This window comes from Bacteroides sp. HPS0048, from assembly GCF_964240755.1.
Taxonomy (GTDB): Bacteria; Bacteroidota; Bacteroidia; order Bacteroidales; family Bacteroidaceae; genus Bacteroides; species Bacteroides nordii.
In genome coordinates this window covers 1-41,101 of sequence record NZ_CAXSVC010000042.1, presented here as the reverse complement: position 1 = coordinate 41,101, position 41,101 = coordinate 1, and the positions used below count along the sequence as shown (strand labels likewise).

General features: G+C 39.2%; 35 protein-coding genes. 16 read left to right on the top strand and 19 right to left on the bottom strand.

Annotated features, from left to right (window positions below; all coding sequences use genetic code 11):
- Positions 1-153: 153 nt before the first annotated feature.
- On the top strand, positions 154-432 hold the full coding sequence (locus ACESQI_RS21725) for a hypothetical protein (protein ID WP_320908397.1): 279 nt from the start codon (positions 154-156) through the stop codon (positions 430-432).
- Positions 433-434: 2 nt separating this feature from the next.
- On the opposite strand, the gene ACESQI_RS21720 is transcribed toward ACESQI_RS21725, so the two are convergent.
- Together ACESQI_RS21720 and ACESQI_RS21715 are read right to left on the bottom strand one after the other, a co-directional pair.
- Positions 435-1,562 (bottom strand): aldose epimerase family protein, encoded by a 1,128-nt coding sequence (locus ACESQI_RS21720; RefSeq protein WP_373127118.1) that lies wholly within the window; start codon positions 1,560-1,562, stop codon positions 435-437.
- Between the two features lie 13 nt (positions 1,563-1,575).
- Positions 1,576-3,048, bottom strand: a complete 1,473-nt coding sequence (locus ACESQI_RS21715; protein WP_373127116.1) for a glycoside hydrolase family 125 protein — start codon at positions 3,046-3,048, stop codon at positions 1,576-1,578.
- A 447-nt stretch (positions 3,049-3,495) separates the two neighbouring features.
- Between ACESQI_RS21715 and ACESQI_RS21710 the strand changes: the two genes are divergently transcribed.
- Complete coding sequence (locus tag ACESQI_RS21710) at positions 3,496-7,110, top strand: glycoside hydrolase family 38 C-terminal domain-containing protein (RefSeq protein ID WP_373127114.1); 3,615 nt, start codon at positions 3,496-3,498, stop codon at positions 7,108-7,110.
- Between the two features lie 389 nt (positions 7,111-7,499).
- Here the strand turns inward: ACESQI_RS21710 and ACESQI_RS21705 are convergent, their stop codons facing one another.
- Genes ACESQI_RS21705 through dut form a run of 4 tightly spaced genes read right to left on the bottom strand, consistent with a single transcriptional unit; the run spans position 7,500 to position 11,584 of the window.
- A complete protein-coding gene (locus tag ACESQI_RS21705; protein ID WP_373127113.1) occupies positions 7,500-8,813 on the bottom strand; it encodes a murein hydrolase activator EnvC in 1,314 nt (437 codons plus the stop codon).
- Positions 8,810-9,370: a DUF4292 domain-containing protein gene (locus tag ACESQI_RS21700; RefSeq protein ID WP_002558816.1), complete on the bottom strand. Its 561-nt coding sequence runs from the start codon at positions 9,368-9,370 to the stop codon at positions 8,810-8,812. The genes ACESQI_RS21705 and ACESQI_RS21700 overlap by 4 nt, the downstream gene beginning before the upstream one ends.
- Positions 9,367-11,121 carry a tetratricopeptide repeat protein gene (locus tag ACESQI_RS21695; protein ID WP_373127111.1) on the bottom strand — a complete coding sequence of 585 codons (1,755 nt, stop codon included), beginning with the start codon at positions 11,119-11,121 and terminating at the stop codon, positions 9,367-9,369. Before ACESQI_RS21695 ends, ACESQI_RS21700 begins: the two co-directional genes overlap by 4 nt.
- 28 nt (positions 11,122-11,149) lie before the next feature.
- Positions 11,150-11,584 carry a dUTP diphosphatase gene (gene dut, locus ACESQI_RS21690; RefSeq protein WP_002558814.1) on the bottom strand — a complete coding sequence of 145 codons (435 nt, stop codon included), beginning with the start codon at positions 11,582-11,584 and terminating at the stop codon, positions 11,150-11,152.
- Between the two features lie 140 nt (positions 11,585-11,724).
- Here dut and ACESQI_RS21685 point away from each other — a divergent pair, with 140 nt between their 5' ends.
- Complete coding sequence (locus ACESQI_RS21685) at positions 11,725-13,053, top strand: deoxyguanosinetriphosphate triphosphohydrolase (RefSeq protein ID WP_025867099.1); 1,329 nt, start codon at positions 11,725-11,727, stop codon at positions 13,051-13,053.
- Here the strand turns inward: ACESQI_RS21685 and ACESQI_RS21680 are convergent.
- A complete protein-coding gene (locus ACESQI_RS21680; protein ID WP_195661257.1) occupies positions 13,025-14,023 on the bottom strand; it encodes a GNAT family N-acetyltransferase in 999 nt (332 codons plus the stop codon). The genes ACESQI_RS21685 and ACESQI_RS21680 overlap by 29 nt on opposite strands.
- Positions 14,024-14,058: 35 nt before the next feature.
- Entirely contained in the window at positions 14,059-14,877 is an 819-nt protein-coding gene (locus tag ACESQI_RS21675) for a 1-acyl-sn-glycerol-3-phosphate acyltransferase (protein WP_007483489.1), read from the bottom strand.
- 258 nt (positions 14,878-15,135) lie between these two features.
- On the opposite strand from ACESQI_RS21675, the gene ACESQI_RS21670 reads away from it, so the two are divergent.
- From ACESQI_RS21670 to ACESQI_RS21615, 12 genes are all read left to right on the top strand, one after another.
- Positions 15,136-15,639 (top strand): RNA polymerase sigma factor, encoded by a 504-nt coding sequence (locus tag ACESQI_RS21670; RefSeq protein WP_002558810.1) that lies wholly within the window; start codon positions 15,136-15,138, stop codon positions 15,637-15,639.
- A gap of 253 nt (positions 15,640-15,892) precedes the next feature.
- Entirely contained in the window at positions 15,893-16,693 is an 801-nt protein-coding gene (locus ACESQI_RS21665) for an IclR family transcriptional regulator (RefSeq protein WP_044094833.1), read from the top strand.
- Positions 16,694-16,713: 20 nt separating this feature from the next.
- The gene (locus ACESQI_RS21660; protein ID WP_373127107.1) at positions 16,714-18,489 is read left to right on the top strand and encodes a cytochrome D1 domain-containing protein; all 1,776 of its coding nucleotides are present in this window, start codon (positions 16,714-16,716) and stop codon (positions 18,487-18,489) included.
- A gap of 24 nt (positions 18,490-18,513) precedes the next feature.
- Complete coding sequence (locus ACESQI_RS21655; RefSeq protein ID WP_002558807.1) at positions 18,514-19,608, top strand: hypothetical protein; 1,095 nt, start codon at positions 18,514-18,516, stop codon at positions 19,606-19,608.
- A 61-nt stretch (positions 19,609-19,669) separates the two neighbouring features.
- Entirely contained in the window at positions 19,670-20,407 is a 738-nt protein-coding gene (locus tag ACESQI_RS21650; protein WP_373127105.1) for a hypothetical protein, read from the top strand.
- Positions 20,408-20,441: 34 nt separating this feature from the next.
- Positions 20,442-24,437, top strand: coding sequence for an SUMF1/EgtB/PvdO family nonheme iron enzyme (locus tag ACESQI_RS21645; protein ID WP_373127103.1), 3,996 nt, complete (start codon positions 20,442-20,444; stop codon positions 24,435-24,437).
- Positions 24,438-24,577: 140 nt separating this feature from the next.
- Positions 24,578-27,037 carry a cytochrome c biogenesis protein CcsA gene (ccsA, locus tag ACESQI_RS21640; protein ID WP_373127101.1) on the top strand — a complete coding sequence of 820 codons (2,460 nt, stop codon included), beginning with the start codon at positions 24,578-24,580 and terminating at the stop codon, positions 27,035-27,037.
- A gap of 37 nt (positions 27,038-27,074) precedes the next feature.
- Positions 27,075-27,389: a hypothetical protein gene (locus ACESQI_RS21635; protein ID WP_002558803.1), complete on the top strand. Its 315-nt coding sequence runs from the start codon at positions 27,075-27,077 to the stop codon at positions 27,387-27,389.
- 31 nt (positions 27,390-27,420) lie between these two features.
- Positions 27,421-28,437 (top strand): dihydroxyacetone kinase subunit DhaK, encoded by a 1,017-nt coding sequence (locus tag ACESQI_RS21630; protein ID WP_002558802.1) that lies wholly within the window; start codon positions 27,421-27,423, stop codon positions 28,435-28,437.
- Between the two features lie 12 nt (positions 28,438-28,449).
- A complete protein-coding gene (locus tag ACESQI_RS21625) occupies positions 28,450-29,067 on the top strand; it encodes a DAK2 domain-containing protein (RefSeq protein WP_195661252.1) in 618 nt (205 codons plus the stop codon).
- Between the two features lie 34 nt (positions 29,068-29,101).
- Positions 29,102-29,974 carry a 3-hydroxy-5-phosphonooxypentane-2,4-dione thiolase gene (lsrF, locus tag ACESQI_RS21620; protein ID WP_007483473.1) on the top strand — a complete coding sequence of 291 codons (873 nt, stop codon included), beginning with the start codon at positions 29,102-29,104 and terminating at the stop codon, positions 29,972-29,974.
- Positions 29,975-30,040: 66 nt separating this feature from the next.
- Positions 30,041-30,928 carry a hypothetical protein gene (locus ACESQI_RS21615; protein ID WP_281962087.1) on the top strand — a complete coding sequence of 296 codons (888 nt, stop codon included), beginning with the start codon at positions 30,041-30,043 and terminating at the stop codon, positions 30,926-30,928.
- A 407-nt stretch (positions 30,929-31,335) separates the two neighbouring features.
- On the opposite strand, the gene ACESQI_RS21610 is transcribed toward ACESQI_RS21615, so the two are convergent.
- From ACESQI_RS21610 to ACESQI_RS21570, 9 genes are all read right to left on the bottom strand, one after another.
- Positions 31,336-31,857: a hypothetical protein gene (locus ACESQI_RS21610; protein WP_195661250.1), complete on the bottom strand. Its 522-nt coding sequence runs from the start codon at positions 31,855-31,857 to the stop codon at positions 31,336-31,338.
- A 372-nt stretch (positions 31,858-32,229) separates the two neighbouring features.
- Positions 32,230-32,880, bottom strand: a complete 651-nt coding sequence (locus ACESQI_RS21605; protein WP_195661249.1) for a hypothetical protein — start codon at positions 32,878-32,880, stop codon at positions 32,230-32,232.
- The gene (locus ACESQI_RS21600) at positions 32,858-33,439 is read right to left on the bottom strand and encodes a hypothetical protein (RefSeq protein ID WP_195661248.1); all 582 of its coding nucleotides are present in this window, start codon (positions 33,437-33,439) and stop codon (positions 32,858-32,860) included. The genes ACESQI_RS21605 and ACESQI_RS21600 overlap by 23 nt, the downstream gene beginning before the upstream one ends.
- A 243-nt stretch (positions 33,440-33,682) precedes the next feature.
- Positions 33,683-34,342: a hypothetical protein gene (locus tag ACESQI_RS21595; protein WP_195661247.1), complete on the bottom strand. Its 660-nt coding sequence runs from the start codon at positions 34,340-34,342 to the stop codon at positions 33,683-33,685.
- 444 nt (positions 34,343-34,786) lie between these two features.
- On the bottom strand, positions 34,787-35,080 hold the full coding sequence (locus tag ACESQI_RS21590) for a hypothetical protein (protein WP_195661246.1): 294 nt from the start codon (positions 35,078-35,080) through the stop codon (positions 34,787-34,789).
- A 172-nt stretch (positions 35,081-35,252) separates the two neighbouring features.
- Positions 35,253-35,789 (bottom strand): hypothetical protein, encoded by a 537-nt coding sequence (locus ACESQI_RS21585; protein WP_195661245.1) that lies wholly within the window; start codon positions 35,787-35,789, stop codon positions 35,253-35,255.
- Complete coding sequence (locus tag ACESQI_RS21580) at positions 35,786-36,082, bottom strand: hypothetical protein (protein ID WP_195450298.1); 297 nt, start codon at positions 36,080-36,082, stop codon at positions 35,786-35,788. Before ACESQI_RS21580 ends, ACESQI_RS21585 begins: the two co-directional genes overlap by 4 nt.
- 10 nt (positions 36,083-36,092) lie before the next feature.
- Positions 36,093-36,530: a hypothetical protein gene (locus ACESQI_RS21575; protein WP_195661244.1), complete on the bottom strand. Its 438-nt coding sequence runs from the start codon at positions 36,528-36,530 to the stop codon at positions 36,093-36,095.
- A gap of 330 nt (positions 36,531-36,860) precedes the next feature.
- The gene (locus ACESQI_RS21570; protein WP_195661243.1) at positions 36,861-37,883 is read right to left on the bottom strand and encodes a FecR family protein; all 1,023 of its coding nucleotides are present in this window, start codon (positions 37,881-37,883) and stop codon (positions 36,861-36,863) included.
- 361 nt (positions 37,884-38,244) lie between these two features.
- On the opposite strand from ACESQI_RS21570, the gene ACESQI_RS21565 reads away from it, so the two are divergent.
- On the top strand, positions 38,245-38,808 hold the full coding sequence (locus ACESQI_RS21565; RefSeq protein ID WP_002558789.1) for an RNA polymerase sigma-70 factor: 564 nt from the start codon (positions 38,245-38,247) through the stop codon (positions 38,806-38,808).
- Here ACESQI_RS21565 and ACESQI_RS21560 read toward each other — a convergent pair.
- Positions 38,803-39,231, bottom strand: a complete 429-nt coding sequence (locus ACESQI_RS21560; RefSeq protein WP_195661242.1) for a hypothetical protein — start codon at positions 39,229-39,231, stop codon at positions 38,803-38,805. The two genes, ACESQI_RS21565 and ACESQI_RS21560, sit on opposite strands and share 6 nt — an antisense overlap.
- Positions 39,232-39,364: 133 nt before the next feature.
- A complete protein-coding gene (locus ACESQI_RS21555) occupies positions 39,365-39,982 on the bottom strand; it encodes a hypothetical protein (RefSeq protein ID WP_195661241.1) in 618 nt (205 codons plus the stop codon).
- Positions 39,983-41,101 lie beyond the last annotated feature (1,119 nt).

The following is a 41,101-nucleotide window of genomic DNA, read 5'->3' as shown; positions in this document are numbered from 1 at the left end:
AGTTTTGGTTATAGATTATAAAAGAGAGAATAGTAGTTTTCTTCCTGATAAAAGGTAGTTTATATCGCCTTGTTTTGAACAAATATATACGATTAAGTTAAGTCCGGTTTTTAACTACTGATTCGCATTAATAAGGAGAGGGTAGACCAAACTGTGAGTAATATTCTGGAAGAGCAAGAATCAGTATATCAAAATAATCTGGTATTACTAACCAACAATCAAGTAAATCTGTTGAAAGCCGTTGCCATGGAGGGCTGTACGCAAAGTGTCAATTCAAGCGAATTTATTAAGAAATACAACCTGAAAGCACCCAGTAGCGTAAATGTAGCCTTGAAATCGTTACTCAACAAAGAATTGTTGTATAAGACCTCAAAAGGCTACATCGTTTACGACCGCTTTATGGGTAAATGGCTGAAGAGTGAGGTTATCTGATCCTATTTATCTACTGAGAATTTAAAGATACAATGACTATTGTATTTTTCGCCGGGACGTAGTACTGCCGAAGGCCATTCGGGTTTATTCGGAGTATCCGGATACTTCTGTGTTTCAAGACAAACAGAAGCACGCTGATTGTATACAATCCCTTTCTTACCTCTCACTGTCCCATCCAGGAAGTTACCAGCATAAACCTGTATACCGGGCTCGTTGGTATAAACATCCAGGATGATACCCGTCTTTGGAGATTGAAGGGTAGCACACTTGCAGGTAATATCCCCTTTTGTATTCAATACCCAGTTATGATCATAACCGTTTCCATTCTTTAACTGCACAAAATCAAAGTTGTTGATCCGGGTCCCTACGGCAACCGGCGAACGAAAATCCATTGGAGTATCTTCTACCGGAACAATCTCACCGGAGGTCATAAAAGTACTATCCACCGGGGTATAGTAATCGGCATCAATCGTAAGCAAATGTTCCGCATTGCTGCCAGCATCTCCATCCAGGTTGAAATAAGAATGGTTGGTCATGTTAACAATAGTAGGTTGATCCGTCTCTGCCTCGTAACGAATATCAATGGCATTATCATCCGTCAAAGTCATCAGTACCTTGCAGGTAATATTACCGGGAAACCCTTCTTCACCATCTTTGGCAAGATAGGTCAGTTCAAGCTCCTGCGGACCAATCTGCCGGGCATCATATACTTGGTACTGGAATCCCTTTGGTCCGCCATGCAAGCAATGTCCGTAGTTGTTGCGAGGCAGAATATATTCCACACTATCCAACATGAATCGTCCCTGATTGATACGATTGGCATAACGCCCGATAGAAGCTCCGAAGTCCGAAGGTATCGTAATATAATCCTGTATCGAATCAAACCCAAGGACTACATCCCGCATAATTCCCTCTTTATCGGGTACCATAACAGAAACAATACGTCCACCGAAATTCGTCACGCATACCTCCATGTTGTTAGCATTGCGAAGTACATACAAATCAGTCTTTTTACCATCCACTTCGGTTTGGAAATTGCTCTGCAATAAACCGGATCCGGTTGTTTTCTCATTAGTGGCACAACCTGCCAACAAAAGGGCACAAAGTGTCCATACTGAAATTTTCTTCATCATTCTCCCTCAATTATTCTATACTGTTTAATAGGTCTGTTTTCCCCTCATTCACAAGTTTAAGAATCAATTCCCCAAAAAGAGTATTCTGCCAGGCAAACCAGGCGCGGGTAAAGTTCTTCGGATCATCCTTATGAAATGATTCGTGCATAAAACCTGTGCCCGCATCAGTATCCATCAACATCTTGATACAATTCTTTATTTCCGCATCCTTCTTACTTGTGAAAGCTTTCATCATAATACTCATCGGCCATATCATATCGTAACCAATATGAGGACCACCTATACCCTCGCCTGCCTTACCTTTAAAGAAATAAGGATTATCCTCACTCCACACAAAACGACGGGTATTTTGATAAATGGGATCATTTACATTAACATCTCCCAGATAAGGCATAGCTATCAGGCTGGGCACATTGGCATCGTCCATCAACAGATGATTACCAAATCCATCTACTTCAAAAGCATATATCTTACCATATTTAGGGTGCTTATAGACTGCATACTTCTTTAAAGCCGCTTCCACTTCATTGGCAAGATCTTTGCATTCTTTTGCCAATTCCGATTTCTTATTGACCGTTTGCAATATCTCGGCTGCTTTACGAAGCGAAGATACAGCGAAAAAATTGGAAGGTACAAGGAATTGCAGTGTGGTAGCATCATCAGAGGGACGGAAGGCAGAAGCAATCAGCCCTACAGGCTTCACCGGATTTCCCAGCCCGTTATTGGTCATCGTATCTAATGCACGGTTCGTTTTACGTTCAAACTTGTAAGGACCAACTCCATCCTTACGTTGCTGTTCTTTGAAAGTGCGCAGGATGTTTGTGATAGCCTGTATCCACTCTTCATCGAAAATACTGGCATCACCCGTTACCTGCCAGTAGTGATAAGCCAAACGTAGAGGATAACACAACGAGTCTATTTCCCATTTACGTTCGTGTAATTCAGGTTTCATATCTGTAAGGTCACTCATCCAGTGTCCACCTACGGGACCATCATTAAAAGCATTGGCATAAGGATCCATCATAATACACTTGAACTGGCGGTTGATGACACCGGCAAGCATACGTTTCAGCTCCGGATCGGAGTTGGCAAGTTGTACGTAAGGCCATACTTGTGCACCGGAATCGCGCAACCACATGGCATGAATATCACCTGTATAAACAAAAGTGTCGGGTTTACCATCTTCGCCTTCACGAAAATGTACAGTAGTATCGAGTGTATTCGGAAAGCAGTTGGTAAACATCCAGGCAAGCCGGGCATTTTTCAGAAGTTTCTGTAAACGGATGATTTCATTTTCTACCGCCTGAGAACGGAAAAGACGTTCTGCCGGTTTTGGACGATTGTCTTTCTGAATAGCGTCTGTTGCACAGACATGTTCAGACAATTTGTCTCCGGATACAAATGCAGAAGCAGGAGAAGCCAGAAGTAAAGCAGTTGTAACCGTACAGGTACCAATCAGTTTCATCGAGTGTTTTAGTGCCATAATCTGTAATTAAAGTTAGTTAGTTATTCAGGATAAGTAACGACTATGATTTTCCATAGTAATACATCTTTTTTAGAATATCACAAAGAAAAGTCTTTTCGAACAAATACAAAAACGCTTAGATAGTAAATATGTAGCAAAAAAGTATCCAATTCTGCCAAAAAAGTAACAAGATCTGCCATTGGGCAATATCTGCGATTTATTGAATGATTTATTTCATACATTTGTGTTCGTTTTCTCACATATTTGTATAACGAAACCTATAAAGAAAGACATGAATTCCGTCACAAGACTTACACAATTTTTCACTAATGCATCGATTCTGGAAAAGACTGGTCGGACACCCCCAAAAGCATTTCAAGAACTTGCCGAAAAACTCTCACACAATTGAGCTCTATTCGGAGATTAACGAATAACAAGAATATATAAATCATAAAACAGACAGAAATGAAGAAACACATCATTGCACTGGCATCAACCTTACTACTATGCAGTGGCTCCTATAGCCAAAATACACAACCGGAGAAAAAGACTAAAGCCTACATGGTTGCAGATGCACACCTGGACACCCAATGGAACTGGGATGTCCAAACGACCATTAAACAGTATGTGTGGAATACTATCAGCCAGAACTTACTTCTGCTGAAGCAATATCCTGACTATATCTTCAACTTTGAAGGGGGAGTCAAGTATGCATGGATGAAAGAATATTATCCGGCTCAATACGAAGAAATGAAGAAATATATCCGGGAAGGACGCTGGCACGTGAGTGGTGCCAGTTGGGAAGCCAGCGATGCTTTGGTGCCTTCAACCGAATCTGCGATTCGTAACGTCATGCTGGGACAGGAATATTACCGTAAGGAATTTGGAGTGGAAAGTACAGATATCTTCTTACCGGACTGTTTTGGCTTCGGATGGACACTACCTACCATTGCAGCTCATTGCGGACTCATCGGGTTCTCATCACAAAAGCTGGACTGGCGTAACAAACCTTTCTACGGAAAAAGCAAACATCCCTTTACCATCGGGTTATGGCAGGGAATCGATGGTTCTTCCGTCATGCTGGCTCACGGATACGATTATGGCAAAAGATGGAACGATGAGGATTTATCGGAAAACAAGGAGCTGTTGGGACTGACCACACGTACCCCGCTCAATATGGTATACCGCTATTACGGTACAGGAGATATTGGCGGATCACCCACGTTGGGTTCCGTACGTTCTGTTGAAAAGGGAATAAAAGGAAACGGGCCACTCGAAATCATCAGTGCTACAAGCGACCAGATGTTTAAAGACTTCCAGCCTTATAAGGATCATCCGGAATTGCCTGTATTCAACGGAGAGTTACTGATGGACGTACATGGAACAGGATGCTATACTTCACAAGCAGCCATGAAACTGTACAATCGGCAGAATGAGCTTTTGGGAGATGCAGCTGAAAGAGCAGCCGTAGCCGCCGAATGGCTCAACAAAGCTGCATATCCCGGAACAACTCTAACAGATGCCTGGAAACGTTTCATCTATCATCAGTTCCATGACGACCTCACCGGAACAAGTATTCCACGTGCCTACGAGTTTTCGTGGAATGACGAGTTAATCTCACTCAAACAATTTTCCGGCGTACTGGCCTCTTCCATTCGTTCAATAGCCGGAGACATGGATACACAGGTAAAGGGCATTCCGGTAATACTCTATAATGCATTAGGATTCCCGGTACAGGACATAGCAGAAGTAGAACTGGAAGTACCCGCAGCCCCCAAAGGTGTCACAGTATATGACAACAACGGTAAAAAGGTGGCATCACAGTTACTATCCTACACAAACGGAAAAGCACACCTGTTGATAGAAGCAACAGTACCAGCTACCGGCTACGCTGTGTACGATGTACGTACTTCCGGCACGGCAAATCGCTTTGCTGCAACAACAAGTAACACACTCGAGAATTCCATTTATAAAATCACATTGGATGAAAAAGGGGATATCACCTCGCTTCTCGACAAGACGCAAAACAAAGAGTTGGTAAAACAGGGTAAAGCCATCCGACTGGCTCTCTTCACCCAAAACAAATCATACCACTGGCCGGCCTGGGAGGTGTTGAAAGAGACAATAGACCGGGAACCAATCTCTATCACGGATAATGTGAAAATATCATTGGTAGAAAACGGAGAGCTACGTAAAGCAATCTGCATTGAAAAGACACACGGAGAATCGGTGTTTAAGCAATACATCCGGCTCTATGAAGGAAGTCGTGCCGATCGGATCGATTTCTACAATGAAATAGACTGGCAATCAACCAATGCCTTGCTAAAAGCCGAATTCCCTTTGAATATAGAGAATACGGAAGCAACTTATGACTTAGGAATCGGAAGCGTTAAACGTGGGAATAACACCGATATCGCTTACGAGGTATATGCACAATACTGGGCCGACCTGACCAACCAGGACAACAGTTATGGTGTATCGATATTGAATGACAGCAAATATGGCTGGGACAAGCCCAACAACCATACGCTCCGTTTAACGCTGTTCCATACTCCGGAAACAACCCGGAACTATGCTTATCAGGACAGACAAGACTACGGACATCACAACTTCACGTATAGCCTTGTAGGGCATTCCGGTAAACTGGATCATGCATCCACCGTAGAGAAGGCAGAACTTATGAACCAACGCCTGAAAGCATTCCAGACCACAAAACACAAAGGTACATTAGGCAAAGAGTTCTCTTTTGCAACCTCAGACAACCGCAACGTAATTATCAAAGCACTCAAGAAAGCAGAAAGTTCAGACGAGTACGTAGTGCGCGTGTATGAAACCGGAGGTGAAAAGTCACAGCAGGCTACTTTGTCATTCGCAGGTGATATACTCAATGCGAATGAAGCTGACGGAACAGAAAAAACAATTGGTACTGCCAACTTCAATGGAAACAAACTGCAAGTCACTATTAAGCCCTATTCTGTCAAGACATTCAAAGTGCGTTTGAAAAGTGCTGCACAACCTGCATCTGAACCGGAATATGTGAACCTGCCACTAAATTATGACCGCAAATGCGCCTCATTTAATGAATTCCGCGGAGAAGCGAATTTTGAGTCCGGATACTCATACGCTGCTGAATTACTGCCGGATTCTATATTCGCAGATCAAATTCCGTTCCGCCTGGGAGAGAAAGAGACATTTAACGGCATGACCTGCAAAGGAGACACAATCTATCTGCCCGACGGACATAAATATACTCATTTATACTTCCTGGCTGCTGCAACGGATGATGATTATACAGTTACATTCTGCTGCGGGAAAAACAAAGCGGAAATCACCGTTCCTTCCTACACCGGTTTCATCGGACAATGGGGACACACCAATCATACCAAAGGGTATCTAAAAGACGCCGAGATAGCTTATGTAGGTACACACCGTCACGCTCCGGGTGAAGATCAGCCATACGAGTTTACGTATATGTTTAAATTCGGTATCGATATTCCCAAAGGCGCTGTAAGCTTTATCCTGCCAAAGAATGACAAGATTGTACTTTTTGCCGCCACACTGGCCAAAGAAGAACAACCTGCTGTGAACACTGCATCACAACTATTCCTTACAGCCATCAAAGAAGAAGCCGGCAAGAAATTATCTACACAGGAAAGTCCGAAAGAAAACTTGCTGAAAGCTGCGAAGATCATATCTTATTCAGGCTATGTGAACAACCGTGAAAAACCGGAATGTATGATTGATGGAAACAAGGATACCAAATGGTGTGATACAGGTATGACTCCGAACTATGTGGATTTTGATTTAGGAGAGGCACAAGACATCAGTGGCTGGAAGCTTGTGAATGCAGGTGAAGAGAGTCACACATATGTTACGAAAGGGTGTTTCCTGCAAGGAAAAAATAATCTGAATGAAGAGTGGAAAACACTGGACAGGCTCAACAATAACAAACGCAATGTTGTTTCACGACAACTGTCAGAACCTGCCAAAGTACGTTACATCCGCTTAATGGTAACTAATCCGACACAAGACGATGAAGGGAAAGACACCCGTATTTACGAATTTGAAGTTTATAAATAGAAAGCCCTCTTAGATCTCCTTATATAGGAACAGAAATTTATATATTTCGCCGGTTATCTCGTTATCGAGACTAACCGGCGAAACGCGTTTATAGAGAGTTCGCCGACTACCGGAAACACAGATACGACTTCCTCTTGAAACAAGGAAGCCAGAAGAAAGACGCTAAAAGGAGTAGCAAGGGAGACATAACCCGGTAAGGTCGTAGAGGAACAAGGGAAGACTCGTAAGGGAGCGTTGTTTTACATGTACATGTGGGACAGTACGACATGTGCATGTGGGACAGTACGACATGTACATGTCGTGCAGCTTTACATGTACATGTAAAACAATGCTTCTCACCGGGGAAGGGAGGTTTACATTACTAAGAGAAGAATTGTCAACAGTAGGCATCACCTGTTCAGCCAGGGTTCGGGGTTTAATTTGTCTTTCTCTTTACGCAACTGGAAGTGCAATACAGTGCGCCCATTGTCGGAGGCATCAGAAAATACCTGCCCGATAGCCTGCTTCGTACTAACCGTATCTCCCGACTTAACAGATGCGGAAGAGAGATTACAATATACAGAGATATAATTGCCATGGCGAATTAATACATTGAACAACCCATTGAGTTGGAAAACAGCCGCAACTTTACCATCAAAAATAGCACGAGCCTGGGCACCGGGCTTTCCTTGAATATCAATACCCTTATTATCAAGTTTAACATTGCGTAACCCCTCAACTGCATATTGTCCATAATGACTGGTAATAATATAAGGGCCCGAAATCGGCATAGGAAGCTTACCACGATTACTGACAAAGTTACCGGATAACTCACGGTCCGCTTTACTCATACTGTAAGCTTCCAGAGGTTCCGCTTTTTTCTTTGTCTCCGTTCCGGGAAAAGCCGATGTTGATTTACCTTCCTTGGCTTCTGACTTTTTACGGGCTGCCGCTTCGCGACGCGCTTCTTCGGCTGCACGCTTACGGGCACGTTCTATTTCTTCGGCTATCAACTTATCAATCCGGGCATTGAGTTGATTGGCTTCACGTCTCTTTTTATTTATTTCGCTTTGTAGCCCCTTCTGCTTCTTTTGCAGATTGGCCACCATTTCACGTTTCTGCTTTTCCTGATCTTCAAGTTTCTGCTTCTCGTCTTCGCGTTCTTTCAGCAGATTTTCTTTGGCAGTCTTTACCTGTAGAAGCTCCGCTCTTTTCTTCTTGATCTGTTCCTGTTTTTTCAGAATCTCTTCACCCTGAAGCCGTTGATAGGTAGCATACTCACGCACATAGCGGAGACGGCGGTATGTCTGCCCTAAGCTCTTGGCCGAAAAAATAAACATCAGCTTTTCTTCTATCGATTTATTACGATAGAGGTATTGGACGGAAGATTCATATTTCTTTTTCTTGTCCTGTAAGTCACGCTGAAGTGTACGAAGCTGTCTCTCAAGGACAGACAATTCGCGTTCAAGAGCCTCCACGTCATTATTTATGGCAAGGATATATCGCTTGCGTTCTTCAATCTGCCCCGTTAATGAAGCAAGACTATTAAGCTGGCTTCCTACATCTTTCTTTGTATTCTTCAACAATGATTCGGTATCGGCAATCTGCTTTTGCAATTCGCCGCGTTTACTTTCCAGTTCTTTAATCAATCTGCTACTTTGAGCAGAAAGCGGAATAACCAGAAAAAGAATACATGTTAATCCTACAAAGATACGTTTCATCATAACTTAGTCAGCATATTTAATAGTTCTTCAAGTGGTACCTGGGTGTATCTGTCCGAGATCTCGGTAGGTGTCATTGCAAATTCTTTGGACGAGAAATCATATAATCTCACTTTTGCTCTTTCCAATGAAGGTATGCCCAATTCCTTACCACTTAACTCGGCTTTCCCTTCCGGACGCGAAGCGCTCAGAAGTAACTTCTCCAATTTAGAGAACCGGGCATCTTTTGGCAAAATATCATCCAACTCTTTCCGGGAAGCCCTTACGTAGCGCTTATTCATCCGATCGATAAGTAATACTTCGTCGGGAGTTATCTCCAACCGGGCTATTTCCGTACGAAGAATAGGCATCAGAATGGAAAGCTGCACACGTTCGCCTCCTTTCATTTTCATTGTTCCTCCCGTCGTTATACTCCCATCAGAACCGGAGGGGATAGTCAACTGCAGTTTGGATGATAGGTAACAAGGCTCGGCAACAGGCACGCTTGAAGTTATATTCTTTGTGCTTTTACAGCCTGCAAGCATTACTACCAGCAACAATAAATAGAATACGTTTCTCATTCTGCAATGTATTTCTTCTTCTTAATTTTCTCTTTCAGCGTTTTCGATTCACTCCCCATATCGAGGGCCTCTTGCCAATATTTCAATGCACCATCCACATCACCGGTCATATAATAGATATCTCCGCAATGTTCTACTATCACATCACTTTTCTCTCCATCACTTTTCATGGCATCATCAATGTAGATACGAGCCTCAGCATAGTTCCCTTTCTCAAAAAGTATCCAGGCATATGTATCAAGATAAGTAGCGTTGCCGGGATCGGCTTTTACCGTCTTATAACTCATTTCCTCAGCCTTATCGAGGTCACGACGTTCTACAGACAGATAATAGGCATAGTTGTTCAATGCACCAATATTAGAAGGGTTGTAAACCAATGCAGAATCGTAAGCACTGTATGCCTCCGTCATCATCGCTTTTTTATGATAAACATCGCCCATGATAGAATAGAAATCAGATAAAACTTCTTTCTTACTATCATTTGTAGCATTCGCCAAAGCTTTCTGACAAATAGCAAGTACCTCATCATTACGCTCCGCCTGGCTATAGGCAATAGCGAGATAGAAATAGAACTCAAGTGCCTCGGGGGTAGCCTCTACACCAGGCTCACAGATTTTAATGACCTGTTCAAAATCATTCTTCTGCACAGCTACTTCAAGGAGCATCAGACGGGCAGCTTTATTGGCAGGATCAATCTGAACCACACGCTCCAATACCGGAACCGAAGCTTCCTTCATGTTTTTTGCCCAGAGGTATTGTGAATAGAGCATCGGTATCTGATCATCATCCGGATCTTGCTGCAGGATACGGTCGAAAAGTGAAATCACCTTCGTACTGTCTGCTGTAGCCTGCTCATTCTGGGCAATCACCTGACGCATTACATTCAATTTCGTATCTGCAGGTACCTTTTTGTTCATCAGCAAAGAGTCCAGTTGCTGTTTATACAAATCCTGTTGGCCGGTTTGTTCGTAATAGGAAGCCAAAGAGAAATGAGCCATCACATTATCCGGCTCCGTAGCAAGTACCTTCTGATAAAGATCATAGGCTTCCTGCTTTTTACCATTCTGCATATACACATCTCCCAAGATCACTTGATAACGCATATCCATAGGATATTCCTTCACCAGGTTCTCAATCTCCCGAAAAGCGCTTTTGTCATCTTTCATCTGCAGATAAATACGGAATTTCTCCATCGTGAGTTGCTCATTCTTCCCCATTATCTCTTCCAGACGGTCCAACGTCCCAATCACTTTCCCATAATCCTCTTGCTGATTATACAAATCAAGCAGAGCAAACAACGATTCTCTTTTTCCCGGGAAACGGGTAGCCATTGTCTCAAGCAATCCTATCGCTTTCTCCTTCTCATTCTGTTGTTGATAAAGGCTGGCAAGGGCCTGGCTATACCAATAATTATCCGGCGCACTTTCCACTGCCTCCTCCAAAGCAGCCTGGCCTTGCGGCACTTGCTTCAAAAACATATAATACTGCGAAATCTCATAAAGAGCCGAAGCTGCCTGCGGGTTAATGGTCAGACAGTGTTTCAACAGGTCGAATGCAGCATCATACTCCTTTTTCCCCTTCAACCGCGTTGCTTCAAGGAAGAAGTAATCATACTTACGCTGCTGCTCGTCCGAAAGGGTAACTAACTGTCGGGCAGATTTAGCAGCACCCGTCTTTCCTACTCGTTGTGAAGAACCGCAAGAAGCAAGTATCAGTATCAACACCCCAAGGAGTAATAATTTTATTTTCATCCGTAATTCGTAATTTGTAGTTCGTAATCTATCCCCTTCCCGTATGCCCGAAACCACCAGCACCACGTTCCGTCTCATTCAGTACCTCCACTTCCTGCCAAGCGGCTTGTTCGTGACGGGCTATCACCATCTGTGCAATCCGTTCTCCATCTTCAATAACAAATGGTTCGGTCGAAAGATTAATTAAAATAACACAGATCTCTCCTCGATAGTCGGCATCAATCGTTCCCGGAGAATTTAAAACAGTAATCCCTTTCTTCAAAGCCAGACCACTACGCGGACGAACCTGTGCCTCAACCCCCGGAGGGAGTGCGATATACAATCCGGTAGGAACCAGACAACGTTGCATAGGGGCCAGAGTCATTGAGTCCGAAAGGTTAGCACGAATATCCAGTCCGGCAGAAAGTTCAGTGGCATATGCCGGAAGCGGATGCTTTGATTTATTGATAACTTGTACGTTCATATTCTGTCTGTTTACTATTTAACGGGCGAAAATACACAAATTGTATCGAATTTCCGTACATTTGCAGTTAAATAATGTGCGAATAGGGGAACTATGTACTCTCAAATCAAAAATTGTAAATAGCTAAATCGTAAAGACTCATGATGGATTGGAGGAAATTAATCTCAGCAAAACGCTTTGGGATGGAAGAGTTTCATGAAGAAAGACAAGAAAACCGTTCAGAATTTCAAAGAGATTATGATCGGCTCATCTTCTCAGCTCCCTTCCGACGTTTGCAGAATAAAACACAGGTATTTCCACTACCGGGTAGCATCTTTGTGCACAATCGGCTCACTCATAGTCTGGAGGTTTCGTGTGTTGGCCGGTCACTGGGTAATGATGTTTCAAAGGCAATACTCTCCCGGCAACCGGAGTTACAAGACTCTTTTCTACCCGAAATCGGTTCCATCGTTTCTGCTGCTTGTCTCGCTCACGATTTGGGTAATCCTCCGTTCGGCCATTCCGGTGAAAAGGCCATTTCCACCTTCTTTTCCGAAGGTAAAGGGCAGTTCCTAAAAGAGCAACTTCTCCCGGTGGAATGGGATGATTTGACACATTTTGAAGGAAATGCAAACGCTTTCCGACTCCTTACACATCAGTTTGAAGGACGTCGCAAAGGTGGGTTTGCCATGACCTATTCTACGCTTGCTTCCATCGTTAAATACCCCTTTTCATCAAGTCTGGCAGGTAAAAAATCCAAGTTTGGATTCTTTATTAGCGAAGAAAAAGGATTTCAGCGTATTGCTACTGAATTGGGGTTGATTCAGCTTAGTGAACAGCCTCTGAAATATGCCCGTCATCCGTTAGTCTACCTTGTTGAGGCTGCCGATGACATATGTTATCAAATGATGGACATTGAAGATGCCCATAAACTGAAAATTCTAACAACCGAAGAGACGAAAGAGCTACTCCTGTCCTATTTCACTGAAGAACGACAGGAACATATACAAAGAACATTCAGTATCGTCAGTGATACGAACGAACAAATTGCCTATCTGCGCTCTTCGGTTATAGGACTATTAATAAAGGAATGTACAAGAATATTTTTGGAACATGAAGCTGATATTCTTGCCGGCAACTTCACCGATCCACTGATTAAAAAGATATCCAAACGACCCGCACAGGCCTACAAACACTGTTCTGAGGTCTCTTTTAGTAAGATCTACCGTTCCCGGGATGTGCTCGATATAGAATTAGCAGGTTTTCAGGTTATCAGTACCCTGCTGGAACTCATGATCGATGCCGTGACCTCCCCCAACAAAGCTTACTCACAGCTTCTTATCAATCGTGTATCGGGTCAATACAATATAAAAGCGCCTGTACTCTATGAAAGAATACAGGCGGTACTTGATTATATTTCGGGAATGACCGATGTCTTCGCGCTGGACCTCTATCGTAAAATCAACGGCAACAGTCTTCCTGCGGTGTAAATACCTTATTGACGCCCGAAGTTAACTTACAGTCTTCCGGGTGACTTTCGATAAATGATTGGATATGACGCATACGCTTATCTTCGAGAATTTCGTCAACAGCTATCAGAATACCGGTTTCTTCAACATCCCCAAATTCATAATTAATAGCTGTACCAAACATACGCATTGTAGGACTTAAGCTCATATAGGCATTTACCAGTGGAGGAATATTATAGCCTAACTTCCGGATCTCACTATTCAGAATCCTGTAATCATCTTTGAATGATTTTTCATAGAATATAGTAGCCAAATCTTTCTCCTCAGTCTCCATTTTCAACGGACTCAACGGAGTGATTAACCCATCCTTATCTCCAAAATGTTTTTTCAGGAAGTAAAGAATCATATCACGGCCCTGACGGTGATAACTGGGATACATCGTTACTTTACCAAAAAAGTATTTCACATTTGGCATCACAACAGTCAACGCTCCCAATCCATCCCACAAGTTATCCAAAGCAAACAAACCTTTGCTTCCGGCACGGGTAGACTGATATTCAAGCGTTACGAATGACCGTCCCAGTTCAATTGTTGTAGGCAGATACTCTTTAACAAACTGTTCTGAGAAGTTGAACATATGGGAAGTAGCCAATATCGGAGCACCTTTCTCATCAAAACGTACATCCGTACCCAACAAATAGCGATACCCACCCAGAATTTCTTCTGCTTCCGGATTCCATACAATCAATTGTTTATAGGGATTCTCCATTGTATCATATTCATCGATATCCATAGAGAAACCGGTACCTCCTCCTGCTGCACGAAAAGCAATTTCACGCAAACGGCCAATCTCTTTCATTACATTTGGAGAATCTTGTGAAGTAGTAATATAAATATGATTATTACTTTTATTCGTCATGCGCAACCGCTTATCCTCCGTAAGTTCCGCCTTTAGCAGTTCTTTGCTTATCGGTTCAATAATCTCTTCCATATTCCTCGTTAGTGTAGTTGTTCTTTTTCTCTTTATCACAGTTTATATACGATATCCTTAACATACTCCGCCCACTGCGCAGGAGTTTTAGACTTATCAAATGTCTGCCAGGGAATTGGTTTACCGAAAGTGACTGTAAATGTCTTATGCCGGTTTTTAAACATTTCATCTGCCAGATAAAGCATAGCTATATTAAATTTTATCCCCAGTGTTTTACAGATATTTGCCAGATTATAAAAGAAATCAGAGTTGCGTCCTCCAAAATGCACAGGTATTACATCTCTTTGCGCCTGCACACTTTTAACAATAAACGTCTTCTTCCACTCCAGATCCCGGATAACACCATTCTGGCGTCTTGAGCAAAGTCCTGCCGGAAACATGATTAACTGATCATCTGATTTAAATCCGGCTTCCACCATCTTCGGAAAATCTTTGGCTTGTTTCCCTGTCTTATTAATAGGAATACAAAGAGGAGCCAATCCGCGGAGATTCATCAGCAAATCATTCACCAGATATTTCACTTTTCCATTATAGTGTTTACCAAGAACATAACCCAATGCTACACCATCTTGTCCTCCCAACGGATGATTGGACACAAATGTATATAAACCATCTTCCGGTAAATTCTCTTCTCCTCTTACTTCTACTTTAGCATCAAGAAAATCCAGGGAAGCTTCCAGAAAGTCTACTCCTAATTTATCCTTCGACTCACGTAGAAAAACATTAATTTCTTCCTGATGGACAATCTTTTTCAAATAAGAAACGATAAATTTAGGGATATACTTATAATGCTTCGGAGCTTTTGTCCGAAGAATCTTATCGATATCTATTAAAAACAAAGAGTCGTCAGTCATTCGTTATAGATAAAATGATTGTGCAAAATTAATTGTTCTTTTCTATTAATTGCAATAATTTGGCAGAAAATGCAGGATTTAGGTTTCTGACGAGAAAAAAGAACACCCAAAAACTATCATATACCACCTAAAAACTATCAATTGATAGTTTTCAGGCTAAAGAAAGACGAATTCACCCCTGTCTTAGTCATCAAAACGCTGTAAACTTGCAACGTCGAAAAAAACAACGATATATTCACAATTTAAAAAGCAACGTTTATGAAAAGTTTAAGCTTCAAAAAAGATTTGATAGGAGTTCAGGATGAACTACTTCGTTTCGCATACAAATTAACAACCGACCGCGAAGAAGCCAATGATTTGTTGCAGGAAACCTCATTAAAAGCATTAGACAATGAGGATAAATATATGCCAGATACTAATTTTAAAGGATGGATGTATACCATCATGCGCAATATCTTTATCAACAACTACCGTAAAGTAGTCCGTGACCAGACATTTGTTGATCAGACAGACAACCTTTATCATTTGAGTCTCCCGCAGGAATCAGGTTTTGAGAGTACAGAAAGCTCTTATGACTTAAAAGAAATGCACCGTATTGTCAATTCATTACCTAAAGAATACAAGGTTCCGTTCTCTATGCATGTTTCCGGTTTCAAATACCGTGAAATAGCAGAGAAGTTACACCTCCCGCTCGGTACTGTAAAGAGCCGTATTTTCTTCACTCGCCAGAAACTGCAAGAAGAATTAAAAGATTTCAGATAACCTAAGCCGACACTATAATTGTCGATTTCCATATAATATTTAGTGCAGATTTTTAGTTGTGTTAACTGTAGAAGCAAGTAGGAAAAATTCCTCCTTGCTTCTTTTTTATACCTGAACTCAAAGAAAAAGCTTTCGATAAATTTCCACAGAATATACTCCATAACATATTTAACTTTTTTTCAGTCCCTTATTATCAAGCTTATCCGAATGTTTCCTTATATTTGGACAACAAATTTGAAACATCGTTCCAAATATGGAAAAAGTAGAAGAATATATGGAAAAAGCTGAAGAAAACTACAAAGTTCCAAACCTTGAAAAAGGGATTGCGGTTCTTGAGTATCTATCACTTTATTCCTTAGGAAGAACACTACAAGCGATCAAATCAGAACTTGATATTTCGCAAACAACTGCCTACCGTATTTTAAATACTTTAGTCCGGTTAGGATACCTTATATATAATGAAGATACAAAGCATTATAAATTATCCCGCAAATTATTATCGCTCGGATTCAAATCATTAAATGAACATAATCTGTTAGAGGTAGTCCTGCCACATTTGCGCAACTTGCGGGATCTGGTAAAAGAAACTGCCTGCTTCGGAGTATTAGGAGATCAAAAAGGTATTTTCATAGAACAAGCCCAAGGACATCATACTTTCCGTTTTGTGTTATCACCCGGTAAACCTTTTGAACTCCATTGTTCTGCACCGGGAAAAGCTATCATGGCTTACCTCCCCTGCAATGTCCGTGACTATTACTTGTCACAAATGGAATTCACACGTTATAATGCACGCACTATTACTACTCCCGAGGCATACATGGATGAATTGGAGAAAGTGCGAAAGTTAGGTTATGCCATGGACAATGAAGAAGAATTAAGTGGAGTACTCTGTATAGGTGCCCCTATTTTTAATTACACAAGTTATCCATGCGGAGCCATCTGGATATCCGGTCCTAAAGATCGTTTATCTAAGGATGTAGTGCGCAATTCCGTTGAATGTATAAAAGATGCCGCACAAACTATCTCCAAAGAATTAGGATATAATCAGTCTTAAAAATATAAAACATACATACTATGAACACCCCCAAACAAATATTAAAAAAAACATTAGCCACCGTATTCTTTTGCGGCTGTGCCTCCTTCGTTCTGGGAGGAACTCCTCCGTTTTTCCCTACAGACATTACCTTGAATTCCAAAGGTGAAATTCTTATTGTAGAAAAGGGAACAAATCGAATCAGTTTCTTTTCACCGGATGGTAAAACTTTACTTCGTTCTATTCCCGTTGAAGAAACGCCAACCGGTATCCTCCTGGATGCCAATAAAGCATATGTCACCACCAGTGCGGCCACCGGACATTTACAAATCCTATCATTGGAATCAGGACAAAAAGAGGCTACTATTCTGACAGGTTCCGGTGCATGTGCTCCTATTTTCGGCCCAGATAAAAAACACATATATGTATGTAATCAATTCCAGAACACTGTTTCAGAAATTGATCCGATAAGCCGTACGGTTGTACGTTCGGTTAATGTCTTGCGTGAGCCTAAATCAGCACAGTTCAGCAAGGATGGCAAATATCTGTTCGTTACCAATTATCTGCCATCCCAACGGGCAGATCTTGATTACGTAGCAGCTTGTGTTTCCGTCATCAGAATGGATGATTTTACCAAAGTAAAAGACATCAAACTAGCCAATGGTAGCAATGCTTTACGCGGTATTTGTATCACACCGGACGGTAAATATATATATGTATCCCACAATTTAGGGCGCTTTACCGTTCCCACATCACAATTGCAACAAGGATGGATGAATACCAGTGCTTTCAGTATTATAGATGTGGAAAAACAAGAATTCCTCGGCGCAATTGTAGTCGACGAACCAGAACGTGGAGCAGCAGGTATCTGGAGCATTGCCTGCAATGACGAGTCACTCTTCATCACTCACTCCGGAACACATGAAATCAGCGTTATTGACCATAAAGCTATGTTGAAAAAATTCCTAAGTTATCCTAATAAAGCTATGTTGGATTATGACCTGAGATTTCTGTACGGCCTGCGCAAACGTATCCCATTGAAAGGAAATGGTCCGCGTAAAATGATAATGGAGAACGGAAAACTTTATATCCCTACTTACTTTGCTGACATCCTGAACATTGTAGATACCCAAACGACTGAAATAACCTCGGTCAATCTGAATCCGGACCGGGAAGAAAGTGCAGAAAACAAAGGAGAACGCTATTTTAATGACGCTTCTCATTGCTTTCAAAACTGGCAAAGTTGTAACGGTTGCCATCCGGGAGATGCCCGTACAGATGGGATGAACTGGGATTTGATGAATGACGGAGTAGGTAACTCTAAAAACTGCAAAAGTCTTTTATTCAGCCATCCCACTCCTCCAAGCATGATATCAGGTATTCGCGAAACAGCGGAATGGGCAGTACGTGCCGGTTTTAAATTCATACAGTTCTTTGATATTACCGAAGAAGATGCCGTATGTGTGGATGCTTATCTGAAATCTCTCCAACCAGTTCCAAGTCCCTATCTGGTTAATGGTGAGCTATCCGACCTGGCCAAAGAAGGAAGAAAGGTATTTGAAAAACTAAAATGTACAGAGTGCCACAGTGGCCCGTATTATACAGACCTGAAAATGCATCGTATCGGTGAGGATATTGAGTTCGAAAAAGGTTGGGACACCCCTACCCTACGTGAAGTCTGGCGCACAGCCCCCTATCTTTTTGACGGACGTGCAGCCACGATGGAAGATGTATTTAAGGTACACAAACACGGTATTGAGAAAAAGGTTTCTCAAAAAGAAATTAAAGCGCTAACAGAATACGTAAATTCCTTATAACAAAATAAGACACCGTTGGAAAACATGAATTATTGTGATAAAATAAAATATAGCATATACACCACCGAAATTGCTGATTTCGGAACAATGGCAGATACCTTGCTGGCACAGTTGCCTCAGAGCGAACAGATATTCAGACTAATATTTTTCGGGACACCGGCAAATAATAATGAATATGTAACTCGTCGTAACATTTTAAGTGACAAAATACAACAACGTTATCCCCAGAAGTTACCTGTATTAAGTTATGTATCCCAACCTGCTTTGGATGGCGGACTTACAATGGAAGTACATAGCTATCAGGCAGATGAGAATGATCAAATTATGTATCATCCCAATGAAGGTTTCCCTTATATTACATTGGAAAATGCCGATGGTCGTTTTCTTTTTGCAGGAGGCTTCCATAGCGATGTGTTGAATTTCAATACCCAACAACAATCCGTTGAAGTTTTCCGGTTAGCAAGTGAAGTTTTACATAAGGAGAATTTTCCCATTGAAAACATTATCCGCCAGTGGAACTACATTGAACAAATTACAGGATTTGATGGTGCCGACCAACATTACCAGATGTTCAATAATGTGCGTAGCAACTTCTACAATCAGACTACCTGGAGTATGGGTTATCCGGCTGCTACAGGTATAGGGAGTAATTTAGGAGGTATCCTGGTAGATATTGATGCTGCTGTATTTACCCGTCCGGAATGTTTTGCCACTCCTATTGATAATAAGTTACAGGTAGCAGCTCATGCCTATTCCCCGCAAGTACTGGAAATGGCTCACCAGCAAAAATCAACACCAAAGTTTGAACGTGCCAAAAGTATGACGTTTGATGACAGACAACTCATTTATATATCCGGCACAGCTGCAATCCGGGGAGAAGAAAGCCTGACCGGAGTAGGTCTCGAAAGACAACTTCACATCACTATGGAAAACATAGCCCAACTAACAGGAGACGCACATTTAAAATTATTGCGTGTATACCTGAAAGACAAGTCACATTACCAAGAAGCATATAAGCTACTGAATGACTATCAACTGAACATACCTATTTCTTATATGTGTGCAGATGTATGCAGAGATGAATTACTAATTGAGATTGAAGGCATTGCCATAAAATAAGCCACTCCCTCATCACAATAAATAAAATAGGAGAAATTACTAACCAAATAAATAAATGAAAATGAAGAAAAAACTTAGAAATTCAGTAACCTTAGGAGTTGTTTTACTCTCTATGGTAGCATGTACAGGCAAAACCTCTACATCAGAATCAGCTTGTGGTAACAACGGACAATGTTCCGAACAATGTAAAAATGAATGTAATCAAAACAACTGTAAAAATAAAAAAGAAATGACTTATTCTAAGAAGTACACAAATGCCGATTTTTACAAAGACGGCAAATTCCAGCAAGAAGTTGCTATGGAAGCAATGAAAGACATGTTCGCATTCTATGATGTTCCTTTCACCGAATTAATGGCTAAAGACATGTGGGTTACGGACTTCGGATTAGGAGATTTTGAAAATGTAGGTATGGGTGGTATTTTCTGGGTTAACGACGCAGAACAAAGATACTTCGCACATGCTATCTATCTGTTGCCCGGACAAATGATTCCGGAACATGCTCATGTAGCTACTACATATCCTGCTAAACACGAATCCTGGATGGTTGAAAAAGGATGGGCCTATAACTTCTCTGAAGTAGGAGATGAAACTCCGAATGCCCCTGCAATCCCAGCTACTCACGGTCCTATCAAGAGTAAGAATTTCGTTGTACAAAAGGTAGGCGAAGTACTTCCGTTGAAAGCTTTAACAACCTTCCATTTCCTGATGGCTGGTCCCGAAGGTGCTATTGTCTCAGAATGGGCTACTTACCATGACAATGCCGGTCTTCGTTTTTCAAATCCTAAGGCTGCATTATAATAGTAGAAAAACATAATACCTTAGAATCAACCTTATGAATAAAATATTGCTAATAACACTCTGTTTCTTATCAGCTTCCGCCTCGGCATTTGCCGGGCCGAAGCCTAAGAAAGCAGAGACATGGATTGATGCTTCAGTAAAAGCCAAATCCGAATTGCGTACGCAACTACAAAAAGCAGGAATGCCAGTCATGTCCAAATGGATTAAAGTCAATGACAAGGCAGAGCCTTTTGTTGTGGACTTGAAGAATTGCGATAAGCTGATATTGGTTACCTCCGGTGGTCCTGACGGTAGCAGTTATGATCATGCAATATGGGGGAATGCCCGCCTGATTGCAGCCGACGGTTCTTCTGTATGGTTGGACCAGACTCCGTTTGAATATGGCGTAGCCGGCTGGGATAAACCAAGAATGAACATCAACGCAAATGGCAAACCTATCCGGATTGCCGGAAAAGCTTATGAACACGGTGTATTCTGTCATGCGAACGGCACATTGGTCTATCCGGTGAAAGGAAAATACGTACGTTTTGAAGCAGAAGTCGGTGTTGACGATGACTCAAGAACGGGTAGTGTATATTTTCAGGCATTGAATGTATTACCTAAAGACATCGCCAATCAACTGGCAGAAAAATATCCGAATCAAATTGGAATGCTAAGCAGCCAAATGGATGGATTGGATACCTGGTTGATTACCCCCGATGCTTCTGTTGAAAAACAAGTCGTAGACGCTTTGGCTGGTAAACTAAAAGATGCTTCTTACTTCAAGAACATCATACAACAGATAGCAACCGAAAAAGACGTAAACACACAAATGTACAAATACCTCGAAGTATTTGAAAAGATGCAAAATGTATACGAGGTACAAAATGAATTGGAGTGGCTGAATATAAATGCAATCAAACTGGCATTTGCTGATATGAAACAACAACAAGGGTATGATATAGCCAAATACCAGCCTCTGCTCGATGAACTGCTAAGCCTTTCCCAAAAAGGTTTCGACGGCATTTACAAAGGTGATGCACAAGCATTGGCTAATGCCCGTAAAGCATTGAAAAACAAGCAAGCCATTCTGCTTGGTAACCCTTTACTCAATGGCGACAAAATTGTTGCTACTCGTTTCAAACTGGGTTCAAAAGCACATACAGCTATGGCTCCGGACTTAGGAACACAATCTAACAACTGGAGTAATCAGGAATCCGCACGTCGTAGTGGATTTAATGCCGAAATTGTAGAATTGTCCAATCTGCGTGGTGACAACATTCAGATGCGTCAAATATACAAACCACAAAACTCATCTTCTATCGCAGACCTTAAAATGCATTGGGATGGCGACCGGGTTATGTTTACTGCAACCATGCCCGACAATCGTTGGAATATATATGAGGTTAAATTGGACGGTACCGGTCACAGAATGCTAATAGAAAATGAAGAACCGGATCTGGAATTCTACGACGGTACATATCTACCCGACGGGCGTATGATAGCAACTTCTAATATTGGTTACCAAGGTGTACCTTGTGTCAGCGGTTCCGACCCAGTGGGTAATATGGTGCTTTATGATCCCAAAACCAAAAACATGCGTCGCCTTACATTTGACCAGGATGCCAATTGGAATCCGGTTATTATGCATAATGGTCGTGTCATGTATACCCGTTGGGAATATACCGACCTGATGCACTACTATTCCCGCTTTGTAATGCATATGAACCCGGACGGAACAGAACAAAAGGCCCTGTTCGGAAGTGGTTGTGCTTTCCCAAACAGTACATTTGACATTCAACCTCTGCCTAATCATGCATCTGCTTTTGTAGGTATTATTTCCGGTCATCACGGTGTTGCCCGTTCCGGCCGTTTAATATTGTTTGATCCAACTAAAGCCCGCAAAGGTGCTGCCGGTATGCTTCAGGAAATTCCATATCGGAACCGTCCGATAGTAGAATTGGTAAAAGATGAATTAGTAAACGGCGTATGGCCACAATTTATCAAACCGACTCCTTTGGATGACAAATATTATCTGGTAGCTGCTAAGCTGAACCCACAAGATTTATGGGGTATTTATCTGGTGGACGTATTTGATAACGTAACTTGTCTGATGAAACAGGAAGGTGAAGGATACATTAGTCCGATTGTTGTGCGTAAGACAACTACTCCTCCGGCCATACCTGACAGAGTAAAACTGAATGAAAAAGAAGCAACTGTATTTATCCAGGATATATATGAAGGTGAAGGATTGCGTAATGTACCTCGTGGTACTGTAAAAGAGCTTCGCCTGCATGCGTATGAGTATGCATATCTGAAAACTGTTTCAGATCATAACTGGCATGGTATCCAAAGCGGATGGGACATTAAACGCCAACTCGGAACAGTTCCTGTGGAAGAAGACGGTTCTGTTATCTTCAAAATACCAGCCAATACTCCAATCTCCATCCAGCCGATTGATAAAGACGGAGCTGCTATACAGCTGATGCGTAGTTGGTTGACCGGACAACCGGGTGAAGTTGTTTCCTGTATAGGATGTCACGAAGATCAGAATCAGATTCCTGTGCCTAAGCGTGTAATTGCATCCCAACGTGCACCACACTCTATAAAAGCACCGGAAGGTGGTGTCCGTTCATTTACATTCGATCTTGAAGTACAGCCAATTCTCGACCGTGCTTGTATTGCCTGTCATAACGGCGAAAAAGCATTCGACCTCCGTGCCGGTGCAAAAGACGAACGTGGATATGGTCCTTCTTATCTGAATCTGCATCCATATGTTCATCGTCAAGGTCCGGAAGCTGATATGGCTGTTCTGCAACCCTATGAATATCATGCCAATACCAGTGAGTTAATCCGTATCCTTAAAAAGGGACATGCAAATGTGAAGCTGACCGACAAAGAATGGAGAACATTGTATACATGGATTGATTACAATGCCCCGGATAAGGGCTACTTCAATGCTAATAAGATCAAAGACTTCCCATATCAGGGTTTTGACCAGATCGAACGCCGTACGGAACTTACCAATAAATATGGTAATGGCATGGGAGTAGACTGGAAAAAAGAGATCGCTGACTATGCAACCTATCTGAAAGGTAAAGGAGAAGTTACTCCGGTTCTTCCGGAAGCTGCCGCTCCTGTAAAAGAAAAAAATGTAAAAGTGAAAAACTGGCCTTTCGATGCCAACGCAATCAAAGCGATGCTGGCAAACGAAAAGGAAACACGCAAAGAGGTTGTATTGGCTCCCGGAGTCAAACTTACCTTCGTTCGTATTCCTGCCGGAGAGTTTGCTATGGGTAGCTGGAACGGATCTGCCGACAATCGTCCGGTATCTAAAGTAAAAATTGCAAAATCATTCTGGATGGGTGAAGTAGAAATCACTAATGAACAATACAATGTCATTTTCCCCGACCACGACAGTCGCTACGTAGACCAGTTATGGAAAGACCATGTACATTTCGGTTACCCTGCCAATCAGCCGGAGCAACCCGTTATTCGTGTTAGTTACGAAGATGCTATGGCGTATTGTAAGCAACTGAGCGAAAAGACCGGCCTCAACATCACCCTCCCCACGGAGGCACAATGGGAATGGGCTTGTCGTGCAGGAAGTGATTCTGACTTCTGGTATGGTAACAGCAATACAGATTTTGGTAAGTTAGAGAACTTTGCGGACGAAAGTTGCAATAAAATGGCTGTAAGTGGCGTTAATCCACAACCAATGTCTAAGAATTCATACTGGTATAAATATTACTCTTATCTGCCTAAAGAGGAAAGTGTAAACGATGGAGCGATGAACCAGGTTGATTCTAAAAATTACCAGGCCAATCCATTTGGATTACACAGCATGCACGGAAATATAGCAGAATGGACCCGTTCGGACTACATACCTTATCCTTATACTGAAAAGGTAAAGAATCCTTCGGAATTCAAAGTTGTACGTGGTGGTTCTTATATTGAACGTCCTAAAGTCTCAACTTCTTATGCCCGTAAAGCCTACTACCCGCATCAGCGAGTATTCAATGTAGGATTCCGTGTAATTATTGAAGACTAATTAAACAGTTGACAGTGGACAATTGACAATTGACAGTGAGCAGGGCAACTGCCCACTGTCTACCGTCAACTCTTCATTGTCAATTGTCAACTATCAGCTGCCAACTGTTATCAATTGTCAACTCTAAAAGTGATTTTCCTATGAAAGTAAATTTCCACAAGCCCCTCTCTTCTTATGTAACAACCATTGTGTTGTTGCTGATCTACGCTGTTGCACTCGCTGCCGCTACTTTCATTGAAAAATACCATGGCACTGCAACAGCCAAAACGATCATCTACTATTCGCCTCTGTTCTTTTTGCTTCAATTATTGATGGTTATCAATTTTGTAGCAATTGTTATCAAGCGCCAATATCTTAAAAACCGGAAATGGGGTATGTTAGTCACTCATTTTGCTTTTATCATCATTTTCCTGGGTGCTTTTACCTCTTTCCTTTTCAGTGAAGAAGGCATCCTTCATCTTCGCGAAGGAGAAACGAGCAATCAAATCACCGTTCGCTCTGCCGATAATAACACAAGTATCCACACCTTACCCTTCTCTGTGGAACTAAAGAAATTTACGTTGACCCGCTATCCGGGTTCTTCCAGTCCCTCTTCCTATGAAAGTGAAGTTGTAGTACATGTGGACGGTGAAACACGTCCCGAACGAATATTTATGAACAATGTGTTAGATGTAAAGGGTTACCGGTTCTTTCAGGCATCTTATGATCCGGACGAACAAGGTACGATTCTCTCTGTCAACCGTGATGTTGCAGGACGCAACATCACTTACACAGGGTATCTTTTGCTTGTCATCGGACTGGTTCTATGCTTTATTGGCAAGAATACCCGATTCATGTCATTGAGCCGTCGGTTAAAAGAATTACATACCGCAACTAAGATAATAGCCTGCCTGCTCTTCTTTATAGCCTTTCCTTCTGAAAGCAGAGCAAACGAGAATAACTCCCCAATGATGGATATCGTACAGAAACATAAAATTTCTCCTGCACATGCCGAAGTTTTTGGTTCTTTACCAATCCAGTCAAATAGTGGGCGTACCATGCCAATCAACACTTTTTCTTCCCAAATACTCCGAAAGCTACATAAATCGGATAAAATCGGAGGTTTAAACTCAGACCAATTCCTTATCAGTTTACTGGTGATGCCGGATGTATGGATGCGCATACCGTTTATTGCCGTATCCAATCCAGAGTTAGCAAGTTATTATAATCTGCCTGCCAAACAATGTGCATACGCGGAAGTGTTTGACAATAACGGCTACTACAAGTTACAGGAGAAGCTGGAAGAAGCATATAACAAAATGCCTAACCAACGTACCCGATTCGACAAAGATTTGATGAAATTGGATGAACAGATCAACATCTTCCACCAGCTTATCAACCGTCAGATGCTGAACCTCTTTCCAAAAGAAGATGATCCCAACCATAAGTGGTATGCTCCCGGAGATGACCTTTCGGCTTTTACAGGAAAGGACTCCATGTTCGTAGCCCGTATTATGGACTGGTATCTGGAAGAGGTACAGGAAGGTCTGAAAAGTAACGACTGGACAAAAGCCAACGAAGTTGCCGGCATGATCAGTACTTACCAGCAAGCCAAAAACAAAACACTCGACATCAGCCCTAAAAAGATACAGTCTGAACTGAAATATAATAAGATGGATGTATTTCGCTATTGTAAAATCGGCTATCTTATTCTGGGTGGTCTGCTGCTCATCTTTACATTCATCGTACAGTTTCAGCAGAAACGCTGGATAAAGTCTATAGTCTGGATATTGGGGATTCTGGTACTTATCGTATTCCATTATCACATGTACGGTATGGGAATGCGATGGTATATTGGTGGATATGCCCCTTGGAGCAATTCATACGAAACAATGGTATATGTGGCCTGGGCTACTGTCCTTGCCGGTCTGCTGTTTGTACGCCGCAATACAATTACTTTAGCACTGGCTACCTTGTTCGGTGGTATCATTCTTTTTGTATCCGGTCTGAACTGGATGGATCCGGAAATAAGTCCCTTAGTTCCGGTACTTAAATCTCCCTGGCTAATGTTCCATGTTGCCATTATTGTAGCTGCCTATGGTTTCTTCGGCGTCAGTTGCCTGATGGGATTAACCAATATGGTTTTGATGATCTTCGCCGGCAAGAAACGAACGAGTCAGCTGATTATTCGTATCAAAGAGTTAAATATCATCAATGAAATGTCATTATTAGTAGCGCTGGCTTTGATGACGATCGGTACTTTCCTGGGGGCCGTCTGGGCAAATGAGTCCTGGGGACGTTATTGGGGATGGGATCCTAAAGAAACCTGGGCACTGATTACTATGGTTGTTTATGCCATTGTCACCCACCTGCACCTGATAAAACGTTGTAATACCCTTTGGTTATTCAATGTCGCTTCAGTCATCGCATTTTCATCCGTATTAATGACCTTCTTCGGAGTCAACTATTTCCTTAGCGGAATGCACTCATATGGACAGAACGACAATGTAAACAATATATTGATCTACCTGTACTTTGCCTCAATTGTTATTATTGTATTAGCATTTTTCTCTTACAGGAGTTGGAAAAAGAATCCTGAGTTAAATCCGAACAAGTCATAAACCAATAGTTATTATAAACACTTAAAACGAATAAATTATGAGAACATTCAACCACGTAGGTATCGTCACTACCGAACACAAAGAAGGCGCCTTCTTTAATGAAGGGCTCAGCGTATGGCTGACAGACTATAGCAAAAGTCCTAACAGAATCGAGTTTCTTAAATTCGAAGAAGGCAGTTGTATGCCCGAATTGGTACAAAAGCAAGGTCACATTGCCTACACAGTACCCTCTCTGGAAGAAGAGCTAAAAGGTAAGAAGGTTATTTTTGGCCCTGCCGTATGCGATGAACACCTCACTATTGCTTTCATAGAAGAAGAGGGTATTTCTATCGAACTAATGGAAATTAAATAAAAACTAATCTCAAAATAAGGAGGAAAACATCATGTCAGACATCAAAACTAAATTTATCAACAACCCCGAACAAATTACTCCCGAATTGTTGGAAGGCTATGTAATGGCTTATGCCGATCAAGTAAAACTGGGAGGTGAAAATATTGTAGTACGTACCCATGCAAAGGACGAAAGTAAAGTAGCTATTGTCACCTTGGGTGGCTCCGGTCATGAACCTGCATTGAGTGGTTTCGTTGGCGAAGGTATGCTGGATTGTTCTGTAGTAGGAGATATTTTTGCAGCTCCCGGTGCACAACGTGTATTCCAGGCATTGCAGCTGATGAAACGTGAAGCAGGTATATTACTGGTCGTATTGAATCACTCCGGTGATATAATGAGTGCAAACATGGCTTGCCAGTTGGCAGAACGTGCAGGTATCAAAGTAAAACAGATATTGACACATGATGACATCAGTGCCGGAATTGATGCTAATACAGAAGATCGTCGTGGGCTGGCCGGTTGTGTTCCTTTGTATAAAATATTAGGAGCAGCAGCAGAAGAAGGCAAGTCATTAGACGAGCTTATCGAAATCGGCGAACGGTATAACAATAAGGTAGCCACACTTGCTGTAGCTATGCGTTCTTGTACCCATCCTCAGAATGGCGCAACAATCACGGATCTGCCTGCCGGTATCATGGAGATAGGAATGGGCCAACACGGTGAAGGTGGTGGTGGTCAAAAGCCACTTGTATCAGCCGATGCTACAGCTGCCGAAATGGTAGACCTGCTTTGCCAGCAGCTCAAACCCAAAGCCGGAGATAAAATGATGCTTATCATCAACGGTGTAGGTGCCACTACTCACATGGAACTGAATATCATATTCCGCAAAGCTTATAAGGAACTGGAAGCACGTGGTCTGCAAGTAGTTGTAAGCCGTATACAGGAGATACTGACTGTACAGGAACAAGCAGGTTTCCAAATGATTATGGGTATTCTGGACGAAGATCATATCGACTATTTGAAGAACAAACGTGCTAACGCACCTTACTGGACAACTATTGGCAAATAAAAGCAAAAGAAAATGACACAACTGACTATTGATAATTTCAAAACAATGCTTACCACTGCTTTAGCAAATATCAAAGCACGTGAAGATGAGTTTTCCAAGCTGGATGCCGTTATTGGTGACGGTGACCACGGACAAGCAATCGTAACAGCCATGAGCGCCATTGTTGCCACCGCAGAGAAAGGAACTGAGTTCAAAACGATGCTGAATGACATGGGATTCGATGTTATGTTACAAGTAAGCGGTTCAACCAGTACTTTACTGGGAGCTTTCTTCCTTGGCATGAGTGATCATGTAAGTGGCACACAATTGGATGCGGCTACTGTAAAAGCCATGTTCGCCGGCGGACTTACTAACGTACAAAAGCAGACTAAAGCTCAGAAAGGTGATAAAACAATGATGGATGCCCTGATACCTGCTGTCGAAGCTATTCAGAATTGCCCTTCAGACGATATCAAAGAATTGATAAATGCAGGAGCCGAAGCAGCTTTAGCGGGTGCTCAGTCCACAATTGAACTTAAAGCTAATTTCGGACGTGCACGCAACTATGGTGAACGGTCTATAGGCTATATGGATAGCGGCGCTGCTTCCTGGAGTTGTATGTTCGCTTCATTCTCAGAAGCTATAAAGTAAAAATGTATTTCGAATAAATATCAAATATAAAGAAATGGCAGATTTAGATGATTTAAGAGAAGGTGCAAATTTTGGTTTAGACATTGCATCTCAACAACAACACTTTCACGTGAAAGGTGCAGAAAATGCAGCATGGGGTATGAAAGACCGTTTATCACGTATCTTTAACCCCAAAACAGGTAAATCCGTTATGTTGGCTTGCGACCACGGTTTTATCATGGGGCCTACTTCAGGACTCGAACGTATTGACTTAAATATAGTCCCGTTAATGGAATATGCAGACTGCCTGATGTGTACACGAGGCATTTTACAGTCGGTTATCCCCGCTAATACAAAGACTCCTATCTGTCTGCGCTCTGATGCCGGTACTTCCATCCTTACTGATCTGAACGACAATGTACTGATTGATGTAGAAGACGCTATCCGTATGAACGTATCAGCCATGGCTGTTATGTTGGCTATTGGTGACGAAGCACACGAAGCAAAAACCGTAGCCAATTTGTATAAAGCTGTAGACAAAGCAAGTCGTTACAATATTCCCGTGATGGGGGTAACAGCCGTAGGTAAACAAATGGCACGCGATGCCCGTTATTTTGGCTTAGCATCCCGCATCTGTGCAGAGAACGGTGCCAACATTGTAAAGACCTACTATTGCGAGGGATTTGAGAAAGTGGCAGCAGCTTGTCCGGTTCCTGTAGTTATTGCCGGTGGTAAGAAACTCCCCGAGAAAGAAGCACTTGAGTTATGTTATAACGCGATCAACGATGGTGCTGCCGGGGTAGATATGGGACGCAATGTATTCCAAAGTGAATCGCCTGCGGCTATGATCCAGGCTGTACATGCTGTAGTGCATGACGGATTGACTCCGGAACAAGGTTTTGAAATGTTCCAGGATTTATCTAAATAATCAACTAATTGAGAATTGGGAATCGATCAAATCAGGTTCCCAATTTTCAATTAACACACATACATTATGAAGAGAATATTATTTTTTCTATGTTTTACTCTCCCACTCTTCCTTAATATCTCCGGAAAAAACAAAACTGAGAAATTATTATTAGGTGGTTCGGGATGGAATAAGATCGTCATTATAGACAAAGATTCAAAACAAATAGAGTGGGAACATCCTTTACAGAAAGGTTGGGAATGTAACTCTGTAGCTGCAACTCCGGACGGAAATATTTTATTTTCCTACGCCAAAGGTGCCAAAGTAATCAACCGGGATCATAAGGAGATCTGGAATATTACAGCACCTGAAGGTTGTGAAATGCAAACTGCCCGCGTGTTATCCAACGGTAATTACCTGTTAGCCTGGACAGGACATCCGGCTGTCATTATGGAAGTGAGCCCGAAGGGTAAAATTCTCTCCCGTACAGAATATGAAACAGGGATTGACCGTGCCCACTCTCAGTTTCGCCAGCTGAATAAAAACAAGCGTGACAACTATCTTATTCCTCTCATATCTACCTCTGAAGTACGTGAAATATCTCCTTCCGGCAAACTAATCAACTCCTTCAAAGTAGAAGGTACACCCTTCACTACATTAGAGTCAACTGATGGTAACTATTGGATTGCTTGCGGTGACGGGCATACCTTAATCGAAGTCAATCCGAATGATGGCCAAATCATCCGGCGTTATAATGAGAATGATATCAAAGGAGTCCGGCTTTTCTTCACAGCCGGTCTTTGTAAAAGTTCTGATGGTAACCTTTATATATGCAACTGGCAAGGGCACAGCCATGACGCCAATGCAGCAAACAGCCCGCAACTTTTCGAAATAAACCAAAAAGGAGAAGTGATCTGGAGCCTAAACGACAATCAAACATTTGGAATGATATCAGCAGTCAGTACGATAAACTGACCCTATACAACAGAATGACTATAAACTCCCCGGAATATTAAATAAAAGGGGAGCTTATAGTTATCACATCAGCTACAAAAAACATACAAAATCAAGTTGAAAATTTTGTAATATATTCTCCAGGTAATCCCATTCACGGTTAGCAATGAATATTCCATATGCTCTACTCCCTATACAAACGACTTTAACTGTAACTTTATGAGAAAATATATTCCTACTCGAAAGTAAGCATATCACCAAATTCAAAAATATTTTCTTAATCTCAAAGTTCTTAGTAACTTGTCATATTTATCATTGCCCGTTATACCTTTTTGGAGTAGTTCTTTATATCTCATTTTTATATAGTACGTAAAGAGATGAAATTAATACAAACAAATAAAAGCTTAGATTTACAATTACCGATTTATTCAAAACCCTTTATGCCTGATATAATAAAAATGTCCTTTATCTACGCAATATAATAAAAAATAATTTTCCAACTCATTAATGTAGATGTAGCTATAATAATTTCGCGGATTATCTAATTCTTTATAAAAAGAAGAGGAACATGCTTGTCCATTGAAATCATTCATTGTCAACAAAAACATATAAAGTTTTGTAGTTACAGAATCAATAGGACAGTTTCTCCATTTAGAAACCGAGACAGTACTATCCAACTTTCGCCCCTCCCATTCACTCTTTATCTGGGGATAATCCATATTAATAGAACTATTTTTCATTTTGTATAAATAAAAATCAAAAAGCTCTCCTTTAAAATTCAACCCAAGAAAATCAACACCACAAACTTTTACAGCTTCATCTCTATAATTAAAAAAAATCATTTTGAACTCTTTTTCTTTTAAAGGAGTAAACGTTTTCTCATCAATATAAAGATACAAGAAAAGACATCCTACACAAATTAATAAAAATATAAATAATGGCTTCTTCATAAATCATTTTAAATCATTTATTTTTAACAGGAATTTTAGTTATCCATATATAAAAAGATTCCTGATGTACTTCCATAAAATTTGGTGTTTTAATAATTATTAAATGATTTCACTTTCATTCGGAGATATCCAAACTCCCACAACATCAACAGGATTCAAACTACATTTCAAAGGTTCTGTTCAACAAAAACATAAGTTGTAAAGCTATAAAAATCACCAGATATTTTTAGATATCTATATCAAAATGCTTTCTATCTTCATAGTCTGTAGCATTTAGTCTATCCACATAATATAAAGCTAAATGTAATCAACCTTTTAAACAATCTCAATGCTTCTTCTTACAACCAAAATTATCCAATCTTTAGTGATCCCTCAATACTGCCTCAAATACTTTCGATAATATTCTTGAGGAATATCTGCTTTAATCCCCCATCCCTCTGCATATTCATTATGAATAATATGTTTAACAGCATACGACTCAGCTTTTTTAAACTTAAAATGATCTGTTTTAGTATTCCATACAATATGAGTTATGAGATTAGAAATACTATCAAACTTTGAACGGGAATTAGTACCTACAAAAGAGTCTAATGACAAAGTAAAAATTAAAGAATCATTTGGATAAATAGTCGTATTTTCAGCACTAAATGATAAATTTTCAGAAAACAAGGGTAGAGAGTCTCCATTAATAAGGTAACAAGTCACTGAATTACGATCTTGGTTCATTTGATCTTTATCAAAAGGAATTTTTCCTAAGACTATAGTATCTATACCATGATTTACCACTCTACAATTAAAAAAGAGATAACCATATCCTGTCACTAAAGTTGTATCTTTCTCTGAAACAAGCATAAATGCATTTTCTATTTCTATTTTTTGGTCTTCTTTTATTGATAAATTATTGTAATTACAAGCCATCAATATCAACAATAGGATTCCAGATATATTATTTACGTTCTTTCTGCTCATAATATCTTTACTCGTATCACACAATTCAGTTTTACCATTTACCACTATAGACATATTGAATTCTTTTATTTACATAAAGATATTGCCAAATGCAGTAAGGATGAGTGGCCAAATCATTCGCAAAAAATCTCCGTGGGTCAACACAACGAAAAGTAAAGTACTTTCTTGTCTTTTTAAACAGACGATTCGCATATAAGCCGTCACAGAAGAAACAAGCTCCCTTATAAAAGAAAATATTTTTATGCCGTCCATAATTAAACTGTTGACTACCAACAGGAACATTTTCAATTACAATTGATGCACTATCCCCACTCATTTTCTGTACAAGAAAAGAAAAATTATTTTCCACATACCTTCCCGTTTTCTCCATATAAAATTCATTTGTGAGCTTTATAACAGAATCAAGCAATACATTCAGTTCATCATCTACTTCATAAACTCTAAACTTCATTGTTATAGAATCTTCAGACACATAAGGTCGAAAACGAACAAATTCCTCTTCCTTTGTTGATGAAATTACTTCATATCTATCCGTAATATTATAATAAGCTGTACTTCGACAAGCACACAACATAACTAATATAATCAATAAACAATAAGTATTTTTTTTCATTGAGCGAATTTTAAAAACATAATCTTAATGAACTGTTTATATGGATAATATTTTCCCTCATTTAATATTCTTGTTTTCCCTTTAAAATCTAAAATAATTCATTGAAATATAATTAATTACATTTTTTCATTAGCCCTACATTTAAAATTAACTATTGCAAAATTGAACAATTTTTATCATAATAAATACCAGTATTATCTCAAATTCTATCAATAAAGTTCCTATATTATGAATACTATTGAACTATTCCTCATCACAATACGGAACCCACTCTTTCAGACCCTCTACATCAATAATTGTTGAATAAGAGTTAACCTTGACGATAAAAAATAAATTTATAAACCGTGCTTTTCTATTAACAAAATCAACATCTATATCAAGCGGAAAACGTTTTTCTTCAGTGTTTAATAATTTAATTCTTAAAGCTTCTCCATCTACAAATATACATTTATATAAGTATTTATCATTGGTTGTATCAATATAGTATGGAGAAATTCTCCCTGTTGCAGAAAAAATAGCAATTCCTTTTGATAAATTTAGATTCAAGTTGAAAACTTCCTTGATGTATTTTTCAACTTGTTTTGATACAGGTAAGTAGTAAATAGAATCTTTATTAAGGTTATTTGCAAAGGGCATGCTCTTTGCAATATTTTCACTACAATTAATTGCTACATTATCAATATCTAAAGGAATAAAAAAAGAGATACTTGTATAATCAATTGGAATTGAATATGATTGGTTATTGATTCTTTTTATTTTTTGATTATAAGAATAGATTATTTCATCTTTGAGAAATCTTGTCACATAATATCCCTTTATATTAACCAAGGAATCTACAGTCTGAGAAAATCCGTTAAAAGTGATGCCAATAAAGGCAAATAAACAAATAAGTAGCTTATCCATAAATTATTATTTTTTAGTCCATAACCATCCAACTACATCGCCTGTTGATCTTGGCAAATCTCGTTTTTTAAATATTATTTTTGTGAATTTATCACTCATACTTGGGTAATTATGTGATATAGTAGTACTCCCCCCCCTTATTTGATTTGTAACAAGAATTGATGACACTATATCCATTACAGAAGATTACTATGTTCTACTCCCATTCACTCTTTATCGGGGACTACACTACTACAAATTTACCGTTACCAGATGTAATGCCATATAATAAAGAGTAAATCCTAATGAAAGACAGACTAACTCTTCATTGTATATAAAATTGGGACATACAGAGATAGTAAAGCCTATATTAAAGCTAAAGAGGCATAATTGAGACGGCCCAATAAACATCGCGACATCTATTTCACCACAATATATATCTAATCAGGTATATAGTAAACTAAATTATTTTATATAAAGTGTATTCATCATAGCATCCGAGTAATATTCAACTTTTGTGTTCGCACACTCTTTTTTCACTAGAATTGCTACTTGCTCACCTTCTTCATCTAGTGTTTTAATCCTTTCCGAATCTGAATATTGATTAAAAAATTCAGACCCATATTTTGTCAACCATTTTTTGAGCTTATCTATTAAAGCTGGGCTAAGATTTAATGACTCAGGAAGTATATATCCTCCATTGTATTTGTCTCTAATCCCAGTCCCACTAAAATAACCATCAATTATTACATATTCCATAACGTTTATAATTATTTAATAAGGTCTAAAGAAACGATGATCTATTACCCCCTTCTTGTTTACTCCTATTTCATTAACTCCATTTCTGCCATTCATACTTCCACTTAATCTATAGACACTAATTGCTTTAGTAGATAAAATTACATTATCAAAGCTATATGGAAACAGGAATTTATTTAAATTCTTTTATTTTCGTGAGCTCTCCACTTTCATCGTAATATTTCCATTCACCGTATTCAAAAACAAAATCAGAATCGGCACTTTTATCCCAAAGTAAAATACCCTCAGATTTTTTACTACCATTCGGATGGAAAGAAATACTATAACAACGATACGGACATATCCCTTGTGCGTGATGTTCTAAAGGAATCTGATATGTATTTTTTTGAAAATCGCTCTGCATCATTAGTAAATGTCCGTAATCACCAAAAATATACCAGATACCAGTTTCTATATCATTTTTATACTCCCCCATACTTACAAGTTCATTTCTTACCGTATTAAACATCTTGTATATACCATTCTTTTTACCTTTATGATAATATGTTTCAGTACGAAAATGCTCATTAACATTCTCTTTCCAAAAACCTTCTTTTTGGCCTTCATTATTAACTTGGTTAATCTCATCAACATATCCTTTTTGTGCAACAGCATCAAAATAGGATAAGAAAAAAAACGCTACAAATAAAATCAAAAAATTAATTTTCATATTTCTACAATGTAATAAGTACCTAAGTCTATACCAGGAGTTCCCGGATCATTTTTTTCTATAGTAGTAGTGGTCCCCCCAAATAAATAAACGGTCCCATCCGTATCCGTTACACGAAATCCTAAAGTAGAGGTCCCTGTAGGAAGAATTACTTCAAATCTAATTCCCGTATAAGGTACCGGAACTAATGTTATTCCTTCATTTTGGTACTTTCGAAGATAAAAACAACCCGACTTACCCTTTAATCTATAATAATATTTATCAGATTGAGTATCAATCTCATTATTAAGCATTCGTAAACGATTATAGGGGGGTATAAGTATTAGCAAAATCAAAATTTGTAAGTTTCCCAAATGGGACTTGCTCATAATAATAATAACCGGATAATTGCCTAAAATCATCATGCCCTCTAATCTCTCGTACAATCTGAAAATCAGAACTCAGCGACCAACCCAATCCTGTATAAGCACTTTCTTCTTTTGCCTTAAATCCTCCGGCATGATAGCTAATTACAAGCGGCAAACTACTCTCACGGCCTTTCAGCTCAAAAAGAGGAATTTCTATCCGGGGAACACCTGTATTATAATCTACCGGGAAATTAATACACTTGGCTAAACTCGCAGCTTCTGGAGCAGGAGGAGGTTTTACCGGATAACTGAATTGTGAAGGAACACCTTGAGCCAATAAAGGGGATACAAATGATCCTAATAGGATAATACAAAATAAATAATGGCTTTTCATAAGCGCTAAATTTAAAATTAACCATTGTAAAAATAGACAATTTTTAACAAAATAATTATCTGCATTATCTCAAATATTATCAATAAAGTATCTATTTCAAGAATATAAAACTTTTACTATAGAAAAAAAGACAAATAAAACGATATAAGCCTCCTCTTTATCAAAAGGAATAGGTACAACCATATATCAAATAAAGAGATATCACAATTCATTAATCATACATAGTTTTATCTATTTAAAACCAAAATTTATAAAAGAATTATCTAAGTTAAACCAAACAAAGTAATAAAAAAACTCATCGCCCTCCGGCGATGAGCATCTATAATAATCTCAATACAAATCTACTATTACTCTCTCCCTCGTAAACGTTCCGTCAGCCTGTTGCATCGGCTCTTCCATTCTCCACTTCATAGTAACCGATTTACCCAAATAATCGAGAATCTGATAGAGCGTTTCGTTCCTGAAAGTAGCCCTATATTTATACTCTTTCCCCGATATATTATTAAATTGAATATCAATATTAAAATGACGTGACAATCTCTTCAACATATCAGGCAAAGGAGTATTCCTAAATATCAATTCACCGTCTTTCCAGGCTATCTTCTCAAATACATCAACCTCAGATTTGACATATTGCGACGCCTTTTTGTCATAAAGCAGACGTTCACCCGGCTGTAAAGACTCAGCTTCCTCATATCCGGGTATAAGTACATTTACATGTCCGGATTCCAGCACGGCCTCAACATAACCTTCATTTTCATAGGAACTGACATTAAAACGGGTTCCGGTTACAAATACACGTACTCCCGAAGGGGTATTAACATAAAAAGGATGCTCTTTATCAGATTGTACTTCAAAATATGCTTCACCTTGCAAATCCACCTCGCGTATATTTTTACTAAAGATAACCGGATAACGAAGGGTACTCCCCGAGTTTAGCCAAACGACCGAATTATCAGGCAATTCATAACGCACCACAGAACCTGTAGAAGCTGTTATACTCGCATATTGTATTTTTTCATCCGACGATTCATTAAAATACAAATACCCTAATATCACAGAGGAGAGAAATAAGGGCAAAGCCAGAAATGCAGCACACCGGATCAATTGGTGCTGCAATCTTTTATTCTTCTTTCTTCTTATCTGATTTTGAGTTTTCCCAAAAGCAGTTTGTACATCAATCGTTTCCATCTCTCTGATGTCATCTCCCAAAGCCAATGCCATCCGAAGGTCCTGAAATAGTCTTCGGTGCTCCTCCGACTCATTCAACAGGATCTCCACCTTCTTTTGCTCGGCTTCAGTGCATAAGCCTTTACAATAGCGAAAAAATAAATCTGAATCTTTATATTCCATTTGTTTTTAAGTTATCTTTTTCGTTTTTCAACTATTACCGGATAAATTATAATCGGGTAAATCGTTGGTCCGCTTAAACTATCTACTATTTGGGATGCCAATTTACTCTATTCTTGTCGAATAATTAATAAAAACATAAAACTAATTTTCTCTAAGAATCATAAAATCATAAATATATATCCCACGGCTTTTCAATGTATACTCACCTTATCTATATTACAATTAAAACCACCTCCAAAGGACAACTCCTCTTCTATTTTTGAAAAAACAGTCCTAATCAGTACCTTTTCAAAGCACTATTTACTATTTTTGTGACGACTTTGGCTATGATACAATAATAAATACCCTAACAGCAGATGCAATGAGAATACGCCTTCGCGAAAGTAATAACGAGAAAGAATTCAGAAAGCTGTATGAAGAATACTATGCTCCTTTCTGTCTGTATGCGAAGAGATTCATAAATGATATGACAGTCTGTGAAGACCTCGTTTCCGACGTATTTGTTTCTCTCTGGGATAAACGGGATTCAATCGAATTAAAAAAAGAGACAGCAACCGCATATCTGAAAATATGCGTGCGCAACAGTTGCCTCAACCACCTGAAACACATGGAATATGAATGGAACTACAATGAGTTCTGTCAAAAGCAGTCTCCCATCTATGCCACAGAGACAGACAGTGTATATACTTTGAACGAACTTTATGATATGCTATACAAAACACTGCAACGCCTTCCCGAAAACTACCGCATTGTATTTATCAAAAGCTTCTTTGAAGGTAAAACGCATGCCGAAATTGCACAAGATATGAATCTTAGTGTAAAATCGATCAATCGATATAAACAGAAAACAATGGAATTACTCAGAGAAGAACTCAAAGAGTATCTGCCTGTATTGCTTCTAATAATATTACAGCACAGATTATAATCTATGTTTTACAATTTTCTTTTTATCAAGATATTTTTGATTATAAAATTTCTCATTTGTTTTTATATTAATCAAACTATCCCGACTATACAAAAAATGCATACCAGATATGTCAGGAACATTATATCCTTCAACATCTGTAGGATAAACAATAAGTTCATTATCAATTAATGCATACTTAATTATCATTGAACGACCTATCCCTCCATAACGTTTCCAATATTCCAAAATTGAATCATTTCTTAAAATAATAGATTTCACATCACTCTCCACGATTTTTTTCCTGATTTCATTTTCACTATAAATATCTGAATCAATAGAAGGTATAAACCTATATACCTGAGTATCAAAACCAATTTTACATGACACAATAACAAATGCAATAAGCATTAATGATACGAAAAGAAATAAATTCTGTTTCATGGTAAAAGTTCATATATAGGTATTAAATCGTAAATTCTGCTCCCACAAAATTATAAAATATCCATAGCATCAGATACAGAAAGGGCTATATCTGTAACCTCCAATTATTTATATTCTTTCTGCTACATTTAAACTACATCAGTAAACTATCACGAAGAAACACATACTCCTTCTCTCCAATTTTATAAAGACATGGCATAGTTTCAGGGAGATTTATATGAATCTTTCGATTTAAAACTTTTGTATCTAAATTAATATTATCCAGAGGAGGTATATAATACAATGAATCACGCAACAATGAATATATCTTCAGGGGATATTCACAATAAGAGACGCTATCAAATCTTAAAGGATTACATTTCAAAATTAAATTTATAGGAGCTCCTGTTTTACCCTCCTGTTCCGGAGAAAAGGGAGGAACATTATAAATCCCAGGGAAAACATCCAGAAGATCAATCTCTGAAACAGAAAATTCAAACGGCTGATTACCATTCTTAAGTAAAAAACGACTCTCAATATTTGAAGATAAATCTAAATAGAAAGAAGAATCAGATTTATTGTAAATCTCAATATACAAATATATTTCCAACAAATCAGAAAAAAGAGATACTGAGTTATCCTTACCACAAATCCGAACATACGAGATAGTCATATCCACTAAAGGATCTACTTTCACGTCCTCTAAACAACGAAAATTACGTATAGCTTCTATATCGTAATAACTCTCTAGTTCTCTTTTTCGGGTAAACATACTTTTATCACACGACTTACATTAAAAAAAATACCATGTAAAATTACTATATTGAGCCCCTTCTAAATATGGCCATATTTTATCTACTATTTTACCTGGCAATTTTGGTTTACCCTGCAAATAAAACAAAAAAAATATTTACCATTATATTCTATAATATCAGTTGGTTCTCGATCTTCAATTGATTCAGGGATAAAAGATCCATCTCCAATTATTACATAAGAATAAAAATCAGAATACGTAAGTCCTACAATCTGTGTAAATCGAGATAATGAATCAGTGTCAGCCAAATGTTTTAAATGATCTAATAACTCTTCATCTATTTTATTAGGATTTATATTTACCTGGCAACTGCTCAATAATATCACAATGAATATACAACTTCTACTTATAATGTTTTGATACATCCAATAATGTTTTGATACATCCAAATTACTTTATTCATAAACAATTTCACTACAAAAAAAACAACAATCCAAACAAGGTCCTCAGCTTCTGTCTATTCGTAGTCCTATTTTTCTTTCTAACAAGATAATACAAAAAAATAAATAAAAACTTTTCATAAACATCATATTCATAATTATCAATTGTAAAAATAAGCAATTCTTAACAATACTACTATCAGTATTCTCTCAAATATTATCAATAAAATATCTATATACAAAACGATAACCATTACTAAAAAAAATAACACAAAACATTACTGTAACCTATCATCCTCCCTTATAATATCACATATAGATACTCAATTCAACCACCCTTTATTATATAAATCAAAAATAAAGAGTTCATTCCTTTTAAACACCCTTCTTCTCTATAAATTCATTCATTATGAGAGCTATATAAAACAATATACTTTAGACCTCCTAAAGCAGCTATTCTTTATTTGCATATCTACTGACTTTAGCATATCTTTGCTACATAATTTAAGACTAAAAACATCCCCATGTTTTCTACCAAAACACCCGGATGTTCTTATATAAAACATCTGCATGTTTTTATTTAGAACATCCGGATGTTTTAATAATAGATATCACAAGACCAGGGCCGACGCATTAAATAAATTACTATTGCATATGTACTTTTCTTATTGTTATTTAATTGAATATTAATTGTTTA

Bases quoted from the DNA above. Each gene is read 5' to 3' on its own strand.
- ACESQI_RS21645 (WP_373127103.1), top strand. From the start codon at position 20,442: ATGAATAAAATATTGCTAATAACACTCTGTTTCTTATCAGCTTCCGCC.
- ACESQI_RS21715 (WP_373127116.1), bottom strand. From the start codon at position 3,048: ATGGCACTAAAACACTCGATGAAACTGATTGGTACCTGTACGGTTACA.
- ACESQI_RS21670 (WP_002558810.1), top strand. From the start codon at position 15,136: ATGAAAAGTTTAAGCTTCAAAAAAGATTTGATAGGAGTTCAGGATGAA.
- ACESQI_RS21600 (WP_195661248.1), bottom strand. From the start codon at position 33,439: ATGAAAAAAAATACTTATTGTTTATTGATTATATTAGTTATGTTGTGT.
- ACESQI_RS21605 (WP_195661249.1), bottom strand. From the start codon at position 32,880: ATGTCTATAGTGGTAAATGGTAAAACTGAATTGTGTGATACGAGTAAA.
- ACESQI_RS21710 (WP_373127114.1), top strand. From the start codon at position 3,496: ATGAAGAAACACATCATTGCACTGGCATCAACCTTACTACTATGCAGT.
- lsrF (WP_007483473.1), top strand. From the start codon at position 29,102: ATGGCAGATTTAGATGATTTAAGAGAAGGTGCAAATTTTGGTTTAGAC.
- ACESQI_RS21555 (WP_195661241.1), bottom strand. From the start codon at position 39,982: ATGTTTACCCGAAAAAGAGAACTAGAGAGTTATTACGATATAGAAGCT.
- ACESQI_RS21660 (WP_373127107.1), top strand. From the start codon at position 16,714: ATGAACACCCCCAAACAAATATTAAAAAAAACATTAGCCACCGTATTC.
- ACESQI_RS21575 (WP_195661244.1), bottom strand. From the start codon at position 36,530: ATGAAAAGCCATTATTTATTTTGTATTATCCTATTAGGATCATTTGTA.
- ACESQI_RS21700 (WP_002558816.1), bottom strand. From the start codon at position 9,370: ATGAGAAACGTATTCTATTTATTGTTGCTGGTAGTAATGCTTGCAGGC.
- ACESQI_RS21720 (WP_373127118.1), bottom strand. From the start codon at position 1,562: ATGAAGAAAATTTCAGTATGGACACTTTGTGCCCTTTTGTTGGCAGGT.
- ACESQI_RS21590 (WP_195661246.1), bottom strand. From the start codon at position 35,080: ATGGAATATGTAATAATTGATGGTTATTTTAGTGGGACTGGGATTAGA.
- ACESQI_RS21630 (WP_002558802.1), top strand. From the start codon at position 27,421: ATGTCAGACATCAAAACTAAATTTATCAACAACCCCGAACAAATTACT.
- ACESQI_RS21705 (WP_373127113.1), bottom strand. From the start codon at position 8,813: ATGATGAAACGTATCTTTGTAGGATTAACATGTATTCTTTTTCTGGTT.
- ACESQI_RS21565 (WP_002558789.1), top strand. From the start codon at position 38,245: ATGAGAATACGCCTTCGCGAAAGTAATAACGAGAAAGAATTCAGAAAG.
- ACESQI_RS21665 (WP_044094833.1), top strand. From the start codon at position 15,893: ATGGAAAAAGTAGAAGAATATATGGAAAAAGCTGAAGAAAACTACAAA.
- ACESQI_RS21570 (WP_195661243.1), bottom strand. From the start codon at position 37,883: ATGGAATATAAAGATTCAGATTTATTTTTTCGCTATTGTAAAGGCTTA.
- ACESQI_RS21560 (WP_195661242.1), bottom strand. From the start codon at position 39,231: ATGAAACAGAATTTATTTCTTTTCGTATCATTAATGCTTATTGCATTT.
- ACESQI_RS21655 (WP_002558807.1), top strand. From the start codon at position 18,514: ATGAATTATTGTGATAAAATAAAATATAGCATATACACCACCGAAATT.
- ccsA (WP_373127101.1), top strand. From the start codon at position 24,578: ATGAAAGTAAATTTCCACAAGCCCCTCTCTTCTTATGTAACAACCATT.
- ACESQI_RS21595 (WP_195661247.1), bottom strand. From the start codon at position 34,342: ATGGATAAGCTACTTATTTGTTTATTTGCCTTTATTGGCATCACTTTT.
- ACESQI_RS21580 (WP_195450298.1), bottom strand. From the start codon at position 36,082: ATGCTTAATAATGAGATTGATACTCAATCTGATAAATATTATTATAGA.
- ACESQI_RS21695 (WP_373127111.1), bottom strand. From the start codon at position 11,121: ATGAAAATAAAATTATTACTCCTTGGGGTGTTGATACTGATACTTGCT.
- ACESQI_RS21610 (WP_195661250.1), bottom strand. From the start codon at position 31,857: ATGAAGAAGCCATTATTTATATTTTTATTAATTTGTGTAGGATGTCTT.
- ACESQI_RS21685 (WP_025867099.1), top strand. From the start codon at position 11,725: ATGATGGATTGGAGGAAATTAATCTCAGCAAAACGCTTTGGGATGGAA.
- ACESQI_RS21650 (WP_373127105.1), top strand. From the start codon at position 19,670: ATGAAGAAAAAACTTAGAAATTCAGTAACCTTAGGAGTTGTTTTACTC.
- ACESQI_RS21625 (WP_195661252.1), top strand. From the start codon at position 28,450: ATGACACAACTGACTATTGATAATTTCAAAACAATGCTTACCACTGCT.
- dut (WP_002558814.1), bottom strand. From the start codon at position 11,584: ATGAACGTACAAGTTATCAATAAATCAAAGCATCCGCTTCCGGCATAT.
- ACESQI_RS21635 (WP_002558803.1), top strand. From the start codon at position 27,075: ATGAGAACATTCAACCACGTAGGTATCGTCACTACCGAACACAAAGAA.
- ACESQI_RS21615 (WP_281962087.1), top strand. From the start codon at position 30,041: ATGAAGAGAATATTATTTTTTCTATGTTTTACTCTCCCACTCTTCCTT.
- ACESQI_RS21585 (WP_195661245.1), bottom strand. From the start codon at position 35,789: ATGAAAATTAATTTTTTGATTTTATTTGTAGCGTTTTTTTTCTTATCC.
- ACESQI_RS21675 (WP_007483489.1), bottom strand. From the start codon at position 14,877: ATGACTGACGACTCTTTGTTTTTAATAGATATCGATAAGATTCTTCGG.
- ACESQI_RS21680 (WP_195661257.1), bottom strand. From the start codon at position 14,023: ATGGAAGAGATTATTGAACCGATAAGCAAAGAACTGCTAAAGGCGGAA.